Here is a 48,507-nt window from a genome sequence, read left to right on the forward strand (position 1 = left end):
TAGATAAAGCAAAATACCGGAATTTTCTTCTGTATCCCAGACCCGCAAATCAGAAAACCACTGTATCGCCCGTTGTCGTGGATGGACATTGTGAAGGGTCAAACTGATGGGTAACTGAGTTTCCACGACGACACGGATTTCACCGCGATGACCGGCTTCAGCCGCACTGATTTGCTGGCCTAAAGCGGTTCTGTGTTGTTGCGTGAAATGCTGACGATACGGATTAGGTAAGAGGAGTGAACGCAAATTATGCCAAAGTCGATTATTTTTCATTACCAATCTCCTGAGGCACCACCGCCACCAAAATCACCACCACCACCGCTAAAACCGTCATTACTGCTATGGCTGCCACCACTTCCTCCACCGCCGCCAAAGCCGCCAACGGCACCACTTTGCAGTATGGCTCCGGCAATATCCCAAAAAATTCGACTCGCTAGCAGACTATAAATAGCGACCATCAGCACGCCAGCCAATAAGGCCATTAATATCGGCGTGCCGCCCATTAAAGCTGCGGCAGCACTACCTGCAGCAAGTCCACCACGTCCCAGCCACGGCCCCAGGATTTTACTGAGAATCAGGCCGGCGACTAGTAAGCCCAACCAGACTAAAGGGTGCAAGCCGAAAATATGAAAATCTTCTGCAAAATTCGCAGTGTGCCCCTGATTAGGCGTTGACGCAGGTGCCGGTAGCGGTTCGCCTTCAATCACGGCGCTGATTTTATCGATGCCGGCATCAATACCACCATAGAAATCATTTTGTTTAAACGCCGGGCGTATAAATTCGCGAATAATTCTGGAGCTGGTAACGTCCGTCAATGCGCCCTCTAAACCACGTCCGACCTCGATGCGCACACGCTTATCATTTTTCGCGATAACTAGTAAAACACCGTCGGCAATTTTGGTGCGGCCTAATTTCCATTCATCGACGACACGAATAGAGAATTGTTCAATTCCTTCTTCGCCCGTTGTCGGAAGCATTAAAACCGCGATTTGACTGCCTTTCGTTTTCTCCAATGCCTCCAGTTTTTTTGCCAATGTTTCGGTTTGTTCGGGCGTGAGTGTCTGCGTTAAGTCTGTGACGCGATGACTTAATTTGGGAACCGCAATTTGCTCGGCGTAAGCACTACTACTTCCTATGATCAGACATAGGGGCAGTAGTAGTGCACAACAAAGGAGCGTGAATGATTTCACCAGGCGCATTATTTTTTACCAAAATCGACTTTAGGCGCGGTAGAAATAGCTTTTTCGTTGTCGACTGAAAAATTAGGTTTAACATCCATGCCAAACATTTTTGCAGTCAAATTACTAGGGAAAGAACGCACCGTCACGTTATAGGTTTTGACATCCTGAATGTAGCGATTACGTGCGACTGTAATTCGATTTTCCGTGCCTTCTAGCTGCGCGGATAAATCTCGGAAATTGTCATTCGCTTTTAAGGCTGGATAATTTTCCGAAATCATCATCAAACGTGACAAGGCTGAAGTCATACCTGCTTGTGCTTCTTGGAATTTTTTCAAGGCTTCCGGATCTTTTGCCAACTCGGGAGTCATCTGTATGCTGCCAACTTTAGAGCGAGCTTCTGTGACGCCAAGTAAAACTTCTTTTTCATGGCCTGCGTAGCCTTGCACAACTTGTACCAGATTTGGTACGAGATCCGCGCGCCGTTGATACTGATTTAACACCTCAGACCAAGACGATTTCACGGTTTCGTCTTGGGTTTGCAATGTATTGTAGCCACAACCACTTAAACTGACAGCGAGTACAGCAATGAATAACAAGCGTTTCATAGAAATCACTCCTAAAAAATAAGAAAAAAGATAAAGAACCCGCGCAGCTTACCTTAAGTGTTCTGAATAAATCTTCGGTTATTTATTCAAAATTTTTATCACCACCTTTTTAATTTGCATGGGTGCTTCCAGCGAACGACATGGACGATGTAGTTCGCCTGGAAAAAATACGGCATACATACCTGGCGTTAACACGATGCGAGTTTCGTTTGCTTGAGGTTCGACAAAAGCAATATCGCGTTCCGCCAAAAAGTCATCGCTGGGCCTTAATCTCTGATTCGCCGGTAGAAATCCTAACACCTCTTCACCCGCCAACAAATACTGCACATCAATATGGCGCGCGTGAAACTCAGGACGGCCAGTTGCCCAATCCTGCGTAACAGGATCTTGTACGATGGCGAACATACGCTCGGCATCTATAGGATATTTTCCTGGTGCAATATTTGTATAATCAGTCTCGCGTAAGTGTTGCAGCGCAGCTTCGATCGCTGCAGGAAGTGTCGTATTTGTTTGATGAAGATGACCGATCAACATAAAGGTTTCTGCTGCCCCTATAAAGGTAGTAAAGGTAGGAAAGATAGAACGTATAGTGAAGTGGCCCGCCAATAACTTAGTTGTTTGCTCATCCAAAGTCACAAAGCGAACCCTCCGTCTGGTCATTCATTATGGCAGAGTTTTCCTTCCACGCGAATGCGAAAATTCGGACGTGCAAACCGGTTTATTGTAAAGTAAGCGTCTTAATTTTTTTTGCCCATTTCAAGGCGGTCACGCCAAAGGAACCTGCTTTATGTTGAGTGCCATTGTTATTGTTTTTGTTCTCGCCTATGCGGCGATTGCGCTTGAACATCCCTTAAAAGTCAATAAATCGGCTTCAGCGTTGATAGGTGCGGGTTTGCTATGGACAATTTACGCGCTTTCGATGAATGATCCACAGTTGGTGTCTTCACAGCTCGGGGAGTCTTTAATGAGCACTGCGCAGATCGTTTTTTTTCTCATGGGAGCCATGACGATTGTCGAGGTGGTTGATGCGCACAATGGTTTTGAAGTCATTACTTCTCGCATAAAGACTGCGCGGCTATCAAGTTTGATGTGGCTGGTTGGATTCGTCACTTTCTTTTTGAGCGCGATTTTGGATAATCTGACCACGACGATAGTCATGATTTCATTGATGAAAAAATTGTTGGCGCAAAGAGACGACCGTTTGTATTTTGCTGGTGTGATTGTGATTGCTGCGAATGCGGGCGGCGCATGGACCCCGATAGGTGACGTGACTACGACAATGCTGTGGATAGGTGGTCAGATCACTGCGGTGGAAATCATGAAGGGCTTGTTTATCCCAAGTCTGATAAATTTGATCGTGCCACTGGCAGTCACTGGCTGGGTACTCGGAACTCGGTCTGTGATCGCGCCACAAAAGCAAGAAGACACGCATGTTCACACCAGTGTCTTTGAAAGAAATTGTATGTTCTATTTAGGGTTGGCAATTTTAATTTGTGTGCCCGCATTTAAGACATGGACACATTTGCCGCCATTTATGGGGATTCTATTTGGGCTCGGCATCTTATGGATGGTCGGCGATTTAGTTCATAAAGAAAAGCACGACGAAGAAAAAGAACATTTAACCTTGGTGCGCGCATTAACTCGCATTGATATGAGCTCTATCGTGTTTTTTGTGGGTATCTTATTGAGCGTGGCAACACTAGAACATACGCATATTTTGAAGTCTTTGGCGAGTTGGTTAGATCACACAATTGGGCGCCAGGATCTGATAGTGATGCTGATAGGTTTGGCCAGTGCGGTGGTGGATAACGTTCCACTAGTTGCGGCATCGATGGGAATGTATAGTCTGGCGCAATTTCCGGCCGATAGTTTTTTGTGGGAATTTATGGCGTATTGCGCAGGCACAGGGGGCTCGATCCTGGTCATTGGCTCGGCAGCGGGTGTTGCTGCGATGGGCTTAGAAAAAATCGATTTCTTTTGGTATATGCGAAAAATCTCGGGCTTAGCTTTGATTGGCTATATTGCCGGGGCTTTTGCCTACATGGTGCAATATTCATTGCTACACGCGGCTTAAATCCATCTCAAAAATATACTAAGTGCTAGTAGGTGGGTCTGGCAACAAACAAGCATCAACAATTTGTAAATCATTGTCTTTGGCAAAACTCATCACAAAATGGAAAGCAAGTGGTTCGATTTCACGCAAAGCTTCATTGACGACAACTGAGCGCACTCCGTTGAGCAGAATCGGGCGCACAAATGGGGAATATTGCAGATGCGCGTTGCGACCACCTTCAGGCCGGAAGCAGGACATAGCGCCGCATAGACGCTCAGCCCAATCGCTAGGACGGAACTGTTTGCCATCGCTGGTGAGACCTTGGATAAAGAACTCACGTTTTGGCGTCGAAGCTTGATTGGCTGTATCGGTCATGTGGTCCGCGGGCAAAAACGGCATTAATGCAATTAATGCATAGTAGTAAATTTATTTTGAAGTAAAAAAACTGGACGATCATTGGACAGGCAACGCTGATCTTGATGCCTGATGCAACACTACGATGCAGTCAGTATTCTAACTTACCTGTGTATTATATCTTATAGAAGACTTGAACTAAAATCGGGTCTAAAAAATTTCTGTAATGCAATGCTGCTAAGTATAGACCATATTTGTGCACAGTAAAGTTCCCACTCGATTTATAGTTTTTTCTGAAAAAATCCTTTTGTATCAATAATTTATGATGCTGTAGTCGAGGACATTTATTGAACTCTAGGGCCAATAAATATTTTCGGGGTGACAAATATGATGGAACTTTGTAATTGTTAACTTGTCTCTCTAGCATGCCAATTTCTGCGGCATCTTTGTTTTGCATCATAAGAAAAACATTTAATAAGGGAAAAACATGTCTAATCGCAAAGAATTAAAAAGTTTAGTAAGAACCGCAATGGGATTGTTTATCGGCGCTGTTTTTAGTTCGACAGTCGCATTTGCCGCGCCTGCCAGTGATAAAGCGATGACTGCGTCGGTATTTACCGAAAAAGAGCTGCAAACCGCTGCTTGGATACGCGATGCTGCACGCACCGACAATCTGAGTTATAAGATTTTGGAATCCCTTACTACGGAAGTTGGGCCAAGGATGGCAGGCAGCCCGGGCGATGCGCGTGCGGTTGCATGGGCGGAAGCCAAGTTTAAGGAATTAGGTTTTGATAAAGTATGGAAAGAGCCAGTGAGCTTTCCGAGCTGGAAACGTGGAAATGAAAAAGCCGAAATCGTCGCACCATTTCCTCAAGCTTTGTTGATCACCGCTTTGGGTAATAGCGTCGCGACTCCAGCTGAAGGTCTAACAGCGGATTTGGTGGAGTTTGCGAGTTTGAAAGACTTGTCGGCGGCACCGGCAGATAAAGTGCGTGGCAAGATCGTCTTCATCAACCATAAGATGCAAAGTGCGAATGAGTATGGCCTGGTTGTACCAGGGCGTTCCGCCGGCGCTTCAGAGGCGGCACGTAAAGGTGCAGTAGCGATTGTGATTCGTTCAGTGGGAACGGACAATCATCGTTTTCCACATACCGGTGTGATGCGCTATGAAGATGGCGTGCCACAGATTCCTGCTGCGGCAATGTCAAATTCAGATGCCGATATGGTGGCGCGCATGATCAAACGCGGCAAGCCTGTATCATTAAAATTAGACATCGGCGCTGCGGCAACGGGGTCTTACACTTCATATAACGTGATCGGTGAAATCACTGGGTCCGAATTGCCGAACGAATATGTTTTGATTGGGGGGCATTTAGATTCATGGGATCTGGGTACTGGGGCAATTGATGATGGTGCTGGTTGCGCAATTTCGATGGCTGCTGCCGAATTCATTAAGCGTAATGGGATGAAACCGAAGCGTAGCATCCGTGTCGTTTTATTTGCGAATGAAGAGCAAGGCTTGTTTGGTGGCAAGGCTTACTTAGCAGCACATCAATCACAAATCGCCCAAATTCAAGCCGCTGCCGAAGCGGATCTGGGGCAAGGTCCAGTCATCAAAATGTCTTCCTTTGTGCGTGCCGAGGCATTACCTTTGGTAAAGCAAATGCATACGGTAATGGCACCTTTAGGAATCGAGCCTGGAGATAACAATGCCTTTCCGGGACCTGATATGGGCGATTTGCGCGTAGCGGGTGCAGCAAGCTTTGGGCTTTCATTGAAGGCAGATGATTATTTTGATTTGCACCATACGCCTGACGATACTTTCGACAAGATAGAGCCGTCCAGAATTAATCAGGCAGCTGCAACTTATGCGGTGTTTGCTTGGATGGCGGCGCAAGCTCCCCTGCATTTTGGATCTGGTCCTGAGTTGGCCAAAACAATGAAGAAGTAATTTAACTTAGGCAATAAATTCAAATCACTTACTTATCCTTAGAAAAAAGCGTCGCGTTCAAATCACGACGCTTTCTTTTGTCCACTATTCCATTTTGATTTCTAAATTAATCGGCAATTGCCGGTGCGATTGCTAAAGCGACCAAAGCCAAGGCCAAAGGTACGCTCGCTATGAAACCTAAATGTTTAAACCCGGCTGCCCCCATCACTGCGCCAAGCGCGAACGAGAAAACCAATTGTAAATGTAGGCGTAGTTTTTGGCGGTTCACCACCACCTTCATGTCGGCATTGTGTTCAAGGTCACGGTTCCAGTACAGCATTTTTCCTAACTCGATACCAATGTCAGTCACTAGGCCGGTGACGTGTGTGGTGCGAATTTCTGCGTTTGAAATTTTCGTGATCAGCGCATTTTGCAGGCCCATCATGTAGCACAGCAGAATCGCGGTGAACGACACGCTGATCATTTCGTGTTGCAATAGGCCGCGACCCAACATGCCGAAAATGAGTAATAAGATCGCTTCGAATAAGAGCACGGGCGCATACACAAAGCGTGCAAAGTTTCGTTTCGCATAATTGATGATAAGTGCAGTACAGGCTGCACCAAAAACAAACGAGAGCAACATAAAGAGCGCCGCAATCGCAGGTATCACGCGCCCTAAAATCAAATTGTCAGCGGCGCTTGATAAGACGCCCGTCATGTGTGAAGTGTATTCGCCTACGGCTAAAAATCCCCCCGCATTCAAGGCGCCAGCGATCCAGCATAAGGTGACGCCTAAATGCAAATTTGCTTTGGGGCTGCGTTTTGGGGAGGTCAGCTTCGCCAAATAATGTTGAGGCATACGTTCTCGCAAACATGGTGGTGGGTGAAAATTGCAGTAAAGAAGTTGCGAATTCTGGGTCATGTTCTAAATAAAATTTGAGCGAACCGCCATGTAATTCGGCATGGTATGTCGCTAAACTCTTCACACATCCTTCTAACTTCTCTCATTGGTTTAGTGTAAGCGAGCGACTGGGTTTGTGCCACGATTTTGGTTGCAATAGGTAAATATTTTGCGGATTTACTGTTTTTTAAAAGTCATTATTTTGTTGTTACAGAAATTGTCTTAGGAAGATTTTTTGATTTGGATGAGTAAATGCCAAATAAATACCTTTAATCAAAATGGTATGTTGGATTGAGTCAACATACCATCTTCAATATTTTCACATTTTTCTACTATTAAATCTTTATAAAACATAGGCTTACAATAAATTTTTGTTGATGAAACCTAATACCATTACGTTAAAGAAAATAACATGGAATAAATCTTGGTAATACCACATAGATACCGCTTGACAATTGGTATTAGCAAATTTAAAGTGAAGTCTCTTCGAAAATTCATGTGTTTGCTCTGCATTTGATCTCAGAGTCAGAGATGTGATGTAGTCAAATTTCCTGTGGGGGGAAGTTTCCGAAGGCGCATTAGCAAGTTGTTGTTTTAACTTGTCGTTTTGAGTAGCAACGCTAAGTTATATCAAGCCTGACAACAAGCACTTGTTTCGTTTTCTTGACCAACGGTTTTCAATGAACGGGACAAGTGTTTGGGTTTGACTCATATGGTGGTAAATCGCGCAAAGCGGGTTTTTCTTGGAAAAATGAGCCGAGCATTACATGTTTAGAAGGTTTTTTTGGAAAGTCTTGGGGGAAATAAATGAAAAGTAATTTGAAGCCGGGTTTGACGCCTATCGCAGCAGCAGTTTCTGTTTTAATGATGACGGCGGCGATGTCCGCACAAGCTCAGCAAGTAGAGGCAAAAAAGGATGAAGCGCAGCAAGTAACTGTGACTGGTATCCGTGGTGCATTGCAAAGCGCGGTCAATATCAAACGCAATTCAAATTCTGTCGTGGATGCCGTTTCTGCGGAGGATGTAGGTAAGTTGCCAGACACCGATGTCGGCGAGTCTTTGGGGCGCATTCCTGGTGTGACAGTTGGACGCGCGTTTGGTCAAGGTGCATCCGTTTCCGTGCGCGGTTCAGATCCGCAAATGACTTACACAACTCTGAACGGACAAACTGTTGCGTCCACCGGTTGGTACGATCAACAAGCCTTGGATCGCTCATTCAATTACTCCCTATTGCCATCTGAATTGATCGGCGGCATGGACGTTTATAAATCTTCTCAAGCCGATTTAACCGAAGGCGGTATCGGTGGTACGGTCATTGTTAAGACCCGTAAGCCATTGGATTTGAAATCAGGTTCAGCTTACGTTGGCGTAAAAGCGGGTAAGGGTAGTGTCAGCGATAAAGTGTCGACCGACATCTCTGGTATGGTAAGTTGGAAAAACGATGCCAATACGTTTGGTATTTTGGTTGCTGGTGCGAATGAGAAGGGTGATTACATCCGTCGCGGCGTTGAGTCCGATTCTCGCTGGTCAGCTGACGTGGCGCCAACGACATTTGTACAGGAACGCAAGCGTTCTGCATTGAATATCAATTTGCAAGCGCGTCCAATTCAAGGTCTGGACTTGGGTTTGAACTACATGAAGTTGGAGCTTGATGCGGATAACTCCAATACTAGTCACTACATTTTCCATGATCCAAACTGCACTCAACGTAATACGAGTGTGAAATCTGATTTCAATCCAGATGGCGTTTGTTTGAAGAGTAATACGAGTGCCGCGAAGGCGAGTGATGCTTTCCTGCAAACTTGGGCGCGTCAAGGCAAGATGACTTCAGATAGCTTCACTTTGAATGGTACTTACAAAAGTTCTGGCTTTAAGTTAGACGCCGTTGCAGGGTCGACTAAGGCAGATGGCGGTACGTCCATGACGACTAACTATTCTTATGGTTGGTGGACAGCTGGTGCTACTTTGCCGAAATGGACTGGTACTGTTGATGCGACAGGTAAGCAAATAGTGATCGTTCCAGGCTCAAGCCAAAACGTTGCGGTCTCTAACCTGCCGGCGAATACAGGTCCTGCAGGTTCTTGGGCGACTTCTCGTGGTCCAAATGCTGATAAAGAAAATTTTGCGCAAGCAGACCTGACTCTGAATGTGGACTGGGGTGCGATTAGTTCCTTTAAGACTGGTTTCAGAGCGTCAAATCATACCTTCCAAAAATCGACAGACCGTGCATCTTTTGCAGCGACTGCAAAAGAAGTCGCCACGTCTAGTTTGTATGATGGCACGATAGCGATGGGCACGTTGGGCTGGGCTTCACCGCGTCCAAATATCGCAGCAATGATGGCGAACACGAATCAAAATATCACTGGTTGGGTTGAAGAGCGCGGTGGCTACGGCAAGCTGAAAGAAGATAATACTGCCTTGTATGGTATGTTTAACTTCGAGCAAGATAAATGGCACGGTAACTTCGGTTTGCGTTACATCAGCTCCGACGTAACAGCGGAAGGTTACAAGCTTGACGGTACTGCTGTTGCGGCTGGTGACATTGCGCAAAATGCAGGTTGGGGTCGTACTAAGAAGACTGAAACTGCTACTTACAATGATGTGTTGCCAAGTCTGAACCTTGCATACGATCTCAACAGTAACGTCATTTTCCGTGCGACAGCGGCGCAAACAATTACACGTCCAAATTATGAAAACATGTTCATTGCAACGCAAACTGGTTTCCAAGACACAGTTGCAGGTAATGAGTCAGTGAGTTTTGGTAGCGCAGGTTTGAAGCCGATGAAGTCAACACAGTTTGATTTGGGCTTGGAATACTACTATGGCAAGGGTGATTTGGTTTCCTTGATGTTCTTCCATAAAGACATCAATAACTTCATCACAACGTCAACCAAGATCAACCAAAGCATCGGCGTGGTCAGCCCAGATAGCAAGAAAGATAGTTGGACTGTGAATCAATACATCAATGCTGGTGGTGGCAAAATTGATGGTATCGAAGCACAGATCAATCATTCTTTTGATAATGGCTTTGGCGTTGTGGCTAACTACACTTTATCTAACGCAAAGGCGCCATCAACTAGCTATCAAGATCAGTTGAATGTGTTTACTTTGTCATCTAAGCACAATGCAAACTTGGTTGGCTACTGGGAAAATGACAGCTTTTCCGCACGTTTAGCTTACAACTGGCGTTCTAAGTACATGGTACGTGAAACCGGCTGGTACGGTAACCGTATGCATGATGCGTATGGCACATTGGATGCAAGCTTTGGCTGGAACATCAATAAGAACCTTCGTCTCGCTTTTGAAGCAACGAACTTATTGAAAGAAGACGATGTGCAATACGGTGCAGCAGCTGCGAACACGACAGTTAAAGATCCACTCAAGATGGGCTATCCAGCATGGTCTTTCTTAGGTGAATCCGTGTACAGAATCACGCTCAGCGCGAAGTTCTGATAGTGTTTGTAGACATTAACGACTGACTTATTAGTTCGTCGTTGGTGTCATAGGAAGAGCCCCGAAAGCTTTGTGCGGTCGGGGCTTTTTTTATTGGGTCTTGGAGAATTTAGTTTGGTTGTGAATATAAGCTAGCTCTCGTCTACAATATACGGACTGAACTTATTCATCGGCCTACAATAGGATGCCCGCGAACTTTGAATGGCCAAGAAAGACACATTAACGGATCGTTTTTGCGACGCATGCACAACTGCTTTGCAGTGCAAATACCGCTCAATAATTTTTATGTAGAGTTTTTCGATGACACTAATTCGACGCTCAAGTTTTAGATTCCCCAGCTTACTATTGGTGCTGGGCGTGTTTGCATTTGTTTTTACGCTAACAGCGTGTTCTACCACGGCCGTGAATACGCGTATGCAATACTGGCGCGACGAAATTAAGATGCAATTGCCGATTGGAACTAACAAACGCCAGGCCGAGGAATTTTTCGCCGCCCGCGGTGCGGAATTGAAATGTTGTGTGTCGATGTCGCGCGACAAAAAATTTCATTACATCAGCGAACGTAAAGTTGGCTACAGCCTGTTGATGGAATACGATGTGGTCGTGCTAGTTGAAATTTCTTCTGCAGAGAATGTTACATCGGTCAGTGTTCAAAGTTGGGGTATGGGTTTTTGAGTTGACATCAAAAATCATAAAAAGTATTGACCGTTAAGCGTCCTGTCTTCGCGTCCGAATTAATACTGATCGAGGGATTGATACACGCAGTGTGTAATAGGCTACCCTGATACACGACGAGGCGATTGTATTTTGCTGGAATCATGCCGAGAAATTCAAAATGTTCACTTGATCCATCAAAGTAGCGTTGTGCCGGACGTTGTGCATTGATCTCTTCATAGTAAACATCGAGATAGTGTTCGCGATTACTCGCTGTGATCTGTTGTATGCCAGTGGACTTGTGGCGATAAAAACCTGTGCCACCATGTCGCTCATTGCAAAGATATAGTAAAACCGCCATGTGATGTGGGGTGCTAGCATCAAAGTGCGGCGTTCTTTGAAGTGGCCCCAATTCCTCAGCCATCATCGTTGTCAGTGAAAAGGCACAGACACTTTTGCGCAGCGCGAGTTGTTCCGGCACACCGAAATGCGACTTGATCAACGGTTCCAAAAACTCTGTAATCGTGCTGGAATAATTCGCCGGTGCTTGGGCTCGGATGCCTGGATATCCTTTTCGTTCTGTATAGCCTGGGTAAGTTTCAAATTCGCTGCGTGACGCAAGTTGACGTAGGGTATCGGGGCTCTCTAAAAAATCATCAATGATCAACGCCTGATGCGCGCCTATCGTCACTGCTTGCAGTAAGGGTGGCATGGTGATGGCGTAGGTGTTCTGCATAAGGATTTCCTGTTGATAGCGCAAAAGCTTATTTCATTTTGTTTGGTCAATTTTAGTCGTGCAAAGACTTCGTCGCGAAAGATGATATGAATTTTATTCATCCGGCAGCGTGGATTTTTTTCGGCTGACGGCGGTCACGCGTTTGGATTTCGATATGGTCTAGCAAACAGAATTCGGCAAACACAAACACAAATGCAAAAAAGCTTCGCGTATTGGTGCTTAGATATTCATGTGCGGGGAGTGCGGAAGTGCGCTCAAGTAAGAGGCGATGCGCAGTATTTCATATTTCAAGGCTGATCACAAGTGGGATGCGCTGTTTGATTTTCCGTGGGAATGCAGCACTCAAATCGGCTGCTAAAACAGCGTTATTTAGTGCTTAGTTCGGTACTTTTTTTGTTACTTGCCCCGCGTCCTATGCAGCTATTTTCTTCGCGCCAACCTGTATTGATGCGCTGTAGTGGTATTTTCGATTCTTTGTTGGATTGAGTCAACATACCAATAGTTGGCGTACGCCTATATTTTATAAAAATCTTATTTTAAATCAATGTGTTAAATCGCGTGGTGAGTATTTGATATGCATACCAATCGATAAAAATAGCATAGTACCAATCAAATAAATGTAATACCACATGAATACCGTTTGACAATTGGTATTGAAAAACTTAAAGTGAAGACTCTTCAACGAATTGATATGTTTTGCTGCTGATAGATCTTGAAGTGTGAGATTTGTTGAGGTGGATAATCCTGTGGGGGGAGCGTTTCTTAGAACGCAGCAGCATATGAGTTTGCTTGATAAGTAGGTGGAGCACGTACTTAATCGTTTGCACAAAAATTAAGCTAGTCGGTGTTGATCGGCAAATCAGCAATACGGTATTAAGTGCTTGAATCTTTTTGATAAGTAGTAATTCGCGCAAGGTGATTTTTTAATGAGATTGCCGTGCATTAAATGTTCTTATGGAAGTCTTGGGGGAATACATGAAAAGTAATTTGAAACCGAATCTGACACCGATTGCATCGGCAGTCACAGTCTTGGTGATGACCGTCGCTATGTCTGCGCAAGCGCAACAAGCTGATACAAAGAAAGCTGAAAAAGAAGAGCAGCAACAAGTTATTGTTACTGGCGTGCGCGCTTCTATGCAACAGTCTTTGAATCAAAAGCGTAATGCTGAATCCCATATCGAAGTGATCACGGCTGAAGATATCGGCAAAATGCCGGACAAAAACGTAGCGGATTCTTTGCAACGTGTCGCGGGCGTGACGACTAGTTCTGCATCGGGCAACGAAGGTGGTTTCGATGAAAATGATCGCGTCAGTATGCGCGGTACTAACCCAAGTTTGACACAAACCTTGATTAACGGCCACAACATGGCGGCAGGTGATTGGTTCGTATTGAATCAATCTGGTGCTGGCGTAGGCCGCTCTATCAGCTACACCTTGCTGCCATCTGAATTAGTTGGTCGTATCGAAGTGAATAAAACTTCCCAAGCTAGCTTGGTTGAAGGCGGTGTGGCTGGTTCTATCAATGTGATCACACGTAAGCCTTTAGAATTTAAAAAACAATTGACTGCAGAAGCATCCCTTGGTGTGGTCTATGCAGATTTACCAAAAAAATCAGATCCGCAATTAAGTGGTTTGATTAACTGGAAAAATGATTACAACACGTTCGGTTTGATGGTGCAGGCCTTCTCTGAAAAGCGTAGCTTACGTCGTGATGGTCAAGAGATTTTGGGTTGGTCACAAATTGCAGCAGGTAGCCCAATGGCTAAAACAAATCCTGATCTAGCCGGTGCTTACTACCCAAGCTTGATGGGTGCAGCTTTGTTTGAGCAAACACGTCATCGTACTGGTGGTTTGGTCAGCGCACAATTTAAACCTAGCAAAGAATTTGATATTGTTCTGAGTGGTTTTAGCTCTAAATTGGATGCGGCAAACTATAACCGCAATTACATGTTATGGGGATCTCACTTCATTGACGGCGGTAATGGTCAGGCGCCAGAAGCTGGTTATACAGTGGCGAACAACAACGGTGTAAAGACTTTGACTAGTGCAACATTCAAACCTGTTGCGGGTACAACCTATGGTGTGTACGATCAGATCTCCCGCCCAGACGCAGGCTCTGAAGTCAATTTCTTCAGCGCAGAAGCAACTTGGAAGGCAAGCTCTGATTTGCGTTTCAATGGCCAATTAGGTACGTCGAAAGCCAAGGGCAAAACACCAACGCAAGACGTGGCTGAATGGAATGTCGGTAATGGTTCTGGTGCTTCCTACCACATCAACGGCGTGAACAATGCTGCCGATTGGAGTTTGGGTAACACGAACTACGCGAGCCGTTCAAAAGATACTTTGGGTTGGGTCTTCGGTTATCAAAACACCTTGGTTAATGATGAAGAATCATGGGCTAAATTAGATGGCGAATATCAATTGAATCAAGGTTTATTCAGTTCTCTGAAATTTGGTGTTCGTGCGACTGAGCATAAGCGTGATAGCGGTGCAGCTTTAGGGCAGGGTCCTGGTTGTAAGAATTCTGCTGGTACGCAAGCACCGTGGGATTGGTCACAATCTACTTGGTGTCCAGTTGGCACAGTCGCACAAAACGATCCAGCAAAATTCCCATCAGCAGTAAGCCAATATCCATCGAACTATGGTTCTGGTTTGGGTGGCAATTTCCCATCGAATGTTTGGTATTACACACCTGCGCAATTGGCTGAGTTCAATAAATATTCAAACCGCGACAATAACGGAACTCGTCTTGATTACGGTACACAGTTTGCTTTGAAAGAAAGTGTCAATGCATTCTACGTTCAGGGCAATATGGAAGGTGAAGGCTGGAGCGGTAATGTGGGCGTACGTGTCGTACAGACAAAAGAAAGCGTGATTTCGACATTGACAGGCCCAGGCGCAGGTCAAAAATCTTCTGACTTCGGTACTTTCCATTTCGAGAAGAGCGACAACACGTATAACGACGTTTTGCCAAGTTTGAATTTACGTTTTGATTTGCAAAAAGATTTGGTCGCACGTCTGGCAGTATCGAAGACAATGACACGTCCTGACTTTGGCGCTTTGGCGAGTGCGATCAGCTTGAGTCCACCATCGACTGCCACAGGCACAGGTAGCGGTAGCGGTGCGAATCCAAACTTGAAACCAATTCGTTCAAATAATCTCGACGCGTCGCTCGAATGGTACTTTGCTCCACGTGCATTGTTGTCTGGTAGTGTTTACTACATGGACCTGACCAGCTATGTAGGTATTGGTCAGGATAAACGCAGCTATTTCACCACTAGCTCTGCGATTCCACAGGGCGCAATGGTTCCTTACGTATTAAGCGTACCAGTTAATTCCAGCGCTAAAGTGAAGGGTTTTGAATTGGCGTATGAACAGCCGATTGGGAATAACTTTGGAATGGCTGCGAACTACACTTACGCCGATGCGAAAGATGCGAAAGATCAAGAAGTTGTAGGTGCTTCTAAGAACACATACAACCTGAGTGGTTACTATGAAGATGACACTTTCAATGCACGTTTGTCATATAGTTACCGTTCTGCGTTCTACAGTGGCTTAGATCGTGAAACAGCGTTCTCACAGGCAGCAACAGGCTCTTTGTCCGCTTCTCTGGGCTACAAAATCAACGAAAATTTTGCGATCTCATTGGATGCGCATAACTTGAACAACCCAGCGTTGAAGTATTTTGCATTGAATGAAAATCAACCACGTTCGATCTATCAAAGTGGTCGTCAATACTATTTGACACTCCGCGTGAAGATGTAAGGTTTGTCGGATCATTATCGGAAGTCTGGGTTGAAGGCTCGATTCAAAATTTTGGTAGTGATCTGATTTTCTGCAGAGTAGTAGATCAATCTAGGGAGTGACGAGGCAACCCGGCTTCGTCACTTTTTTTTCAGGTAAATTTGGGGATTTGTCTTACGAGAGTTTTGATTTGTTGATTCAACTAGTCGGTGTTATTTTGGTGCGGTATGACCATGGAGCTGATTCAATAAATCAGAATTTTTATGTGGAGTCGCACGGGGATGTTTGTCTTTGGATACTCACGAAATCGACACAAAAAGCACAAATTATTTTAAATACCACTTAAATACCTATTGACAGCCACTTTAGAAACACCTAAAGTGTAATTGTGTCTAAATTCTGTCTGTCGTTGGAGTTTACTTGGCCTGTACTTAAGTTGTGTTCAATTCGTACCAAGGTCGCGTCCAAATAATAGATGGTGCTTTTTTGTTGGAAAATACTGTGAACCAAACTCAGCAAATGCAACCTCAAATTCAGCAAACGCAATTTCAATATCTGATCGGCGTCGATGGTGGTGGCACCGGCACCCGCGTGCTTCTGGTTGACAAAGAAGGTAAAGAGCTGGCACGCGCCAGTGCAGGACCTTCTGGATTAATGCATGGCGCAGCCGCCGCGTGGCGAGCTATTCTAACAGCAATTGAGCAGGCATTTGCAACAACTGGTATTGTTGCTCCGGATTTTAAAGAGATGGCGATCGGTTGTGGTTTAGCTGGCGTCAACAATAAGTTGTGGGCAGCAGAATTTATCGCTGCCAATCCAGGTTTCGCGGCTTTAGTGGTGGAAACTGACGCTGGTACCACCTTGCTGGGCGCACATCAGGGCAAACCGGGCGCGATTATCGCTCTGGGAACTGGTAGTGTCGGTGAAGTCATGCAAGCCGATGGTAGCCGACGTGAAGTTGGCGGATGGGGTTTTCCATCAAGCGATGAAGCCAGCGGCGCTTGGATGGGGCTGCGTGCGATTAATCATGCGCAGCATGTGCTTGATGGACGAAGTCCAGCAGATGATTTTGCCAGCGCCGTTATTCAGTTTTGTGGTGGCGACAAGGATGCGGTGTTTGCATGGTTAGGTGGCGCGACACAAACCAAATTTGCACAGTTAGCGCCACTGGTAATTCAGTTTGCGCCAGTGGATGCGAAGGCAAAAAGTATTTTAGTCGAAGCAGGATTAGAAGTAGAAAAAATGGCGAATGCGTTAGATCCAAGTGCGACGATGGCGATTGCTCTGTGTGGTGGGCTGGCAGATGCGATCTGGGCCTACTTGCCTGAAAAATTATTGCAACGAGTCACGAAACCCGCCGGTGATTCTGCGGTCGGTGCACTTATACTGGTCAAAAGCCAATTTATGCAGTCTTAGCTGGTTAGCATCGTCGAAATTAAGCTAAGACTTCAGAAACTCAGAGGAAGAAAAATATGCTGGCACAACTGCTCGATTTTAAACCTGATGGTGATAGCTCTACTCCCTTGTATTTGCAATTAGCGAACAAGCTGGCAAATGGTATTAATAATGGCTATTGGCAACCGGATGAAGCTTTGCCTTCAGAACGCGTATTAGCGGAGACCTTAGAGATTTCCCGCGTCACTGCACGCAAAGCCATCGAGATGTTATGTGAGCGCGGTTTGTTGACGCGTAAGCACGGTTCAGGTACCTATATTACGCCGAAGTTAGAGCAGCCATTGTCGCGTCTGACGAACTTTAGTGAAGAGTTGCGTCAGCGTGGATTTATGCCAGGTTCACAATGGTTGTCACGTGATACCGGCGTCGCATCTCCAGAGGAAATTTTATCGCTTGGTTTGTCACCGCATGCCGTGGTGTCTCGTCTAAAACGTTTGCGTACAGCAGACAATGTCGTGATGGCGATAGAAAGCACGACGATCCCGAATTTGTATTTGCCAAATCCTAAATTAGTGACTGACAGTTTGTATGGTTATCTGGATCAAAATAATGTCGCGCCAACTCGCGCTTTACAGCATATCCGTGCGGTTAGCGCCACCGTGGAGCAGGCAAAATTGATTGGCTTAAAACAAGGCACGGCAATGTTGTTAATTACCCGCGTCGGTTATCTGGCAAATGGTGCGGCGGTCGAACTGACACATTCTTATTGTCGTAGTGATTATTATGACTTTGTTGTGGAGTTGTTTAGATGAGTTTAGAGCAACCGAATCGGCAACAACACGGGCAACTAGCTGGACAGCAATCTGCACAGCGACTGAGCGGGAATATTTTAACGCCGCAAGGCTGGGTCTCAGGTGCAATTTCTTTTGCTGAAAAAATTCAAGATATTCAAGGCCAGACTGTCGATCCGAGCCTGAATGACGCTGCATATATTTTGCCCGGGTTTATCGACCTCCATGTGCATGGTGCTGGCGGTAAAGACACGATGGAAGCAGGCGATGCGATACAGGTAATTTCACACATGCATGCGCAACATGGCACAACCAGTATGTTGGCGACGACCATGACTGCTCCCATGTCGGATTTGGAAAGCGCATTACAGGCATTAGCGGGTGTTTGCAAGCAGCGTTTGTCGGGGGCGGCGCGTGTACTGGGAGTGCACTTAGAGGGGCCTTATATCAATCCCGGCAAGCTTGGTGCACAACCTGATTTTGCCCATGCCGGTTCGCTTGAGCAAGTCAAAAATTTGGATGCGATTGCGCCGATTAAACTGATTACTCTGGCTCCCGAAGTAGAGGGTAATCTGGCGATGGTCAGCCAGTTGACGGCGCTCGGTATGCGTGTGCAATTGGGACATACCTTGGGCACCTATGAAGATGGTGTCGCCGCTTTAGAAAATGGTGCGAGTAGTTTCACCCATTTATACAATGCGATGTCGCGTCTTGATCATCGTGCTCCAGGGATGGTTGGTGCGGCTTTGGCACATGCTAATTTTGCCGAAATTATTCCGGATTTATTGCATGTACATCCGGGCGCGATCAGAGCGGCAATGCGGGCAATTCCGAAAGTGTATTGCGTGACCGATTCTACTTCGGCATCGGGCATGCCGGATGGTGAGTATATGTTAGGCCGCCAGGTCGTGCATAAGTGTCTGGGCGGTGTGCGCCTGGCAGATGGCACACTGGCTGGCAGCACCCTGACGATGGATCAGGCATTAAGAAATTTGGTCAAGATTGGTTTAGAGCTGGACGATGCTTCTAAACGTGTTTCTACCTACGCAGCAGATTTTTTAGGATTATCTGATCGCGGCCGCTTACAAGAAAATGCATTTGCGGACTTAGTAGTTCTTGATCGGGATTTGAATCTAATTGCTGTTTATATCGAGGGAGAAAAAATTGAGCTCAAAGATGCTTAAAGAAGCGTGTTCGTCAGGTGAATTTGTCGCAGCGCAGTTAAGTCAGGATCGTGAACGTTTAGTTGAATTAGGACAGTTTTTGCGTGCGACGCCGCCTTCTGCAGTCGTCACGATTGCACGTGGTAGTTCTGATCATGCGGCCAATTATGCTGCCTATTTGATCATGGCGCGTTTGGGGCATATCGTGGCGTCTTTACCAATGTCATTGGTCACTCTGAATCAAGCACCTTTGCATGTTAAAAATGCGCTGGCAATCGCGATTTCACAATCAGGTCAAAGTCCTGATGTGGTGCAGCCAATCGGTTATTTCCGTGAGAATGGCGCAACGACTGTCGCCTTGGTGAATGATGCAAGTTCACCATTAGCGCAAGGTGCGCAATGGACTTTGCCCTTGCATGCAGGACCAGAATTGAGCGTTGCTGCGACGAAGAGTTTTATCACGTCTTTAGTCGCTGGTGCGCGTCTGGCAGGTCACTGGCAGAACGATCCAGCCTTCTTGGCGGGTATTGAAGAGTTGCCGCAAGTTCTGCACGCCGCAACCCAATTAGATTGGTCAAACGCTCTTGATGTTTTGGTACCAGCGCAACGCATTATGGTAGTTGGCCGTGGTATCAGTTTTTCAGTCGCTTTGGAATCGGCGTTGAAGTTTAAAGAAACTTCCGTAATCCAGGCAGAAGCATTTAGTGGCGCAGAGATCAAACATGGTCCGATGGCTTTGATCGATGACGGCTATCCATTATTGATTTTTGCAACGCGTGGTCCAGCACAGGCCGGTTTGATCGCATTGGCAGAAGAAATGCGTGGACGTGGAGCGAATGTCTTGTTAGCAGCACCGGCCGATGTGAAAGAGCGCAATCTTACTTTGGCAACGACTGCAACGCCGGATCTTGATCCTATCGCCGCGATTCAATCGTTTTACGTAATGGCCGCGCACTTATCCGTAGCACGTGGACTTGATCCAGATAAGCCACGTCATTTGAGTAAAGTAACTAAAACGAATTAATGACGCTAAGCGGGAAATCAGATGAAATGATTCCCGCTTTTCTTTTGTTCTATTTTGTGGAAAAGCAATGAGCTTAATAAGTAATTCTATGAGTAGTGAAGCCGGTCACCAAATAAGTCACCAAATTAGCAAGGAAGAAGCGCGTCGCCTCGCTGGGCAAGCGATCATGATACGCATGCCAGAAACTGAATTAAGTACCGAGATGGCAAATTTCATCCGCGCGCATCATATTCGGGCAATTTGTTTGTTTCGCCAGAATATGCGAGATCAAGAACAACTATCCAAACTGACGGCAGATCTGCGTGCCGTGATGGGGCCAGAAGCCTTGATTGGGATAGACCAAGAGGGAGGAGCGGTGGTACGAGCCACTTGGGTACCGCAGCCTCCGGCGGCGATGTCCCTAGGTGCGAGCCAAGATCCCGAACTCTGCCGTCAGGTAGGCGCAGCAGTGGCGCGTGGTGTGAAAGCATTGGGCTTCAATTGGAATTTCGCACCCGTGCTAGATTTAAATAATAACGTAAATAATCCCGTCATTTCTGAGCGCTCATTTGGCGCGGATCCGGTGCAGGCACAGCGACTTGCAAGTGCCTGGATGGAAGGCAGTTTGAGCGAAGGTGTGGCGTGCTGTGTCAAACATTTTCCCGGGCATGGCGATACACATGTGGATTCGCATCGCGATTTGCCTGAAGTGAATAAATCGCGGGCGCAATTAGATACGCTTGAATTAGCACCGTTCAAAGCTGCGGCAAAAAATGCACCGGCGATGATGACGGCGCATATTGTCTATCCGCAGATAGATCCTGAAAATCCAGCGACAATGTCGAAGACGATTTTGACGGGTATCTTGCGTGATGAATGGAATTATCATGGCGTAGTGATCACTGATGGCATGGATATGCATGCGATTGCAGGCCGCTATGGTGTTGGTGCAGCGGCGGTGAAAGCCTTGGTGGCTGGCGCGGATATGGTGATGGCACTTGGGAACACGCAAACGCAATTGGAAACGCTGGACGCCATCACTGAGGCGATTGCTGCGGGTGTGATTGATTACGCGAGTATGCAAAAAAAGATGGCGCGCATCAGTCAACTAGTCGGTACTTATCCAAGCATGAGTGGTGAGTATCCAGCTACAGTTGATGCCGCTGATCGTCAATTGATGGCGCAAGCATGGCAGCGTGGATTAACTACGTATCGCGGTGCGAAACCACCTAAGGTTGGTAGCAAAGTGCGTCTGGTTATCAGCGCCGATGTTGTCAGTGATGGAGTTTCGGAGGCGGGAATTCCGGCGCACAAAGTTGCAGCCATGCTGTCACAAATTTACGAAGTACAAACCACGACGTTTGATGATGCAAAGACATTCGACTGGGCAAGTCTTCCTGATGATGGACGCACTGTGATTCTGGCATCAACGGTGCGGATTCGCTACAACGAACGCGCGCGCCAAAGCTGGAAGCCTGATTTGCATCTGGTCTTGTGGAATCCATTTCAATGCCTGGATATCGCGGCGCCTGCTTTGATCACTTATGGTTTTGCTGAGCCTGCGATTGATGCTGTTGCAGCTTGGTTATCAGGTAGGGTTGAGGCAAAAGGCCAAGTCCCAGTGGCGGGTTTTGAAGGGCTTGTAGGATGATTTGAACGAGTGAACAAAGAGAAAGCCGGAATGCTCACACATTCCGGCTTTCTTTTTTGGGTTACGTCTTTTTGAGTATGAACGGTGCAACTACAAGCAATGAGCGTTGCAAGCGGTAGCAATCTAACGCTTGCTACACCGCCATTGCGGGATCTGCAGCGAGCTTGTTTTCTGTTGACTTTGGGACTATCCAAAGTGAAAGTACTAGCACCGGAATTGCGGACAGAATTACCCACAGGAAGAAATTCTTATAGCCTAAAGTCGCCTGAATGTCGCCGCTAAATGTGCGAAACAATACTAGGCCGAGTGCCATGAAGCCAGTACCAAATGCATAATGCGCGGTCTGGTATTTGCCCACGGACAGTACCTGCATCATGTACAGGATTAATCCAACAAAGCCAAAACCAAAACCAAAGTTCTCTATAAAAATTGCTGCCGTGATGATGGTCAGATTATCAGGCATAGTGCTGGATAAGAAGAAGAAGGCAAGATTAGGCAAATTCATACCGATAATTAAAAACACCATACCGCGGCGTAATCCCAGCCAACCGGCAAAATATCCGCCAATAATACTGCCGACAATGAAGGCGATGGTGCCGGCAGCGCCATAAGCCCATCCGACTTGTGCCGTCGTGAGTCCTAAGCCTCCAGCGGCACGTGAGTCGAGTAGGAATAAGGGCGCTATGGTAGAAACCTGAGCTTCGCCCGCACGAAACAGTAAGATAAACAAAATGCTGAGCCAGATGCCGGGTTTCTTAAAGAAATCGATAATCACTTCGACGAGAGTTGAGAAACCTTCTTTGACGGAAGTTGGTGTTTTTGTTGTTGCTGGGTTAGCCGGCAAAGCCCAAAGGTGGTAGATCGCAATACCGATTAGTCCAGCGCTCATAATTGCAAAGATGACGGACCATGCTTTTTCAGGGGAATAATGATATTTGGTCTGCAGGTCACCTGCCAATACGACTAAACCGCCGGAAATAACAAATTTGGAGGCATTATAAAAAGCGCCTTGCCAGCCGGCGAATGCGGTCTGTTGCTTCGTAGAGAGACTGGCAATATATAGACCGTCAGCGGCGATATCATGCGTAGCGGATGCTAAGGCAACGACGCCGAGCAATGTCACCGTGATCGCGATTGAATTGGGTAATTGCAAACTTAGCGCAATCAAGCCCAGAGCGACGCCACCAATGATTTGAAAGAGCACAACAAAAAAGCGTTTATTGTTCGAGGTTTCAAGTAATGGACTCCAGAGTGGCTTAAAGGTCCAGGCTAACACCAAAATCCCTGTCCAATGGCCAATTTCTTGGTTTGAAATGCCCATGCTCTTGAACATCACACCAGCCACAATCAAGACGACCCATAAAGGGAGCCCTTCCGCAAAATAGAGGGTGGGCACCCAAGTTAGCGGGTGACGTAATTTGCTGTTATCCATGTAAAAAATCTCCGGTGTGAAATCACTGTGTTGCAATTAATGACTAAATAAGTGAATGAATTTTTTGCTTTTTAAGGAGATCAAATTTTCTGATTTTTTTGACTAAGCTGTGCTTTGCGAAATCCAAAATTCCTAGCCACGATCTCGTATTCAATTGCCCAAATTTTTGCGTGAACTAGAAACATACTAGCCCCATAAGTGTAGGTCAACTGGTTTTACATAATTAATGCCACTTAAGTACCAATATACAACTATACTGTCATTTTTAAGGTCAATTTCTTACAAATAGTAATGCGAGGAATTACAATAATTGCTCATAACCCTTTCTTATTTAGACTAATTTTTTTCGGGTTTTAGCGCAAAAGGTGAAAACTTATTGGAACTAAGGCGATGAATGTAATTATTTTCTACTTTTTCTAAAGTGGTATTGAATAATACTAAATCGGATGGCGCTGGCCAGCGGGTTGCCTGAGTGAGTTTTTTTGACTAAATTTGATCATTTTATCGACGCATTAGTAGTCGATTGAGGTAAAGATGGATGCAAGAAAAGTAATTAATCAGCGATTTTTATCAATTGATGCTTTGCGTGGATTGACCGTTGCGGCGATGTTGTTAGTGAATAATGCGGGCGACTGGGATCATGTGTATTGGTGGCTGGAGCACGCTGCATGGGATGGAACGACGCCTGCCGATTTTATCTTTCCATTTTTTCTTGTCATCGTTGGCGTGTCTCTGTATTTGGCATTCTTTCCTAAGCTTGAACAAGGCGTGGGCAACAGACAATTGTTGCAGAGTGTGGGATGGCGAGCATGCAAAATTTTTGCCTTTGGTGTGCTCTTACATGTGATTGCGATGTGCTTAATTCCTGGACGTGAGTTTCGACTTTTGGGTGTTTTACAGCGAATAGGCATTTGTTTTTTTGTGGCTGGCGGAATACTTATTTATGTACGTTCCTTGCACGTACAAGGCTTGATTATTCTCGGCATTCTTGTCGGATACTGGTATCTATTGACGACGGCGGGTTCCTTTCAAGCGCATCTGAATTTAGCGGATCAAATCGATACTCGCTGGCTCGGACATTTCGCTTACAGTTACGACGCCAAGACGGGTTTGGCGCAAGAGCCAGAAGGAATTCTTAGTACGCTTCCAGCAATTGCTTCAGTGTTGTTTGGCATACAGGCTGGGGCATTTTTGCGTCAATTGCGAGGGCAGCGTCTTTGGCAGTACGGATTGCTGTTGGTGCTATTGGGATGGTTGTGGTCATTTGTGTTGCCTTTGAATAAGAGTCTGTGGACTTCATCGTTTGTTCTGTGGACATCTGGCTTTTCTTTTTTGATGATCTGGCTTATGCATCGTTTGATTGACATCGCTAAGTGGCCCGCATTTGGCCTAAGTTTCGGTGTGAATGCGATTGCAGCATACGGCGGGTCTTGGGTGGCGACTTGTCTTTTAGCCGCCAGCGGGTTGATGGATGTGATTTACCCGAAGTGGTTTACAGGTGGATTGACGCCATTGGTTGGCCCTCACATGAGTTCTTTAATATTTGCTTCGTTCTTCACTGGTATCTTTGCAGTAGTGATGTATTTTCTACGTCAACGTGGGTGGCGTTTTTCTATTTAAACCACTGCATTTTTGTCTTGTTGACATAAGAAAATTTCCTTAAAGTGTTGCATGAATAGATACCAATATGAAGAAAGACATGCATGTTTGTAATACTCTGATACGATATATGACAGGTTCACTGCTGAATTTATTTCGTAATTAATTCGGTAGGCAGGCGCAGGTAATATATCTTTTTGGAGTATTGCATGTCGAACAAACGGATTTCTATGTCGGATATCGTCATTGGCCAAGCGCTGCAATGGGATATTTTTGGCTCGGATGGTAATTTGTTGTTGCGACGTGGGTTTGTGGTAAATAGTACCCATCAAGTTGAAGCATTAATTGAGCGTGGATTGTATGTTGATGGTGAAACACTTGATCAATCTACACGTGATAAGAAAGTTGCTAAAGTTGTTGAACAACCATCTGTTGTCAGAATCATCTCTCAAGTGCGTAATGATTTACGTACTTTGTCCTATAACTTGAGTAGCGAGCCGAATGCCCGCGAAAAATTTCTCACTCTAGCAAAATATGTCTTGTTAGCGACCCGCGTTGACACAGATGTCGCACTCGGCTGCATACTTCTCCATCAGGAAGGTAATTATTCCTCACGCCATTGTGTCGATAGCGCCGTTGTTTCAATTGTGATTGGGAAGGCTTTAAAGAAGACGGATGATGAGTTAATCGTGCTTGCAGCAGCCTGTCTCACAATGAATTTAAGCATGTTGCGACAACAAGAACGTTTGCAAGAAAAGAGTGACGGCTTGAGTCCCGAAGAACAGGATTTGATTTTCCGCCATCCGCAAGAAAGCGTACAACAACTGATGAATGCGGGGATCCGAGATGAGGGTTGGCTCTCTTGGGTTTTGCATCATCATGAAAATGAAGACGGCAGTGGTTATCCTAACAAAAAGCGTAGCGCTGAAATACCGCAGAATGCGAAAATTATTTCAATTGCGGATCGATATTGCGCGCGTGTTTGTGCCCGTAGTTATCGTAAGTCCCTATTGCCGAATGCGGCCTTGCGCGACATACTGATTGGCGGGAAAACGACCGTCGATTTGATGTTAGTGACCTTGTTCATTCGAGAGTTGGGAACTTATCCTATAGGGACTTTTGTGAGGCTGGAAGATGGTGCAATTGGCGTGGTGACCAGCAAAGGTGCTACCACCACGACTCCTTATGTACACTGTCTGTTGGGGCCGCGAGGTGTCGCGCTGTCATCGCCAATCAAACGCGACACCCAAAAGCCTTTACATGCGATTAGAGAAGTGTTGCATCGAGATCAGGTCATTTTGCGATTCAGTATGCGGCAGCTGTGGGGCGACGTCGCAGCACAATAAATTTGTGCACCAGCAGATTGACGATCATTGTTTAATTTGGAATTGATAAGAAAATGACGCAAAATACTTTTGAATTTGATGATGCTAGTGCGGATGACGCTTCGAAGAAACGTTCCGAACCCGATTCAGCTTCGGCTATTGAAGTTAATGCTTCAGTTGATGACGAGTTGACCCGTCATCCAGATTTAGTATATGTCTATTCTGATAGCGTAAGTTATGCTCAGCAGCTCGCAGATGCTTTGAGCATCTATTCGCATGAAGTGATAGGATTTTCAGACTTAGATGAATTCCGTTCAGCCATATTAGTGCGCGCACCCTCAGCGGCGATCTTGGATATTGATTCGGCTGGTGGACGCTTGGCGAAAGACTCGATGGCAGCGCGGGTTATTACAAGCTTTCCGGTAATTTATGTATCTTCTAACGATAATTTTGATGACCGTTTGCTCGCCGTAAGAGAGGGCGCGGAGGGCTACTTCATCAAACCTGTGGATGTGCAAGCGTTAAGCGTTAGGGTCGATGAGAAAATAGCGCAAAACACGATACGATCCTATCGGATTTTGGTGGTCGATGATGATGAATTTTTTCTGAGTTTTTTTGACGCTGTGTTAAGCAGCGCGGGTATGCATGTTAAGGGCCTCATAGACCCAACGCAAATTTTAGATGCAATCAAAAAATTCAAGCCTGAACTCATTTTGACCGATCTGTATATGCCTCAATGCAATGGCATCGAAATGGCGAAAGTAGTGCGACAAAACAATCACTATATTGATATCCCTATTGTCTTTCTGTCTTCTGAAACCGAAATGCAAAAACAATTGGGCGCTTTGGAAACTGGAGCCGATGAATTTCTGACCAAACCTATCGACCCTGAAAAACTTATTTCTTCTGTGGCCACTCGTGCGGAGCGATATCGCAATTTGCGGAAGAGTGTGTAAAGTAATTTTCTGTTATGTCGACTGGTCTTGGAACAGACTGGAACCGACTCAGTACATGTTATGGATAGAAAATTTTAACCAGATAGTTTGAAGCCTTGCTCGCATTGATTTCAAAATAGAGCTTATGATTGCTTTCGCTACGGGCTGCGATACCTTTGGCCACATCTGCCTTGTTGCTTAGATAGTCGGCTGGTAAGAATACTTTTTGTAGTACCGTTTTGCCGCGTACATCTTCCAGCGTTAATTCTAATACTGGCCATTCTTGTACAGTATTGCTCTTGTTTTGAATCTGAAAAGCTAGTGTATTGATCTTTAAGTCTTCGTTCAAAATGAGTAGCTCACTACCAGTAACTTCTAGCATGTAGCGCTCTGCAGGCAGGCTGATTTGACACTTTAATAGCTGACAGGCTCGTAATAAATGAGGCTTGGTGGCAGGCATCTCAGACGCAATTGTCGAACGGAAGAAATAAATACTTTGCGCAGCAATACCGAGCATTAAAAACAGACAGGTGATAGACAGTGCGAAAGTTTGCAATTTCCCATAACGACGTTTTTTTTCGGCTTGCAAGACAAAGCCTGGTGTGTGATTTGCACCGTCATCGTCCAGACTTTGATCGCTAGTGGGTGTTTCGTTTTCTGTCGTGCTGTCTGATGCTTCAATATTTTCATCTTGAACAGGGACTTTTCTGTTGAGTTGATTTTCTTCAGATCGTAACTCTTCGTTCGCAGCGAATGCTGCTAATAGTGACTGCTCATCAAAGCCTGGTTCATGTTTCGACCACTCCTTGGCATCTTCATCTAAAATAGCAGCACGATTTTCTAACTCCAATTGATGTAGTAAGTCAGCCTGCTCGACAAGTTCACGTTCTTCATTGGTTAGCTCGAATTCTAGGCCACTAGTCAATGCAGGTGCTTTCTTGGGTTTGTCCGCGTTTGGTGACGCTCCTAAATCAGGTGCTATTGTTTCTAGCTGAGCTGAAAATTGCTGCATTAAGTTGTTTTGGTGCGTGAGCTCGTCCGATGCAACTGGCATCGTTGCTATCTCGCTATCTAAATGTGCACGATCATCAATTTCATCTTTAGCTGTCGCAAATGTTGAACTGAATTCATTATTCCCAGATTGTGGTGTTGGCGTTTCTTGCGTGGGCGATATGAGGTCGCTTGAATTTACAATTGGAGAGCTATTCGCAATCTCTGTCTCTACCGCAAGTTGGTCAATGAAGTTATCGCTCGAATTGGTCGCGCTTAGTTCGGACTCCGCGGGTATAGCTTTCGGATCGACTTGCACCGCATCCAAGACGGTTTCTTGATTCTCTAATTCGTTGTGAATCGACTCAGCAGATCCTGTCAGCGTCGATAAAGCATGGTTGACGTTGATGTCAGCATCGTCCGTCGCTGAAGATTGCGTATGGGGCGCCGGATTCGCATTCGCTTCACTTATACCTGCATCTATTGCGATATCCGATGTTGTGTCGGGTGCGATTTTTGCTAATTCAGTCGTTGGTATAGGCGTGACTGCCGTGCTTTCCTTCGGAGCTTGCCGCGGCGCTTCACCTGGTGCCAGTAAATATTCAATCCCATTGAACGTCCGCTTACATGAACCGCAACGTACTAATCCAGCATGTAGTTTTAGCTGGTCGTTAGCGACCCGAAAGCTGGTATAGCAGTGAGGACATTGGGTCGCAAGCGCCATGATGATGAAGGAGGTAAAAGTGATTAGCTGGCAGAGGCGTCAAGACGGCCGTGTAAAGCAACCCAGCCTTCACGTTCTTGCCACACGCTTAATTGAATAAATGGCGCATACGCTGCAGCAACTTCTTCTGCTTGACGAGCCAGTACGCCTGACAAAATTAGTGCGCCACCAGGAGCGACACGTCCAGAAAGCATCGGTGCCATTAGCTTTAATGGGCTGGATAAAATATTCGCGACGACCACATCAAATTGATGTGAGGCTGGATATGCTTCACCGAATTCTTCAGGAAGTGAAAATTCAATCTCGCATTGATTACGTTCCGCATTGAAATTCGCTGATTCTATGGCTTGCGGATCGATATCGACGCCGATGACTTTATTCGCTTCCAATTTTTTGGCGACCATTGCCAAAATACCAGAGCCACAGCCGTAATCGAGCACCGACAAATTTTGTGGAGCATGGGCTTCTAGCCATTCCATGCATAAACGCGTAGTAGGGTGACTGCCTGTACCAAATGCGAGGCCAGGATCCAATTCCAAGACCAAGGCTTGGGGGTCGGGGATTTCATGCCAGCTTGGGACTACCCAGATATTTTTACCGATACGAATTGGTTCAAATTGAGACTGTGTTAGACGTACCCAATCTTGTTCTTCGACGCTACGGGTAGTGAAAGCAGGCACCTCTGCTAGTTTGATTGAGGCTGCTGCATCGGCTACTAAAGCTGCGTGATCAATATCCGTATCCGCTAGAGCAACGACACGGCTGCGTTCCCATGCTCGCTCAGTGATCTCCATGCCAGGTTCGCCAAACAAAGGTTTTTCGGCATCAGTGCCTTCGTCAGCATCTTCAACGGAGACCGACAATGCACCCGCATCCATTAACGCATCGGATAGATTTTCTGCATGATCGCGTGCTACTTCAATGATGATTTCTACCCAGGCCATAATGTGCTCTCAAATTCTAAAAACAGATTCGCCTATTTTTTCTATACATAAAATAGGGACGAATCAAATCAAAAAACGCGATTGAATATAGTATCTCAATCGCGTCGTGGAAACTACTGAACCAGCAATGTCGCAAGAAGTTTATTTTGCCTTCTTTGACAACACGGGCATATCCGCCAATTTATGTTCGAGGTAATGAATATTCGTGCCACCCTCGATGAAGCGTGCGTCCACCATCAATTCGCGGTGTAGAGGAATATTGGTTTGTATGCCTTCAACAACCATTTCAGACAAAGCAATTTGCATGCGGCGGATTGCTTGTTCACGAGTGGCGCCGTAGGAGATCACTTTACCGATCATCGAGTCATAATTCGGCGGTACGAAGTAGCCAGCGTACGCATGGGAATCAACCCGGATACCAGGGCCGCCAGGCGTGTGCCAAGTGACGATGCGACCTGGCGAAGGTGTGAACTTGAATGGATCTTCGGCATTAATACGGCATTCGATGGAGTGACCGCGCAACTCAATATCGGATTGCTTAAAGCGTAGTTTGTTACCAAAGGCGATTTGAATTTGTTCTTGTACGATGTCGACGCCCGTAATCATTTCTGTGACCGGATGTTCAACCTGTACACGGGTATTCATTTCAATGAAATAGAATTCGCCGTTTTCGTACAAGAATTCGAAAGTACCTGCGCCGCGATAGCCGATTCTACGACAAGCTTCGGCGCAACGATTGCCGATTTTCTCTATCGTTTTGCGTGGGATGCCTGGCGCCGGTGCTTCTTCAATGACTTTTTGGTGGCGGCGTTGCATAGAGCAATCGCGCTCACCTAACCAGACCGCATTACCGTGCTGATCGGCTAAGATCTGGATTTCCACATGGCGTGGATTTTCCAGGAATTTCTCCATATAGACTTCAGGATTGCCGAATGCCGCACCCGCTTCAGTCTTGGTCATCGTGACAGCGTTCAATAACGCTGCTTCGGTATGAACCACGCGCATCCCGCGACCACCGCCACCGCCAGCCGCTTTGATGATAACTGGATAGCCTACCTTACGCGCGGTTTGTACGATCACTTTAGGATCGTCGGGCAGAGCGCCTTCTGAACCTGGAACGCAAGGTACGCCAGCTTCTATCATTGCGTGTTTTGCTGAAACTTTATCGCCCATTAAGCGAATAGATTCTGCGCGTGGTCCAATAAAGACAAAGCCAGATTGTTCAACACGCTCCGCAAAATCTGCATTCTCGGACAAGAAACCATAGCCAGGATGGATTGCCTGAGCATCCGTTACTTCGGCCGCACTGATGATGGCTGGCATGCTCAGATAACTGAGATTTGACGGGGCTGGGCCGATGCAGACAGACTCATCAGCGAGTTTAACGTACTTGGCTTCGCGATCAGCTTCAGAGTGAACGACCACAGTTTTGATGCCCATTTCGCGGCAGGCGCGCTGGATACGGAGGGCAATTTCGCCACGATTGGCGATCAGAATTTTTTCAAACATAATATATTTTGCTTTGGCAGAGGTTGCAGCCCGGGAGCTTAGGAGCAGTAAATTTTGTTTTCGCCAGATCAACTGGCGAAGCAAATAGCGTCATCAAGCTGGTCGTGCTGATATTAACCAATGATAAACAATGGTTGACCAAATTCAACAGGTTGGCCATTTTCGACCAGAATTTGCTTGATACTGCCTGAAAAGTCACTTTCGATTTCGTTCAGTAATTTCATCGCTTCGATGATGCACAAGGTATCGCCACTATTGACATTTTTGCCAATGTCGACAAATGGTGCTGAACCAGGGGACGCTGCACGGTAGAAAGTACCGACCATAGGGGATTTGACAACATGACCTTCGATTGCAGCCGGTTCTGCAGGCGCTGCTGGCGCAGCGGCGATCGGTGCAGCTGCGGGAGCATGCATGCCGTGTTGCATTTGCATTTGTGGTTGCATCATCACCATCTGACCTTGCGGTATTGGTGCTGATTTCACAATACGAACTTTACCTTCGCCTTCAGTCACTTCTAATTCTGAGATATCAGATTCTGCGACGAGGTCGATGAGGGTCTTGAGTTTTCTTAAATCCATGTGAAATCTCCTGAGAAATTGAGACAATTAAGCGTACTTTTGGTCGCTAAAATGCTGTTATTGGAATGGACGCAATTAATATTTATATGAGTAATGTAGGTTAATTGCGTGAAGATGCGAGAATTTAAAGGTTTTTTAATGCAAAGTCAATCGCAAAGCGATATCCATCTGTACCCAGACCACAGATAACGCCTTTTGCCATATCGGAAAGGTAAGAATGATGCCGAAATGCTTCTCTTTGGTGAATGTTAGAGATATGCACTTCAATAAAAGGAATAGCAACGCCAGCTAAAGCATCCCGTAAAGCAACACTGGTGTGCGTGTAACCACCAGGATTAATCACGATAGCATCGACTTTTTCGGTGCGGGCTGCGTGAATTCTGTCAATCAACGCACCTTCATGATTACTTTGAAAGCATAGCAATTTGCCATTTGCCCCTTTGATTTGTTGCTCTGCTGCATTTTCTATGTCACTAAGTGTTTGTTTTCCATACACTTCTGGTTCACGGGTGCCTAATAAATTCAGATTGGGGCCGTTAATGAGCAAGATCTTGCGTGCCATAGAATTTTGATGAGTTTGCCGAAGTTGCAGGCATTTTGCCGTCAATTCCCCCTTATTGGCAAGCAAAAATCCAGTATCTTTTTATTTTTTTACATTCAGTCTTTGAATATCTGCACGTAATTCTGGCATTTTTAGGCGTCCTGAATAGGCTTTGACCACTTTTCCTTCAGATGAAATCAGTGCTGTGAAAGGCAGACCGCCCGTTTTATTGCCCATGGCTTGTGAAATGCTGGTGCCATCCATGCCTGCGGCAAAAACAGGATAGCTAATTTGATATTTTTTTGCAAAATCAGCAATATTGCTTGGTGTGTCGATGCCTAAGCCTAATAATTGAACATTGTTAGAGGCGAGGTCTTTTTGTAGTTGTACAAGTTCAGGCATTTCTTCTACACAAGGTTTACACCAAGTTGCCCAAAAATTCACCACAAGGAATTTTCCTTGCCATTGTTTCATTGCTTGTGCTTTAGCATTGGCGTCATTTAGTGTCAGCCCAAACAGTTGCTGAGCTGCGCTATCGGCCGCTGGAGCAGGTTCAAACTTCTTTGCGCCGACTGTCGCGCCCAATACGGCAAATAGCAAGCCGATCAAAATGGCGGAAAGTGTAAATCGTTTATTCATCATGATTTTCAGGGCTTTCTATTAATGTTTGTAAGTTGGCCAGATTGCCGCGTTCATTTTTGTCGGTGTGACGCAAGTCGTCCATATCGTGCACCAACAAATGCACACCTTCATTTTTGTAAATGAAACTCAAGGTTTCCAGTGCATCACCACGTTTTCCCTGGTGTTCAGAAACCTCGTAATCTATTCCTAAATTCAATAAAAATATCGCAACATCTTTGCTGTTATCGGTATACAGATGCAGATAGATATCAGAATGTTCGCCAGCGGTGCCATTGAATACCGCCCCGATCACATATGGATTAAATTGCGCCAGTTCTTGCATTAAGACAGCCGCTAACTGGCGTAAATGTAAGAGCCGCGCTGGTTGGCTGTCGGCAAAGAATAGTGCTTGGTATTCGCGAACTTCTTGTTCTACCTGTGCGTTATCCGGCAGGATATTGCCGTTTAATTTTTGATTGCCAAGTAACTGTTTCACAGCGCGGCGTTTGGCTGCGCCATATTCAGCGCCTTCTTCCGCGATGAATTTTGCCGCTAGTGATGCAATTTCATCACGTATTTGGGCAACCGAGTCGCCATCATTAAAAATAAAATTCGTCATTTGCGCATCATATCGCATTCGGTTTAGTCCTGTCTGTCAGGTAGCTCAGGTAGAATTGCGGCAATTGAAAAAAATTGGTCAAATTGAATCGGATGTGCAGGAAAAGACTTGCCGAGTTCATGATCATGCATCTTGGAAAGTTGGCATTATTTTATGCATATTCATATTTTAGGTATTTGCGGCACCTTTATGGGCGGGCTAGCGGTATTGGCGAAACAGGCTGGGCATCAAGTAACCGGGTGTGATGCCAATGTATACCCGCCTATGAGCACGCAGTTGGAAGCGCAAGGTATTCAGCTGATCGAGGGTTTCGATCCGGCACAATTGGATTTGCAACCTGACTTATATGTCATTGGTAACGTGGTGTCACGCGGCAATCCCTTGATGGAAGCAATTTTGAATCGTGGCCTGCCTTATGTTTCAGGACCACAATGGATAGGTGAGCAACTTTTGCGTGACAAGTGGGTGTTGGCGGTCGCTGGTACGCATGGTAAAACGACAACTTCGTCAATGTTGGCATGGATCTTGGAGTATGCGGGTTATGCGCCCGGTTTCTTGATCGGCGGCGTACCGTTGAATTTTGGTATTTCTGCACGCCTCTCGGGAGAAACGGTCGAAGGTGTCGGCAAGAAATCCGATTTTTTCGTAATTGAAGCCGATGAATATGACACCGCTTTTTTTGATAAGCGTAGCAAATTTGTTCACTATCACGCAAAAACCGCGATCCTCAATAATCTGGAATTCGATCATGCGGATATTTTCCCGGACGTTGCCGCGATTGAAACGCAATTCCACCATTTAGTCCGTACCGTGCCTGGTATTGGTCGCCTGATTGTGAATGCAAAAGAGCAGACTCTAGAACGCGTCCTACAACGCGGTTGCTGGAGCGAGAAGGAATTTTTTAGTGATTATGCTTCAGACACCGCTTTCGACACTTCATGTGAGTGGTCGCTGAAATTAGGCGAATCTGAAGATTTTGAGGTGTATTTTAACGCTGAATTGCAAGGCACAGTACGCTGGAATTTAAATGGTGCACATAACCGTCTGAATGCTTTGGCGGCGATTGCCGCAGCACGTCATGTCGGTGTCGCACCAGCTACTGCGATTGCCGCTTTGTCTGAATTCATTAATGTTAAACGCCGCATGGAAGTGTGTGGCGAAGTTGCTGGGATTCAGGTAATTGATGATTTCGCGCATCATCCGACAGCGATTGCGACCACAGTTCAGGGTTTGCGTCGCAAAGTTGGCACTGCACGCATTTTGGCTGTGCTAGAACCGCGTTCGAATACCATGAAAATGGGTGCGGTTAAGCAGGCATTGCCCGTAAGTCTGGATGCGGCGGATCTGGTGTATGTGTATGGCGCACAAGGCGGTAAAGATGCGATTCATTGGGATTTAAGCGATACGTTTGCCGCCCTAGGCGCAAAAGCAAAGACATATCATCAACTGGATGCTTTAGTCAGCGACATCGTCAGCGAGGCGCAACCCGGAGACTCTATTCTGGTGATGAGTAATGGTGGTTTTGGCGGCGTGCATCAACTGTTACTTGACGCCCTTGCGCAGAAATTTCAGGTGCAGAGCCCTGAATAAATCGATTGATATGACAATGATTTTGTACTTGCATGGATTTCGCTCCTCACCCAGTTCGTTTAAAGCGCGCTTGCTGTCGCAGCATTTCGCGGAGATCGGACGCGCGCAAGAATTTGTTTGCCCGCAATTGCCAGCGTCGCCAGCTGAGGCGATCGCTTTGACGCAGCAATTAATTGATGAATATCGTGGAAATAACCTGGTTTTGATTGGTTCGTCTTTAGGGGGGTACTACGCGACTTATCTTGCAGAGCAAAATCACTGCAAGGCAGTATTGGTCAATCCAGCGGTTAAACCGCCGCGCGATTTGGAAAAATATGTCGGTGTGAGTACAGCATTTCACAGCGATGCGCCGTTTGAGTTTAAGCATGCGTATATCGCTGAACTAAAGCAATTGGCCATTGAAAAAATTACCCAGGCTGAGCGCTATTTTTTGATCGCGGCGACTGGTGATGAAGTTTTAAACTGGCGCGAAATGGTCGCACATTATCCGGCGGCGAAACAACTTGTGATCCAGGGGAGTGATCACGGTGTGAGTGAGTTTGCTGAATATATCGAGACTGTTATGGCGTTTTGTGATGCAGAATAGTTTATCACCAGAACGGTCTATGACGTTGACGCAGCAGAATTTAGCGAAGCGGTTACACCGACCAAGAGTCGCGCATTGGCATGCGCATATTAATGGCGTGCAGACCACGTCATTCATGGCAGATTGGCTGAGTAATCGTGCGTCGCTCACCGCACGCTTGATGGCGCATAGTCAACATTTTAGGGTTGAGCGTTTGTATCAGGGACGTTCGATGTGTTTGTCTGATGAGTTTGCTGAAATTGGCCTTTCTAAGCCACAGCAAGTGGTAGGGCGCGAAGTGTTGTTGCGTTGTGATGATGTGGCCGTCGTGTATGCGCATACCATCGTGCCGCTCACTGCGAACGCGCAAGAGTGGCCCTTATTCGCATCCTTGGGAAACCGTTCATTGGGCACAACTTTGTTCAATGATCCTATGGTGCGGCGAGGAGAATTGCAGTTTGCACGTTTGAGTTGGTCCCATCCTTTGATGCGCCGCATACAGCGTTGTGATTTGATTCAACACGGTATTGATGTCAGCCCTTCTTTGTTGGCGCGACGTTCAGTGTTTATACGCCACGGTGCAAAGTTATTGGTAACAGAAGTATTTTTGCCGACAATGCAGGATTTGCGTTTGGTAGTGCGCCCAAATTCCGTAGCGTCGCGGTAACGTAGAGACGTAAGTATTTTTAGAAGACAGACAGCATGAATTTATTTTTTGAAGAATCCGGTGATTTCAAGGCAGGTAGTGTTTTATCACAAGCAGGCGAAGCCTACCAGGTCGAACTTGCCAGTGGTAAGCGTTCGAAGGTGAAAGTGAAAGATGTTTTATTACAATTCACGACGCCGACGCCGCAAGAGTTGTTAGAGCAAGCCAAACAACAAGCTGCCGATATTGATTTGGAATTTCTATGGGAAGTGGCGGGTCAGGAAGAGTTTGGTTTTGCTGAATTGGGCACAGAATATTTTGGACATGCGCCGCAGCCGGTTGAAGCCGCAAGTTTGATTTACGCCTTGCATGGAGCGCCATTCTATTTTTATAAAAAAGGTCGTGGTCGTTATAAAGGCGCACCCGAAGCGGCGTTGAAGGCGGCCTTGGCGGGTATAGAAAAGAAGAAGCAACAAGCAATCATTCAAGCGGCATATGTCGAAGAATTGAAACAATTGCGATTGCCGGAACAATTCAAAAGTCTAGGTTTGCAATTACTGTTTAAACCGGACAAAAATAGCATTGAGTATAAAGCTTTAGTCGAAGCCTGCTCGGCATTACAGATGAATCCAGCGCGTTTGATGCTGGCGAGCGGTGGATTGAAAAACGCTAAAGATTTTCACCTGTCCAAATTTTTGCTTGAACATTTTCCAAAAGGCGCGGGCTTTCCACAAACGTCTCTCCCAAGTTTGCCACAGGATCTGCCAGTGGCGGATGTGCGTGCATTTTCAATTGATGATGTGACGACAACCGAGATCGATGATGCGTTTTCAATTACGCATATTGATGCAAATACTGTCAAAGTAGGTATACATATCGCCGCACCAACTCTAGGTATCCAGCGCAATGATGCTCTGGATATGATTGCGCGCGGTCGAATGTCGACGGTATATATGCCGGGCGATAAAATCACGATGTTGCCAGACGAATTGGTAGAGATTTATACCTTGGGCGAAGGACAAACGCGTCCTGCGGTTTCTTTGTATGTGACGGTCAATACTGAAGATTGGAGCATACTCAGCAGTGAGACCAAGGTGGAGGCAATTTTTATGTCTTCCAACCTCCGACATAATGAACTCGACACTTTGGTCACGGAAGAGAATTTGGCAATTGACGCCGGCGAGTACGCGCACAAGGCCGATATTTCTTTGTTATGGAAATGGGTGCAAGTGTTAGAAGCTGGGCGTATGGTCAAGCGTGAAAGTTTCGGCTTAAAGCCAGAGCAAACCAATCGCGTCGATTTTAATTTTTATGTGGAAGATGATGTGGTCAGCATCGTGCGCCGTAAGCGTGGTGCTCCACTAGATAAGATCGTTGCTGAGTTGATGATTTTAGCGAACAGTACCTGGGGTAAATTGCTGGCTGATCATGGTATTCCTGGTATTTATCGCGCACAGGGCGGTGGATCAGGTGGTTGGGCGGCCAAGATGCAAGTGCGCATGGTCACACACGCCGCTCCGCATCAAGGTTTGGGTGTCGATCAATATGCGTGGAGTACATCGCCATTACGTCGCTACACTGACTTAGTCAATCAATGGCAAATCATAGCGTGCGTCCAGCATGGTGTGACCGCTGCATTGGTCGCGCCTTTTAAACCAAAAGATGCCGACTTGTTTGCGATTGTCTCCGGCTTTGACGCGGCTTATGCAGCCTACGGAGACTTCCAGACGAATATGGAACGTTATTGGTGTTTGCGCTGGTTAGGACAGGAAGATCGTCATCAGGTTGATGCTGTTGTATTAAAAGATGAAGTCTTGCGTTTGTTAGAAATCCCTTTGATTATTCGTTTGCCCGGCATGCCGCAAATGGCGCGCGGAGCGCAAGTCAGACTCGAAGTTATCCGTTGGGATGAATTGGATCTCAGTATCGAAGTGCGTTTGCTGGAAATGCTGACGACCTTGACCGAAGAAGATTTGGAAGACGCACCTGAAGATGAAGTCGAGAGCCTTGCAGATGTTTCCGCTCAAGCCGAGGTGTCTGCAGAAATAATCGAAGGTGCAGAACATTTGCCTTTGCAAGAGTCGAACTCGGTCGCAGAACTTGTTGAAAACGATCAGCAGGAATCAGGCGACGTCGCTTAAAGTCGAATAGAAAAAGCAGCATGGGATTTGATTTGTGAAAATAATTCTCGATAATTTAATTTTGAGCGCAGCCGTGATTGTTTCGGTGCTCTTTCACGCCATCGTGCTGATGGTGCATTTTGTGATGCCAAAAGCTGAACCAGTCGCGGCGGAAGATCCTGGGTTGGAAATCATTTTGGTCAACGCAAAACACGCCAAACGTCCCATGCAGGCGCAAGCATTAGCGCAAGTTAATTTGGATGGCGGTGGTGCGAACGACGAAGGTCGTGCCAAATCGCCGTTGCCGGATATGCGCAGAACCGAAGATGGCGACAGTGTTTTGGTCGCGCAGAGAAAGATTCAAGAGCTGGAAGAGCGCCAACGTCAATTGATCGATCAAGTGCGGAATGAAACGCGTTTTAAATCGCAGCGTATCCTCGATAAAAAACAGCTGGAAGATAATCTACAGGCTGAAAATGGACGTGATCAGATCGACAGCAATAAAGCATTGGCGCGTTCGATAGCAGAAATTTCACAAGCCATAGAAGATCAAAACAAACGCCCCCGCAAAACGTTTTTGTCACCGAGTACACAAGCAGTAGGGCACGCAATTTACTACAAATCTTTGCAGAAAAAAGTGGAGGAAGTCGGTACGATTAATTTTCCTCAGGTGAATGGGAAAAAATTATACGGTGAAGTGATCATCTATATTCCGATTTTTCAAGATGGCACAATTTATGAAAAAGGTGGTGGTCCGAAAATTGAAAGGAGCTCGGGCAATGCTGCTTTAGATAGTGCAGCTTTGAAAATTATTCGCAAGGCCGCACCCTTTGGTAATTTTCCACCGAATATGCGTTCAAAAGATAAAGACGACATTTGGATCGTGATCACGCGTTTTAAATTTACGCGGGAGCAGCAATTGGAGACGGAGATGCGCGGAGGTCAGCAATGAGTGTTTTGACAACGACCAACATCGATCATTATTGCGTCTTTGGAAATCCAATCCATCACAGTAAATCACCGTTAATACATGCGATGTTCGCGGAACAAACCGGACAAGTGATCGACTACCAAACGAGGCTGGCACCACTTGATGGTTTTGTAGAAACGGTGCGGATGTTTATCGCAGAGGGGGGGCGAGGTGCGAATGTGACAGTGCCTTTTAAATTGGAAGCCTTCACTTTAGCAAATCAATTGAGTCAGCGCGCACAGATGGCCGGCGCGGTGAACACCTTAAGTTTTGTCGATGGAAAAATCATTGCCGATAATACCGATGGCATAGGATTGGTGCGCGATATCACGCAAAATGCCGCAACACCATTGCGCGGCAAGCGTGTATTGTTGCTTGGTGCTGGCGGCGCTGCACGCGGTGCTTTATTGCCTCTGCTGCAGGAGCAACCCGCTTTATTGACGATAGCGAATCGCACTTTGTCTAAAGCACAGGAATTGCAGAATGTGGCGCAGGCCTTGTCGTTCGCCGATGTTGTCGCTAAATCCTGGCAGCAACTTGATGAAGCGTCAAAGCAGAGTTTTGATGTGATTATTAATGCTACTTCCGCCAGCTTACAAAGTGAAGTGCCACCGATCCCAGCGCACGTTTTTGCTTCAACTAGTTTGGCCTATGACATGATGTATGGCGATACCGTCACGAGTTTCAATCGGTATGCACAGCAATGCGGTGCCAAGACCCGTGATGGTTTGGGTATGTTGATTGAGCAAGCGGCAGAAGCCTTTTTTATCTGGCGCGGCGTGCGGCCAGATACGACTAGAGTGTTGGCGCATTTTCGAACAAAAGGGAGTGTTTGAGGATGAAATTGAAGCGTATTTTATTCTGGCTAATTGTCATACCCTTAGGACTTTTCATATTGCTGCAATTGTATTTCTTGTTGCAGATAGTCTGGTGGCGTAGCTTCAATCCCGAATCTACCAGTTTTATGCGACAACAAGAAGCCATCTTGCAAGCCAAGGATCCTAAATTTGTGCTGAAGCATCAGTGGGTGAGTTACTCGAAAATTTCAAAAAATCTGAAACGTGCGGTGATTGCCTCAGAAGATGATGGATTCTCGGAGCACGATGGCGTAGATTGGGAGGCGATGCAAAAAGCCTTCGAGAAAAATAAGAAAAAAGGCAAAGTCGTGTCGGGCGGCTCGACTATCACTCAGCAGTTGGCGAAGAATTTGTTCTTATCAGGTGAGCGCAGTTACTATCGTAAAGGGCAGGAACTGATCATTACATACATGCTAGAGATGTGTATGGACAAAGAGCGTATCTTTGAAATCTATCTGAATTCGGTGGAGTGGGGCATCGGCATTTTTGGCGCAGAAGCTGCGGCACGACATTATTATGGGATCAGTGCTGCCGCTTTATCACCGATGCAAGCCGCCCGTTTAGCGGTGATGCTACCCAAGCCAAGGTATTATGATAAGAATACAAGCTCAGGCTATTTGCAAAAACGCAGTGAAATTATTTTACGTCGCATGAACTCTTCGGAGTTACCGTAGCGATTAAGGATTGAACATGATCAATGTATTCGTATTGCACAATGGACGTTTGAGTCAGATCCATATCGAAAGCCGTGAAGACTTAGAAAATACTTTGCCGGTCTGGGTGGATTTGACCGATCCTAACGAAGAAGAACGCGAATGGGTTAAAGGTATTTATGGCGTGACCCTGCCTGGTGAAGATGAAGTTAAAGACATCGAAGCATCGGCACGTTATTACGAGGCAGATAATGGCGACTTGCATTTACGTACCGATTTTCTGATTGATGATGACGACGACGATGAGCCAGCGCGCACCGTTACGGTCGCGTTCATTTTGGCGCGTGAAATTTTGTTTTCAGTACATACCGTGGATTTACCAGTATTTCGTTTAGTCAGAATGCGGGCACGTTCTCGGCCCGGTTCGATTGCCGACTACAAAGACGTGTTAATGGATTTGTATGCGACCGATGCTGAGTATTCTGCAGATGCCTTGGAAGGTATTTACCAAAATCTGGAAGAGGTCAGTCGTGCCGTCTTGCAAAAAGATTTTTCAGATCAGGATGCGGCAGTTGCCTTGAACGCGATTGCGCAAGAGGAAGATTTGAATGGTCGTATCCGCCGTAACATGATGGATACGCGGCGTGCGGTCAGCTTCTTGATGCGTGGCAGATTGTTAAATGCAGAACAGTTTGAAGAAGCGCGTCAGATTTTGCGTGATATCGAATCACTCGATGGTCATACTTCGTTCTTATTTGACAAAATCAACTTTTTGATGGATGCGACGGTCGGCTTTATTAATATTAACCAGAACAAGATTATTAAGATATTCTCGGTCGCTTCGGTTGCTTTTTTGCCGCCAACCTTGATTGCGAGTATTTATGGGATGAACTTCAAAGTGTGGTTTCCGGAATTGGAATGGAGCTTGGGCTATCCGTTTGCCTTGGGTTTGATGCTAGTTTCCGCCATCACGCCTTTTTGGTATTTTAAACATCGGGGCTGGTTGAAATAATTTTGAAACGATCTAACTTTGGTGTATGTTTGTTAATAATTGTAAATATCAACTGCTTAGTATTAATATTCCTTTCGAGAAAATTATTGCTATTGTAAAATCAACCAGATCAGTTTTCGCCATAGCTCATGCTTAGTTTGCGATTAAATGAACTGATGCGCTCTATGTGATGTCTGTGACTCCCAAAGTGAGAGTTCAAAGGCATTGAATGAGCTTTATGTATTCCTGAATTGTCCACGATGGCGGCCAACGAATGACTCAGCACGACAGCGTAACTTCAAAATCAGAACAAGCAACAAGTGGGATCGGTTTCGGCTCGGGAATCCGAGAAGATCTCTTGCACCGCGATCCTTTGCTCGATTGTCTCGTAGAGCTGACCAGAATTCACGGCAGGCCGAGTACGCGTGCTGCATTGACTGCCGGTTTGCCTTTGCCCGCTGCTGGACTGACTCCCTCACTTTTTGCCAGAGCCGCAGCACATGCCGGTTTTTCAGCAAAAGTGGTTCGCCGTGATTTACTCAAAATTGATGCGGCGTTGATGCCAGTAATTTTGTTGTTGAAAAATAACGAAGCCTGTCTATTGCAAAGTTGGAGCAGTGATGGTGCTCGGGCGCAATTGTTGATGCCTGATTCCGGTCAAGGCGCGGTAAGCATGAGTGTGGAAGAATTAACTACGCGTTACACCGGTGTTGCAATCTTCTCGCGACCGCATTTTCGTTTTGACCGCCGTACGCCGCCTCTCGTCGCAGTTCCTCAACGCCATTGGTTCTGGGGTGCAGTTTTAGAGCAGAGTCCTATCTTCAAAGACATTCTGGCTGCTGCCCTATTAATTAATTTGTTTGCCCTAGCGATGCCCCTGTTCACGATGAACGTTTATGATCGTGTGGTGCCAAATTTTGCATTGCAGACTTTATGGGTGTTTGCTGGCGGTATTAGTTTGGTTTTGTTGCTGGACTATGCTGTTCGTGTCTTGCGCGGTCACTTCATTAATTTGGTAAGTAATCGTATTGACTTAAAATTATCCGGCTTGATTATGGAACGGGTCTTGGGTATGCGTATGTCCGAACGCCCTGCATCGGTCGGTGCATTCGCCTCGAATTTGCGTTCATTTGAAGCGGTACGCGACTTTATTGCGTCAGCGACTGTGACAGCGCTAATTGACTTACCTTTCGCGATTTTGTTTTTGTTTGCTTTAGTGTGGATTGCCTGGCCTATCGCACTCTTACCGATCATTGGCATCATTTTGGTGGTGATTTACAGCTATATGGTTCAGCACAAAATGCGTGAATTGTCCGAGACGACCTTCCGCGCTGCCGCTCTGCGTAATTCAACTCTGGTTGAAAGTTTGACGGCTTTAGAAACGATTAAGGCACATGGCGCTGAGAGTCAGATGCAAGCTAAGTGGGAAAAGACTACCGCTTTTTTGGCGAAAGTGAACTCTGAATTAAAGTTGTTATCGTCATCAAGTATTAATGGCGCGTCGACAATTCAACAATTGGTGAACGTAGCGGTAGTCATCGCTGGTGTGTATTTGATTCAAGAAAAAATGATGTCGATGGGTGGCTTGATTGCCTCTACCATGTTAGCGGGTCGAGCGATGGCACCAGTATCGCAAGTGGTCGGTTTGATGTTGCAGTTTGAAGGTGCGAAAAATTCCTTGGCGTCGCTAGAAAAAATCATGGCAACGCCGACTGAACGTAGTGATGAAACTGCGTTTGTGCATAGACCTGAAATTAAAGGTCAGATCGAATTCCGGAATGTGCATTTTAGTTATCCAGGTCGCACCGAAGAAGCTTTGCGTGGCATTAGCTTTAAGATTTCTCAAGGCGAACATGTTGTCATTATTGGTCGCATAGGTTCGGGAAAAACGACATTAGAAAAACTGATATTGGGTTTGTATGCGCCAACCAAGGGTGCCGTTCTGCTTGATGATGTGGATTTGCGTCAACTTGATCCCGCCGATTTACGGCGTAATCTAGGCTATGTCGAACAAGATTCCATGCTGTTCTATGGCACCTTGCGCGAAAATATTACGATTCGTGCGCCTTATGCTGATGATAGAGCGGTGGTAGCTGCGGCCGAGTTAGCAGGTTTGACTGAATTTGTGAATAGTCATCCTGAAGGCTTTGATATGCAAATCAGTGAACGTGGCGAATCGATCTCAGGTGGTCAACGACAAAGTATCGCGATTGCTCGTGCCGCCTTGTTAGATCCGCCGGTATTGTTGTTGGATGAGCCTACCAGTGCCATGGATTATCCATCCGAAGCGCAATTTAAGGACAGAATTGGTCGCTATGGTAAACATAAGACCATGATTATTGTCACGCACCGTCCCAGCTTGATGGATCTGGCGAGCCGCATCATCGTCGTCGATCACGGTACGATCGTAGCGGATGGGCCGCGTGATCAGGTGATGCATGCCTTGCAGACCGGACAAATAGGAAAAGCTAAATTATGAAATTCTGGCAGCGCTTTGGCTTAGGCTTAGTCTCGCTTCTGGAAAAGTTGCGTCTACGCCTTGGCATGACACCGGGTGGTTGGCTACAACGATGGCGAGATGATGTTAGTCTGCCTGAGTCAGATTTTATGGTCGATGCGGATAGTATTATTGCGCAGCAAGAGCCATTGCGCGCCCGTGTGCTGCTACATGCCGTTTTGGTGTTTTGTATCTTGTTCGTTGTATGGTCCGCTTTTGTCCACGTCGATGAGATTACGAAAGGTGAGGGCAAAGTAATTCCTTCGCAGCAGTTACAGGTTTATCCAAGTCTGGATGGCGGGATTGTGACTGATATTTTGGTGAAAGAAGGGCAGATAGTAAATGAAGGGCAGATTTTGCTTCAGATCGATCCGACTCGTTTTGAATCGTCAGTCAACGAAAATCGCTCGCTCTATTTGTCCTTGACTGCAAAAGCGGCGCGTCTGCGGGCAATTGGTGAAGGTAAGGCATTCGTACCGCCACCCGAAGTGGTCACCGAAGATCCCAAAACTGCTCAAGAAGAACAGAAGTTGTATGAAACCGCAACATCTGAATTGAATGCCCAGGTCTCGATCGCCAAACAGCAGTATGAACAGCGTAGCCAGGAGCAAGCAGAGGGTATCGCCCGCCAGAAACAGGCGTCCAACGCCTATGAATCGAGCTTGAAAGAATTAACGGTTACCAGACCATTATTAAGTACCGGAGCGGTTTCAGAGGTTGAACTCTTGAGGTTAGAGCGAGACGTGTCGCGTTTTAAGGGGGAGCGCGATGTTGCAACCGCGCAAATTGCGCGTTCAGGTGCTGCTATGAATGAGGCTAGCCGAAAGATCCAAGAAGTGGAATTGGCTGTGCGAAATAGTGCGAGTAAAGAATTGTCTGAAACGATGGCACGTTTGAATTCTTTAATACAGAGCGGCACCGGTCTCGCAGACAAAGTAAAGCAGTCGGCGATTCGTTCGCAAGTACGTGGTACTGTAAAGCGTTTATTGGTGAACACAGTTGGCGGTGTGGTACAGCCGGGGCGAGATGTCGTTGAAGTTGTGCCTAGCGATGGGAAATTAATTTTAGAAGCGAAAGTTGCACCAAAAGATATCGCCTTTCTTGTTCCAGGACAGAAAGCGGTGGTCAAGTTTTCTGCTTACGATTTTGCGACTTACGGTGGTCTTGAGGCAAAACTTGAACATATCGGTGCTGATTCAGTGACTGATGAGAGAGGTAATACGTTTTATACCGTACGTGTTACGACCGATAAAGCTACCCTAGAAGGCGGTCAACCGATTATTCCCGGGATGGTTGCTGAAGTCGATATTATTACCGGTAAGAAAACCATACTTTCCTATATGCTAAAACCTGTTTTGCGTGCAAAGCAGGCGGCATTTACTGAGCGCTAGGTGATGAAATTGTTTGATCAAAACTGCCTGACGGCACACTTTTTCTGCTCTGAATCAATGGATGTCCCGATTTCTTTAAAGAAAGCATTTCCCTCGGCCCGGCCAGTTAGATTGTCAGAATTATCTGCATCTGAATTGTCGCGCGGGTCCAAAACCTTAGTGTGGCTACATCTGCATGATAGACAAACTATCGCCCAGCAAGTATCTGCACTAAAAGCCGTCACACCGCACGCGTTAATTGTTGTTATGAGCGATATTCCGAATGATCTGGAAGCCTTGGCGGCTTTTTCCATGATGGCAAAAGCGTACAGCAACACGCATGCGGGAGCCGAGGTTTTACTGAATATTGCGAGTGTGATAGAGCAAGGAGGCATTTGGATCGGCGAATCCATTATGCAAAAACTCCTGGGTAATAGTGCTCCCGAAGAGCTTAAATTGGAAAAAGCACTTGGACAGTGGGCAAGCCTTTTAACAGGCCGTGAACTTGAAGTGGCAAAGGCGATTGCAATAGGCTTAAGTAATAAAGAAATTGCTACTAAAATGAGTATTACCGAGCGAACGGTGAAGGCGCATGTCGGTGCTGTTTTAGATAAATTGCATTTAAAGAATCGTTTGCAACTTGCCTTACTTGTAAAAGATAGTTAAAAAGATGTTTTCTAGTACCTAGGTACAATTATCCTAGGGAAATAGATTTGTTAGAGTCTGGATATTCACTTTATCCGTCTGGAGACTCATAATGGCAAATTCGACAAATATTATTGGCAAAGTAGTTGCACTTCAAGGCCAAGCTATCATCAAGTCTCCCGATGGTAAGCAACATCAACTAAAAGTCGGCGACGTCGTCTATGAAAAAGACGTGATTATTGCCGCGCCTGGTGCTCAGGTTGAACTTGCTTTTGATTCCGGTCATAACTATTTGATCCGTCAAAACGAAACGGTCACGCTGGATGCGACCGTTTTTGCGCCAAACCAATCGGAAATCGCCAGTGCTGCGCTTTTGCCAGCCGATGCGTCTCCACAAAATGTTACCAATGCCGTCATAGGTGAAAATAGCCTGGATAAATTGCTGGAAGAAACCGCTGCTGGTCTAGGTGGTGGTGATGCTGGCGATGGAAATGGTTTTGTTCGGGTCGAGCGAATCGCAGAAAATGTGACCCCGATTTCTGCTAATACTGAGGTTACTACTGAAGCGCAGCCTTTTGCTCCCACGCCTGCTAATTCAGCTCAACAAACCGGTTCTACAGAGGTGCTCTCTGTCACTGCAGCCTCCGGTGCTGAAGGCCGTGCTCAGGAATTTTTGGTGAATTTGAGTGGTAATAATTTAGCACCCGCAGCCCTTAACTTGACTTTGTTGTCTGGTTCTGCCGTTATTGGGACTGATATTTCTACCCAGCTAGTTTCGGTTGATGGAGGACTGACTTTTACACCGTTAAGCGGCAGCGTCTTGGTTCCAGCTGGCGTGACTAGCGTGATTGTTCGTGTGGTGGCTGTAAATGATGGTGTGATTGAAGGAACTGAATCATTTTCTCTTTCAGCCAGCACCTCAACAAATACTTCTAATGTGATTGCGCAAGGCACTATTTTGGATGGCGCTGTGCCATCGATCAGCATTAATGGTCCTATCAGTGTCAATGAGGCTGCTGGCACGGTTAGTTTTACAGTTGTCTTGAGCGAAGCGAGCCCAGCATCTGTTTTGGTGAATTTTAATACTGCCAATGGTTCTGCAGTCGCTGGTAGTGATTTCACTGCTACGAGTGGAAGTGTGACCTTCGCGCCTGGAGAAACCAGTAAAACAATTACAGTGAATATTGCTGACGATCGCATATTTGAAGGTAGTGAAGTCTTTCAGGTGAATTTGTCTACACCCACCAATGCGACTCTGGGAAATAGCAGCGCCTCTATTGCTATTCGTGACGATGGGTCTGGCACTGGCGGCTTGGACGATGACAGACTGGTGGTTGCTAGTGTTTCTAGCCCAAGCGCTGGCGAAGGACAAAGCCTGATTTTCACGGTTAACTTAAGTGGTACTAGTACTACTGCGACTCCAGTTGCGGTGGCGTTTTCCGCGAACACTGCAGCTTTAGGAATCGATACTGGCGCACAGGAATTCTCTGTTGATGGCGGCGTGACTTGGACCGTTCTTGGTGCCAATGTGAGTGTGCCAGCTGGAGCAAGTACATTTTTGGTGCGTATTCTGACCATTGCTGACGGTCTGTTAGAAGGAAACGAGACTATTAATTTGGCGGCCAATACGCCACAGAATGCGAGTCCCGTCGTGGGACTGGGTACGATTGTTGATGCTGCAGTTCCCGCAGTAAGTATTAGTGGTCCAGCTGAGGTGAATGAGACTACTGGTACTGCAACCTATACGATTACTCTGAGCGGCACTAGCGTCGCGCCGATTAGTGTGAGCTATGGCACCACAAACGGTACTGCCATATCCGGCACCGATTTCCTTGCATCCAATGGAATTGTCAACTTTGCGCCGGGTGAAACGAGTAAAACAGTGACTGTCGCAATTAATAGTGACACCGTTTTTGAAGGGCGTGAGAATTTCCAGATTAATCTTTCATCTCCAACAAATGCCATTTTGGGTAGCAGCAGCATAACCACAGCTATTCAAGATCAGGCATTGACAGTGGTCGGCGTTTCTAGTCCGACCGCAGGTGAAGGTGGTAATTTAGTCTTTAGTGTCACCTTGAGCGGCACCAGCACGACAGCGACGACAGTGAACGTGACGCCATCTTCTGGTTCTGCAGTATTGGGAACTGACACAGGCGTACAACAAGTCTC

The 48,507-nt window shown here is 46.3% G+C and carries 40 protein-coding genes (1 of these 40 cut by a window edge); 25 read left to right on the forward strand and 15 right to left on the reverse strand.

The genetic code is table 11. The features are described 5' to 3' along the window. The 4 genes from ACO0KW_RS17385 to ACO0KW_RS17400 all read right to left on the reverse strand — a co-directional run. A protein-coding gene (locus ACO0KW_RS17385; RefSeq protein WP_423054623.1) for a TPM domain-containing protein crosses the window boundary here: on the reverse strand, nucleotides 1-273 show its 5' portion. It extends 240 nt beyond the left edge of the window; the window shows 273 of its 513 coding nt (coding positions 1-273); it begins with the start codon at nucleotides 271-273; its stop codon lies beyond the left edge, outside the window. Next, a complete protein-coding gene (locus ACO0KW_RS17390; RefSeq protein ID WP_423054624.1) occupies nucleotides 273-1,199 on the reverse strand; it encodes a TPM domain-containing protein in 927 nt (308 codons plus the stop codon). Before ACO0KW_RS17390 ends, ACO0KW_RS17385 begins: the two co-directional genes overlap by 1 nt. Continuing rightward, nucleotides 1,199-1,786, reverse strand: coding sequence for a LemA family protein (locus ACO0KW_RS17395; protein ID WP_423054625.1), 588 nt, complete (start codon nucleotides 1,784-1,786; stop codon nucleotides 1,199-1,201). The genes ACO0KW_RS17390 and ACO0KW_RS17395 overlap by 1 nt, the downstream gene beginning before the upstream one ends. 78 nt (nucleotides 1,787-1,864) lie before the next feature. Beyond that, nucleotides 1,865-2,446: a YhcH/YjgK/YiaL family protein gene (locus ACO0KW_RS17400; RefSeq protein ID WP_423054626.1), complete on the reverse strand. Its 582-nt coding sequence runs from the start codon at nucleotides 2,444-2,446 to the stop codon at nucleotides 1,865-1,867. Between the two features lie 127 nt (nucleotides 2,447-2,573). Between ACO0KW_RS17400 and nhaD the strand changes: the two genes are divergently transcribed. After that, entirely contained in the window at nucleotides 2,574-3,860 is a 1,287-nt protein-coding gene (nhaD, locus tag ACO0KW_RS17405) for a sodium:proton antiporter NhaD (RefSeq protein WP_423054627.1), read from the forward strand. A gap of 18 nt (nucleotides 3,861-3,878) precedes the next feature. On the opposite strand, the gene ACO0KW_RS17410 is transcribed toward nhaD, so the two are convergent. Next, complete coding sequence (locus tag ACO0KW_RS17410) at nucleotides 3,879-4,214, reverse strand: DUF3579 domain-containing protein (RefSeq protein ID WP_423054628.1); 336 nt, start codon at nucleotides 4,212-4,214, stop codon at nucleotides 3,879-3,881. Nucleotides 4,215-4,680: 466 nt separating this feature from the next. On the opposite strand from ACO0KW_RS17410, the gene ACO0KW_RS17415 reads away from it, so the two are divergent. After that, nucleotides 4,681-6,144 carry a M20/M25/M40 family metallo-hydrolase gene (locus ACO0KW_RS17415; protein ID WP_423054629.1) on the forward strand — a complete coding sequence of 488 codons (1,464 nt, stop codon included), beginning with the start codon at nucleotides 4,681-4,683 and terminating at the stop codon, nucleotides 6,142-6,144. Between the two features lie 106 nt (nucleotides 6,145-6,250). Here ACO0KW_RS17415 and ACO0KW_RS17420 read toward each other — a convergent pair whose 3' ends face one another. After that, nucleotides 6,251-6,982, reverse strand: a complete 732-nt coding sequence (locus ACO0KW_RS17420; RefSeq protein WP_423054630.1) for a YoaK family protein — start codon at nucleotides 6,980-6,982, stop codon at nucleotides 6,251-6,253. An 849-nt stretch (nucleotides 6,983-7,831) separates the two neighbouring features. Here ACO0KW_RS17420 and ACO0KW_RS17425 point away from each other — a divergent pair. Both ACO0KW_RS17425 and ACO0KW_RS17430 read left to right on the forward strand, forming a co-directional pair. After that, nucleotides 7,832-10,477, forward strand: coding sequence for a TonB-dependent receptor (locus ACO0KW_RS17425; protein ID WP_423054631.1), 2,646 nt, complete (start codon nucleotides 7,832-7,834; stop codon nucleotides 10,475-10,477). Between the two features lie 300 nt (nucleotides 10,478-10,777). After that, nucleotides 10,778-11,152 (forward strand): hypothetical protein, encoded by a 375-nt coding sequence (locus ACO0KW_RS17430; RefSeq protein ID WP_423054632.1) that lies wholly within the window; start codon nucleotides 10,778-10,780, stop codon nucleotides 11,150-11,152. Between the two features lie 7 nt (nucleotides 11,153-11,159). Here ACO0KW_RS17430 and ACO0KW_RS17435 read toward each other — a convergent pair whose 3' ends face one another. Beyond that, complete coding sequence (locus ACO0KW_RS17435) at nucleotides 11,160-11,867, reverse strand: DUF6445 family protein (RefSeq protein ID WP_423054633.1); 708 nt, start codon at nucleotides 11,865-11,867, stop codon at nucleotides 11,160-11,162. A 975-nt stretch (nucleotides 11,868-12,842) separates the two neighbouring features. Between ACO0KW_RS17435 and ACO0KW_RS17440 the strand changes: the two genes are divergently transcribed. From ACO0KW_RS17440 to nagZ, 6 genes are all read left to right on the forward strand, one after another. Beyond that, on the forward strand, nucleotides 12,843-15,632 hold the full coding sequence (locus ACO0KW_RS17440; RefSeq protein ID WP_423054634.1) for a TonB-dependent receptor: 2,790 nt from the start codon (nucleotides 12,843-12,845) through the stop codon (nucleotides 15,630-15,632). A 498-nt stretch (nucleotides 15,633-16,130) separates the two neighbouring features. Beyond that, a complete protein-coding gene (locus ACO0KW_RS17445) occupies nucleotides 16,131-17,027 on the forward strand; it encodes a BadF/BadG/BcrA/BcrD ATPase family protein (protein WP_423054681.1) in 897 nt (298 codons plus the stop codon). A 56-nt stretch (nucleotides 17,028-17,083) separates the two neighbouring features. Continuing rightward, nucleotides 17,084-17,818, forward strand: a complete 735-nt coding sequence (locus tag ACO0KW_RS17450) for a GntR family transcriptional regulator (RefSeq protein ID WP_423054636.1) — start codon at nucleotides 17,084-17,086, stop codon at nucleotides 17,816-17,818. Next, complete coding sequence (gene nagA / locus ACO0KW_RS17455) at nucleotides 17,815-18,981, forward strand: N-acetylglucosamine-6-phosphate deacetylase (protein ID WP_423054637.1); 1,167 nt, start codon at nucleotides 17,815-17,817, stop codon at nucleotides 18,979-18,981. Before ACO0KW_RS17450 ends, nagA begins: the two co-directional genes overlap by 4 nt. Then, nucleotides 18,974-19,984 (forward strand): SIS domain-containing protein, encoded by a 1,011-nt coding sequence (locus tag ACO0KW_RS17460; protein WP_423054682.1) that lies wholly within the window; start codon nucleotides 18,974-18,976, stop codon nucleotides 19,982-19,984. Before nagA ends, ACO0KW_RS17460 begins: the two co-directional genes overlap by 8 nt. Nucleotides 19,985-20,150: 166 nt before the next feature. Continuing rightward, nucleotides 20,151-21,614 (forward strand): beta-N-acetylhexosaminidase, encoded by a 1,464-nt coding sequence (gene nagZ / locus ACO0KW_RS17465; RefSeq protein ID WP_423054683.1) that lies wholly within the window; start codon nucleotides 20,151-20,153, stop codon nucleotides 21,612-21,614. Between the two features lie 133 nt (nucleotides 21,615-21,747). Here nagZ and ACO0KW_RS17470 read toward each other — a convergent pair whose 3' ends face one another. After that, nucleotides 21,748-23,046, reverse strand: a complete 1,299-nt coding sequence (locus ACO0KW_RS17470) for an MFS transporter (protein ID WP_423054638.1) — start codon at nucleotides 23,044-23,046, stop codon at nucleotides 21,748-21,750. Nucleotides 23,047-23,580: 534 nt separating this feature from the next. Between ACO0KW_RS17470 and ACO0KW_RS17475 the strand changes: the two genes are divergently transcribed. From ACO0KW_RS17475 to ACO0KW_RS17485, 3 genes are all read left to right on the forward strand, one after another. Next, complete coding sequence (locus ACO0KW_RS17475) at nucleotides 23,581-24,666, forward strand: acyltransferase family protein (protein WP_423054639.1); 1,086 nt, start codon at nucleotides 23,581-23,583, stop codon at nucleotides 24,664-24,666. A gap of 188 nt (nucleotides 24,667-24,854) precedes the next feature. Continuing rightward, nucleotides 24,855-25,991, forward strand: a complete 1,137-nt coding sequence (locus tag ACO0KW_RS17480; RefSeq protein ID WP_423054640.1) for an HD-GYP domain-containing protein — start codon at nucleotides 24,855-24,857, stop codon at nucleotides 25,989-25,991. Between the two features lie 53 nt (nucleotides 25,992-26,044). Beyond that, nucleotides 26,045-26,926, forward strand: coding sequence for a response regulator (locus ACO0KW_RS17485; protein ID WP_423054641.1), 882 nt, complete (start codon nucleotides 26,045-26,047; stop codon nucleotides 26,924-26,926). A 58-nt stretch (nucleotides 26,927-26,984) separates the two neighbouring features. Here the strand turns inward: ACO0KW_RS17485 and ACO0KW_RS17490 are convergent, their stop codons facing one another. The 7 genes from ACO0KW_RS17490 to ACO0KW_RS17520 all read right to left on the reverse strand — a co-directional run bounded on the left by ACO0KW_RS17490 (nucleotide 26,985) and on the right by ACO0KW_RS17520 (nucleotide 33,434). Further along, the gene (locus tag ACO0KW_RS17490) at nucleotides 26,985-28,619 is read right to left on the reverse strand and encodes a DUF3426 domain-containing protein (RefSeq protein ID WP_423054642.1); all 1,635 of its coding nucleotides are present in this window, start codon (nucleotides 28,617-28,619) and stop codon (nucleotides 26,985-26,987) included. 23 nt (nucleotides 28,620-28,642) lie between these two features. Continuing rightward, nucleotides 28,643-29,563: a 50S ribosomal protein L11 methyltransferase gene (gene prmA, locus ACO0KW_RS17495; RefSeq protein WP_423054643.1), complete on the reverse strand. Its 921-nt coding sequence runs from the start codon at nucleotides 29,561-29,563 to the stop codon at nucleotides 28,643-28,645. 141 nt (nucleotides 29,564-29,704) lie between these two features. After that, nucleotides 29,705-31,072, reverse strand: a complete 1,368-nt coding sequence (gene accC, locus ACO0KW_RS17500) for an acetyl-CoA carboxylase biotin carboxylase subunit (RefSeq protein ID WP_423054644.1) — start codon at nucleotides 31,070-31,072, stop codon at nucleotides 29,705-29,707. 113 nt (nucleotides 31,073-31,185) lie between these two features. Then, nucleotides 31,186-31,653: an acetyl-CoA carboxylase biotin carboxyl carrier protein gene (gene accB, locus ACO0KW_RS17505; protein ID WP_423054645.1), complete on the reverse strand. Its 468-nt coding sequence runs from the start codon at nucleotides 31,651-31,653 to the stop codon at nucleotides 31,186-31,188. A 124-nt stretch (nucleotides 31,654-31,777) separates the two neighbouring features. Then, on the reverse strand, nucleotides 31,778-32,215 hold the full coding sequence (aroQ, locus tag ACO0KW_RS17510) for a type II 3-dehydroquinate dehydratase (RefSeq protein ID WP_423054646.1): 438 nt from the start codon (nucleotides 32,213-32,215) through the stop codon (nucleotides 31,778-31,780). A gap of 81 nt (nucleotides 32,216-32,296) precedes the next feature. Continuing rightward, nucleotides 32,297-32,836, reverse strand: a complete 540-nt coding sequence (locus ACO0KW_RS17515; RefSeq protein ID WP_423054647.1) for a TlpA family protein disulfide reductase — start codon at nucleotides 32,834-32,836, stop codon at nucleotides 32,297-32,299. Continuing rightward, nucleotides 32,826-33,434: a hypothetical protein gene (locus ACO0KW_RS17520; RefSeq protein WP_423054648.1), complete on the reverse strand. Its 609-nt coding sequence runs from the start codon at nucleotides 33,432-33,434 to the stop codon at nucleotides 32,826-32,828. Before ACO0KW_RS17520 ends, ACO0KW_RS17515 begins: the two co-directional genes overlap by 11 nt. 153 nt (nucleotides 33,435-33,587) lie before the next feature. On the opposite strand from ACO0KW_RS17520, the gene mpl reads away from it, so the two are divergent. The 12 genes from mpl to ACO0KW_RS17580 all read left to right on the forward strand — a co-directional run. Next, nucleotides 33,588-35,024, forward strand: coding sequence for a UDP-N-acetylmuramate:L-alanyl-gamma-D-glutamyl-meso-diaminopimelate ligase (gene mpl, locus ACO0KW_RS17525; protein WP_423054649.1), 1,437 nt, complete (start codon nucleotides 33,588-33,590; stop codon nucleotides 35,022-35,024). A gap of 16 nt (nucleotides 35,025-35,040) precedes the next feature. Beyond that, on the forward strand, nucleotides 35,041-35,610 hold the full coding sequence (locus ACO0KW_RS17530) for a YqiA/YcfP family alpha/beta fold hydrolase (protein ID WP_423054650.1): 570 nt from the start codon (nucleotides 35,041-35,043) through the stop codon (nucleotides 35,608-35,610). Beyond that, nucleotides 35,600-36,256, forward strand: a complete 657-nt coding sequence (locus ACO0KW_RS17535; protein WP_423054651.1) for a chorismate--pyruvate lyase family protein — start codon at nucleotides 35,600-35,602, stop codon at nucleotides 36,254-36,256. Before ACO0KW_RS17530 ends, ACO0KW_RS17535 begins: the two co-directional genes overlap by 11 nt. 35 nt (nucleotides 36,257-36,291) lie before the next feature. Beyond that, complete coding sequence (locus ACO0KW_RS17540) at nucleotides 36,292-38,376, forward strand: RNB domain-containing ribonuclease (RefSeq protein ID WP_423054652.1); 2,085 nt, start codon at nucleotides 36,292-36,294, stop codon at nucleotides 38,374-38,376. Nucleotides 38,377-38,410: 34 nt separating this feature from the next. Beyond that, nucleotides 38,411-39,307, forward strand: coding sequence for an energy transducer TonB family protein (locus ACO0KW_RS17545; RefSeq protein WP_423054653.1), 897 nt, complete (start codon nucleotides 38,411-38,413; stop codon nucleotides 39,305-39,307). After that, nucleotides 39,304-40,161, forward strand: coding sequence for a shikimate dehydrogenase (gene aroE / locus ACO0KW_RS17550; protein ID WP_423054654.1), 858 nt, complete (start codon nucleotides 39,304-39,306; stop codon nucleotides 40,159-40,161). The genes ACO0KW_RS17545 and aroE overlap by 4 nt, the downstream gene beginning before the upstream one ends. A 2-nt stretch (nucleotides 40,162-40,163) precedes the next feature. Continuing rightward, nucleotides 40,164-40,856, forward strand: a complete 693-nt coding sequence (gene mtgA, locus ACO0KW_RS17555; RefSeq protein WP_423054655.1) for a monofunctional biosynthetic peptidoglycan transglycosylase — start codon at nucleotides 40,164-40,166, stop codon at nucleotides 40,854-40,856. A gap of 16 nt (nucleotides 40,857-40,872) precedes the next feature. Next, nucleotides 40,873-41,847 (forward strand): magnesium/cobalt transporter CorA, encoded by a 975-nt coding sequence (gene corA, locus ACO0KW_RS17560; protein WP_423054656.1) that lies wholly within the window; start codon nucleotides 40,873-40,875, stop codon nucleotides 41,845-41,847. Between the two features lie 253 nt (nucleotides 41,848-42,100). Next, nucleotides 42,101-44,305 carry a type I secretion system permease/ATPase gene (locus ACO0KW_RS17565; protein WP_423054657.1) on the forward strand — a complete coding sequence of 735 codons (2,205 nt, stop codon included), beginning with the start codon at nucleotides 42,101-42,103 and terminating at the stop codon, nucleotides 44,303-44,305. Then, entirely contained in the window at nucleotides 44,302-45,714 is a 1,413-nt protein-coding gene (locus ACO0KW_RS17570; protein ID WP_423054658.1) for an HlyD family type I secretion periplasmic adaptor subunit, read from the forward strand. Before ACO0KW_RS17565 ends, ACO0KW_RS17570 begins: the two co-directional genes overlap by 4 nt. Before the next feature lie 3 nt (nucleotides 45,715-45,717). Next, nucleotides 45,718-46,359 (forward strand): response regulator transcription factor, encoded by a 642-nt coding sequence (locus tag ACO0KW_RS17575; protein ID WP_423054659.1) that lies wholly within the window; start codon nucleotides 45,718-45,720, stop codon nucleotides 46,357-46,359. Between the two features lie 91 nt (nucleotides 46,360-46,450). Beyond that, nucleotides 46,451-48,507: retention module-containing protein (locus ACO0KW_RS17580; RefSeq protein ID WP_423054660.1), on the forward strand; the 2,057-nt coding region annotated here is incomplete at its 3' end.

Source organism: Undibacterium sp. Ji22W, assembly GCF_049340305.1.
Lineage (GTDB): Bacteria > Pseudomonadota > Gammaproteobacteria > Burkholderiales > Burkholderiaceae_D > Undibacterium.

Bases quoted from the DNA above. Each gene is read 5' to 3' on its own strand.
- ACO0KW_RS17390 (WP_423054624.1), bottom strand. From the start codon at position 1,199: ATGCGCCTGGTGAAATCATTCACGCTCCTTTGTTGTGCACTACTACTG.
- ACO0KW_RS17395 (WP_423054625.1), bottom strand. From the start codon at position 1,786: ATGAAACGCTTGTTATTCATTGCTGTACTCGCTGTCAGTTTAAGTGGT.
- ACO0KW_RS17400 (WP_423054626.1), bottom strand. From the start codon at position 2,446: ATGACCAGACGGAGGGTTCGCTTTGTGACTTTGGATGAGCAAACAACT.
- nhaD (WP_423054627.1), top strand. From the start codon at position 2,574: ATGTTGAGTGCCATTGTTATTGTTTTTGTTCTCGCCTATGCGGCGATT.
- ACO0KW_RS17410 (WP_423054628.1), bottom strand. From the start codon at position 4,214: ATGACCGATACAGCCAATCAAGCTTCGACGCCAAAACGTGAGTTCTTT.
- ACO0KW_RS17415 (WP_423054629.1), top strand. From the start codon at position 4,681: ATGTCTAATCGCAAAGAATTAAAAAGTTTAGTAAGAACCGCAATGGGA.
- ACO0KW_RS17420 (WP_423054630.1), bottom strand. From the start codon at position 6,982: ATGCCTCAACATTATTTGGCGAAGCTGACCTCCCCAAAACGCAGCCCC.
- ACO0KW_RS17425 (WP_423054631.1), top strand. From the start codon at position 7,832: ATGAAAAGTAATTTGAAGCCGGGTTTGACGCCTATCGCAGCAGCAGTT.
- ACO0KW_RS17430 (WP_423054632.1), top strand. From the start codon at position 10,778: ATGACACTAATTCGACGCTCAAGTTTTAGATTCCCCAGCTTACTATTG.
- ACO0KW_RS17435 (WP_423054633.1), bottom strand. From the start codon at position 11,867: ATGCAGAACACCTACGCCATCACCATGCCACCCTTACTGCAAGCAGTG.
- ACO0KW_RS17440 (WP_423054634.1), top strand. From the start codon at position 12,843: ATGAAAAGTAATTTGAAACCGAATCTGACACCGATTGCATCGGCAGTC.
- ACO0KW_RS17445 (WP_423054681.1), top strand. From the start codon at position 16,131: ATGCAACCTCAAATTCAGCAAACGCAATTTCAATATCTGATCGGCGTC.
- ACO0KW_RS17450 (WP_423054636.1), top strand. From the start codon at position 17,084: ATGCTGGCACAACTGCTCGATTTTAAACCTGATGGTGATAGCTCTACT.
- nagA (WP_423054637.1), top strand. From the start codon at position 17,815: ATGAGTTTAGAGCAACCGAATCGGCAACAACACGGGCAACTAGCTGGA.
- ACO0KW_RS17460 (WP_423054682.1), top strand. From the start codon at position 18,974: ATGCTTAAAGAAGCGTGTTCGTCAGGTGAATTTGTCGCAGCGCAGTTA.
- nagZ (WP_423054683.1), top strand. From the start codon at position 20,151: ATGATACGCATGCCAGAAACTGAATTAAGTACCGAGATGGCAAATTTC.
- ACO0KW_RS17470 (WP_423054638.1), bottom strand. From the start codon at position 23,046: ATGGATAACAGCAAATTACGTCACCCGCTAACTTGGGTGCCCACCCTC.
- ACO0KW_RS17475 (WP_423054639.1), top strand. From the start codon at position 23,581: ATGGATGCAAGAAAAGTAATTAATCAGCGATTTTTATCAATTGATGCT.
- ACO0KW_RS17480 (WP_423054640.1), top strand. From the start codon at position 24,855: ATGTCGAACAAACGGATTTCTATGTCGGATATCGTCATTGGCCAAGCG.
- ACO0KW_RS17485 (WP_423054641.1), top strand. From the start codon at position 26,045: ATGACGCAAAATACTTTTGAATTTGATGATGCTAGTGCGGATGACGCT.
- ACO0KW_RS17490 (WP_423054642.1), bottom strand. From the start codon at position 28,619: ATGGCGCTTGCGACCCAATGTCCTCACTGCTATACCAGCTTTCGGGTC.
- prmA (WP_423054643.1), bottom strand. From the start codon at position 29,563: ATGGCCTGGGTAGAAATCATCATTGAAGTAGCACGCGATCATGCAGAA.
- accC (WP_423054644.1), bottom strand. From the start codon at position 31,072: ATGTTTGAAAAAATTCTGATCGCCAATCGTGGCGAAATTGCCCTCCGT.
- accB (WP_423054645.1), bottom strand. From the start codon at position 31,653: ATGGATTTAAGAAAACTCAAGACCCTCATCGACCTCGTCGCAGAATCT.
- aroQ (WP_423054646.1), bottom strand. From the start codon at position 32,215: ATGGCACGCAAGATCTTGCTCATTAACGGCCCCAATCTGAATTTATTA.
- ACO0KW_RS17515 (WP_423054647.1), bottom strand. From the start codon at position 32,836: ATGATGAATAAACGATTTACACTTTCCGCCATTTTGATCGGCTTGCTA.
- ACO0KW_RS17520 (WP_423054648.1), bottom strand. From the start codon at position 33,434: ATGACGAATTTTATTTTTAATGATGGCGACTCGGTTGCCCAAATACGT.
- mpl (WP_423054649.1), top strand. From the start codon at position 33,588: ATGCATATTCATATTTTAGGTATTTGCGGCACCTTTATGGGCGGGCTA.
- ACO0KW_RS17530 (WP_423054650.1), top strand. From the start codon at position 35,041: ATGATTTTGTACTTGCATGGATTTCGCTCCTCACCCAGTTCGTTTAAA.
- ACO0KW_RS17535 (WP_423054651.1), top strand. From the start codon at position 35,600: ATGCAGAATAGTTTATCACCAGAACGGTCTATGACGTTGACGCAGCAG.
- ACO0KW_RS17540 (WP_423054652.1), top strand. From the start codon at position 36,292: ATGAATTTATTTTTTGAAGAATCCGGTGATTTCAAGGCAGGTAGTGTT.
- aroE (WP_423054654.1), top strand. From the start codon at position 39,304: ATGAGTGTTTTGACAACGACCAACATCGATCATTATTGCGTCTTTGGA.
- mtgA (WP_423054655.1), top strand. From the start codon at position 40,164: ATGAAATTGAAGCGTATTTTATTCTGGCTAATTGTCATACCCTTAGGA.
- corA (WP_423054656.1), top strand. From the start codon at position 40,873: ATGATCAATGTATTCGTATTGCACAATGGACGTTTGAGTCAGATCCAT.
- ACO0KW_RS17565 (WP_423054657.1), top strand. From the start codon at position 42,101: ATGACTCAGCACGACAGCGTAACTTCAAAATCAGAACAAGCAACAAGT.
- ACO0KW_RS17570 (WP_423054658.1), top strand. From the start codon at position 44,302: ATGAAATTCTGGCAGCGCTTTGGCTTAGGCTTAGTCTCGCTTCTGGAA.
- ACO0KW_RS17575 (WP_423054659.1), top strand. From the start codon at position 45,718: ATGAAATTGTTTGATCAAAACTGCCTGACGGCACACTTTTTCTGCTCT.